This is a genomic window from Streptomyces sp. NPDC002573 (assembly GCF_042889625.1).
Classification (GTDB): Bacteria; Actinomycetota; Actinomycetes; order Streptomycetales; family Streptomycetaceae; genus Streptomyces; species Streptomyces gibsoniae.
The window spans coordinates 1-56,763 of sequence record NZ_JBIARC010000025.1 but is presented as its reverse complement, the minus strand read 5'-3'; the positions used below and the strand labels follow the sequence as shown (position 1 = coordinate 56,763).

The 56,763-nt window shown below is 71.8% G+C and carries 47 protein-coding genes and 4 pseudogenes (1 of these 51 only partly in view); 27 read left to right on the top strand and 24 right to left on the bottom strand.

Going from position 1 to position 56,763, the window contains the following annotated elements:
* A protein-coding gene (locus ACFYX0_RS23415) for a hypothetical protein (RefSeq protein ID WP_388972838.1) crosses the window boundary here: on the top strand, positions 1-2,466 show its 3' portion. 1,464 nt of this gene lie to the left of the window's left edge; only the last 2,466 of its 3,930 coding nucleotides appear in the window; its start codon lies beyond the left edge, outside the window; it ends in the stop codon at positions 2,464-2,466.
* Between the two features lie 100 nt (positions 2,467-2,566).
* Here the strand turns inward: ACFYX0_RS23415 and ACFYX0_RS23410 are convergent, their stop codons facing one another.
* Positions 2,567-3,058 carry a MarR family winged helix-turn-helix transcriptional regulator gene (locus ACFYX0_RS23410; protein ID WP_388972836.1) on the bottom strand — a complete coding sequence of 164 codons (492 nt, stop codon included), beginning with the start codon at positions 3,056-3,058 and terminating at the stop codon, positions 2,567-2,569.
* 116 nt (positions 3,059-3,174) lie between these two features.
* Between ACFYX0_RS23410 and ACFYX0_RS23405 the strand changes: the two genes are divergently transcribed.
* The 3 genes from ACFYX0_RS23405 to ACFYX0_RS23395 all read left to right on the top strand — a co-directional run bounded on the left by ACFYX0_RS23405 (position 3,175) and on the right by ACFYX0_RS23395 (position 5,396).
* Positions 3,175-3,738 (top strand): NAD(P)H-dependent oxidoreductase, encoded by a 564-nt coding sequence (locus tag ACFYX0_RS23405; protein WP_355911080.1) that lies wholly within the window; start codon positions 3,175-3,177, stop codon positions 3,736-3,738.
* 121 nt (positions 3,739-3,859) lie between these two features.
* Positions 3,860-4,888: an LLM class flavin-dependent oxidoreductase gene (locus ACFYX0_RS23400; protein WP_388972834.1), complete on the top strand. Its 1,029-nt coding sequence runs from the start codon at positions 3,860-3,862 to the stop codon at positions 4,886-4,888.
* 52 nt (positions 4,889-4,940) lie between these two features.
* On the top strand, positions 4,941-5,396 hold the full coding sequence (locus ACFYX0_RS23395; RefSeq protein ID WP_355911075.1) for an RpiB/LacA/LacB family sugar-phosphate isomerase: 456 nt from the start codon (positions 4,941-4,943) through the stop codon (positions 5,394-5,396).
* 61 nt (positions 5,397-5,457) lie between these two features.
* Here ACFYX0_RS23395 and ACFYX0_RS23390 read toward each other — a convergent pair whose 3' ends face one another.
* Both ACFYX0_RS23390 and ACFYX0_RS23385 read right to left on the bottom strand, forming a co-directional pair.
* Positions 5,458-5,967 carry a hypothetical protein gene (locus ACFYX0_RS23390; RefSeq protein ID WP_388972832.1) on the bottom strand — a complete coding sequence of 170 codons (510 nt, stop codon included), beginning with the start codon at positions 5,965-5,967 and terminating at the stop codon, positions 5,458-5,460.
* A gap of 182 nt (positions 5,968-6,149) precedes the next feature.
* Positions 6,150-6,938, bottom strand: coding sequence for a CDP-alcohol phosphatidyltransferase family protein (locus ACFYX0_RS23385; RefSeq protein ID WP_388972831.1), 789 nt, complete (start codon positions 6,936-6,938; stop codon positions 6,150-6,152).
* A 109-nt stretch (positions 6,939-7,047) separates the two neighbouring features.
* Between ACFYX0_RS23385 and ACFYX0_RS23380 the strand changes: the two genes are divergently transcribed.
* The 5 genes and pseudogenes from ACFYX0_RS23380 to ACFYX0_RS23360 form a co-directional block, all read left to right on the top strand.
* Complete coding sequence (locus ACFYX0_RS23380; protein WP_388972829.1) at positions 7,048-8,028, top strand: zinc-binding alcohol dehydrogenase; 981 nt, start codon at positions 7,048-7,050, stop codon at positions 8,026-8,028.
* Between the two features lie 189 nt (positions 8,029-8,217).
* The gene (locus ACFYX0_RS23375; RefSeq protein ID WP_311693997.1) at positions 8,218-8,616 is read left to right on the top strand and encodes a 6-carboxytetrahydropterin synthase; all 399 of its coding nucleotides are present in this window, start codon (positions 8,218-8,220) and stop codon (positions 8,614-8,616) included.
* Positions 8,613-9,827 carry a glycosyltransferase family 4 protein gene (locus tag ACFYX0_RS23370; RefSeq protein ID WP_388972828.1) on the top strand — a complete coding sequence of 405 codons (1,215 nt, stop codon included), beginning with the start codon at positions 8,613-8,615 and terminating at the stop codon, positions 9,825-9,827. The genes ACFYX0_RS23375 and ACFYX0_RS23370 overlap by 4 nt, the downstream gene beginning before the upstream one ends.
* A complete protein-coding gene (locus ACFYX0_RS23365; RefSeq protein WP_388972826.1) occupies positions 9,824-10,756 on the top strand; it encodes a class I SAM-dependent methyltransferase in 933 nt (310 codons plus the stop codon). The genes ACFYX0_RS23370 and ACFYX0_RS23365 overlap by 4 nt, the downstream gene beginning before the upstream one ends.
* Positions 10,753-11,724 (top strand): annotated as a pseudogene (locus ACFYX0_RS23360) (lysylphosphatidylglycerol synthase transmembrane domain-containing protein); the annotation flags it as partial. The gene ACFYX0_RS23365 and the pseudogene ACFYX0_RS23360, both read left to right, overlap by 4 nt.
* A gap of 332 nt (positions 11,725-12,056) precedes the next feature.
* Here ACFYX0_RS23360 and ACFYX0_RS23355 read toward each other — a convergent pair.
* On the bottom strand, positions 12,057-12,920 hold the full coding sequence (locus tag ACFYX0_RS23355) for a creatininase family protein (RefSeq protein WP_388972824.1): 864 nt from the start codon (positions 12,918-12,920) through the stop codon (positions 12,057-12,059).
* 53 nt (positions 12,921-12,973) lie between these two features.
* Here ACFYX0_RS23355 and ribA point away from each other — a divergent pair, with 53 nt between their 5' ends.
* From ribA to ACFYX0_RS23330, 5 genes are all read left to right on the top strand, one after another.
* A complete protein-coding gene (gene ribA / locus ACFYX0_RS23350) occupies positions 12,974-13,663 on the top strand; it encodes a GTP cyclohydrolase II (RefSeq protein WP_355911061.1) in 690 nt (229 codons plus the stop codon).
* Between the two features lie 147 nt (positions 13,664-13,810).
* Entirely contained in the window at positions 13,811-14,788 is a 978-nt protein-coding gene (locus ACFYX0_RS23345) for an ornithine cyclodeaminase family protein (protein ID WP_388972822.1), read from the top strand.
* A complete protein-coding gene (locus tag ACFYX0_RS23340; RefSeq protein ID WP_388972821.1) occupies positions 14,785-15,930 on the top strand; it encodes an NAD(P)/FAD-dependent oxidoreductase in 1,146 nt (381 codons plus the stop codon). The genes ACFYX0_RS23345 and ACFYX0_RS23340 overlap by 4 nt, the downstream gene beginning before the upstream one ends.
* Entirely contained in the window at positions 15,927-16,982 is a 1,056-nt protein-coding gene (locus tag ACFYX0_RS23335) for a saccharopine dehydrogenase (RefSeq protein WP_388972819.1), read from the top strand. Before ACFYX0_RS23340 ends, ACFYX0_RS23335 begins: the two co-directional genes overlap by 4 nt.
* Positions 16,975-18,141: a saccharopine dehydrogenase family protein gene (locus ACFYX0_RS23330; protein ID WP_388972817.1), complete on the top strand. Its 1,167-nt coding sequence runs from the start codon at positions 16,975-16,977 to the stop codon at positions 18,139-18,141. Before ACFYX0_RS23335 ends, ACFYX0_RS23330 begins: the two co-directional genes overlap by 8 nt.
* A gap of 63 nt (positions 18,142-18,204) precedes the next feature.
* Here the strand turns inward: ACFYX0_RS23330 and ACFYX0_RS23325 are convergent, their stop codons facing one another.
* Positions 18,205-19,431: a serine hydrolase domain-containing protein gene (locus ACFYX0_RS23325; protein WP_388972815.1), complete on the bottom strand. Its 1,227-nt coding sequence runs from the start codon at positions 19,429-19,431 to the stop codon at positions 18,205-18,207.
* A gap of 159 nt (positions 19,432-19,590) precedes the next feature.
* On the opposite strand from ACFYX0_RS23325, the gene ACFYX0_RS23320 reads away from it, so the two are divergent.
* Entirely contained in the window at positions 19,591-20,028 is a 438-nt protein-coding gene (locus tag ACFYX0_RS23320; RefSeq protein ID WP_355911043.1) for a PPOX class F420-dependent oxidoreductase, read from the top strand.
* On the opposite strand, the gene ACFYX0_RS23315 is transcribed toward ACFYX0_RS23320, so the two are convergent.
* Positions 20,025-20,903, bottom strand: a complete 879-nt coding sequence (locus tag ACFYX0_RS23315) for an NAD(P)-dependent oxidoreductase (protein WP_388972813.1) — start codon at positions 20,901-20,903, stop codon at positions 20,025-20,027. The genes ACFYX0_RS23320 and ACFYX0_RS23315 overlap by 4 nt on opposite strands.
* Before the next feature lie 114 nt (positions 20,904-21,017).
* Between ACFYX0_RS23315 and ACFYX0_RS23310 the strand changes: the two genes are divergently transcribed.
* The 3 genes from ACFYX0_RS23310 to ACFYX0_RS23300 all read left to right on the top strand — a co-directional run bounded on the left by ACFYX0_RS23310 (position 21,018) and on the right by ACFYX0_RS23300 (position 22,571).
* On the top strand, positions 21,018-21,623 hold the full coding sequence (locus tag ACFYX0_RS23310; RefSeq protein ID WP_388972811.1) for a TetR/AcrR family transcriptional regulator: 606 nt from the start codon (positions 21,018-21,020) through the stop codon (positions 21,621-21,623).
* Between the two features lie 136 nt (positions 21,624-21,759).
* Positions 21,760-22,170 (top strand): VOC family protein, encoded by a 411-nt coding sequence (locus ACFYX0_RS23305; protein ID WP_388972809.1) that lies wholly within the window; start codon positions 21,760-21,762, stop codon positions 22,168-22,170.
* Between the two features lie 50 nt (positions 22,171-22,220).
* A complete protein-coding gene (locus ACFYX0_RS23300; protein ID WP_355911034.1) occupies positions 22,221-22,571 on the top strand; it encodes a VOC family protein in 351 nt (116 codons plus the stop codon).
* Here the strand turns inward: ACFYX0_RS23300 and ACFYX0_RS23295 are convergent.
* The 12 genes from ACFYX0_RS23295 to tkt all read right to left on the bottom strand — a co-directional run bounded on the left by ACFYX0_RS23295 (position 22,528) and on the right by tkt (position 36,548).
* A complete protein-coding gene (locus tag ACFYX0_RS23295) occupies positions 22,528-23,697 on the bottom strand; it encodes a hypothetical protein (RefSeq protein WP_388972807.1) in 1,170 nt (389 codons plus the stop codon). The two genes, ACFYX0_RS23300 and ACFYX0_RS23295, sit on opposite strands and share 44 nt — an antisense overlap.
* A gap of 54 nt (positions 23,698-23,751) precedes the next feature.
* Positions 23,752-24,630 carry an NACHT domain-containing protein gene (locus tag ACFYX0_RS23290; protein ID WP_388972805.1) on the bottom strand — a complete coding sequence of 293 codons (879 nt, stop codon included), beginning with the start codon at positions 24,628-24,630 and terminating at the stop codon, positions 23,752-23,754.
* A gap of 10 nt (positions 24,631-24,640) precedes the next feature.
* Positions 24,641-25,060, bottom strand: coding sequence for a hypothetical protein (locus ACFYX0_RS23285; RefSeq protein WP_388972803.1), 420 nt, complete (start codon positions 25,058-25,060; stop codon positions 24,641-24,643).
* 167 nt (positions 25,061-25,227) lie between these two features.
* Positions 25,228-26,301: a hypothetical protein gene (locus ACFYX0_RS23280; RefSeq protein WP_388972802.1), complete on the bottom strand. Its 1,074-nt coding sequence runs from the start codon at positions 26,299-26,301 to the stop codon at positions 25,228-25,230.
* A 759-nt stretch (positions 26,302-27,060) separates the two neighbouring features.
* Positions 27,061-27,516 (bottom strand): TerB family tellurite resistance protein, encoded by a 456-nt coding sequence (locus tag ACFYX0_RS23275; RefSeq protein WP_311694037.1) that lies wholly within the window; start codon positions 27,514-27,516, stop codon positions 27,061-27,063.
* Between the two features lie 62 nt (positions 27,517-27,578).
* On the bottom strand, positions 27,579-28,205 hold the full coding sequence (locus ACFYX0_RS23270; RefSeq protein ID WP_388972800.1) for a histidine phosphatase family protein: 627 nt from the start codon (positions 28,203-28,205) through the stop codon (positions 27,579-27,581).
* A gap of 6 nt (positions 28,206-28,211) precedes the next feature.
* On the bottom strand, positions 28,212-29,093 hold the full coding sequence (gnd, locus tag ACFYX0_RS23265) for a phosphogluconate dehydrogenase (NAD(+)-dependent, decarboxylating) (RefSeq protein WP_388972798.1): 882 nt from the start codon (positions 29,091-29,093) through the stop codon (positions 28,212-28,214).
* Positions 29,094-29,099: 6 nt separating this feature from the next.
* Positions 29,100-30,749 carry a glucose-6-phosphate isomerase gene (pgi, locus tag ACFYX0_RS23260; RefSeq protein ID WP_388972796.1) on the bottom strand — a complete coding sequence of 550 codons (1,650 nt, stop codon included), beginning with the start codon at positions 30,747-30,749 and terminating at the stop codon, positions 29,100-29,102.
* Positions 30,742-31,677: a glucose-6-phosphate dehydrogenase assembly protein OpcA gene (gene opcA, locus ACFYX0_RS23255; protein WP_355911009.1), complete on the bottom strand. Its 936-nt coding sequence runs from the start codon at positions 31,675-31,677 to the stop codon at positions 30,742-30,744. Before opcA ends, pgi begins: the two co-directional genes overlap by 8 nt.
* A complete protein-coding gene (gene zwf, locus ACFYX0_RS23250; protein WP_388972794.1) occupies positions 31,674-33,311 on the bottom strand; it encodes a glucose-6-phosphate dehydrogenase in 1,638 nt (545 codons plus the stop codon). Before zwf ends, opcA begins: the two co-directional genes overlap by 4 nt.
* On the bottom strand, positions 33,308-34,453 hold the full coding sequence (gene tal / locus ACFYX0_RS23245; RefSeq protein ID WP_388972792.1) for a transaldolase: 1,146 nt from the start codon (positions 34,451-34,453) through the stop codon (positions 33,308-33,310). The genes zwf and tal overlap by 4 nt, the downstream gene beginning before the upstream one ends.
* A gap of 19 nt (positions 34,454-34,472) precedes the next feature.
* The gene (gene tkt / locus ACFYX0_RS23240; RefSeq protein ID WP_388972790.1) at positions 34,473-36,548 is read right to left on the bottom strand and encodes a transketolase; all 2,076 of its coding nucleotides are present in this window, start codon (positions 36,546-36,548) and stop codon (positions 34,473-34,475) included.
* 147 nt (positions 36,549-36,695) lie between these two features.
* Here tkt and ACFYX0_RS23235 point away from each other — a divergent pair, with 147 nt between their 5' ends.
* Positions 36,696-37,583, top strand: coding sequence for a helix-turn-helix domain-containing protein (locus ACFYX0_RS23235; RefSeq protein WP_388972788.1), 888 nt, complete (start codon positions 36,696-36,698; stop codon positions 37,581-37,583).
* Between the two features lie 46 nt (positions 37,584-37,629).
* On the opposite strand, the gene ACFYX0_RS23230 is transcribed toward ACFYX0_RS23235, so the two are convergent.
* Positions 37,630-39,033 carry a glycoside hydrolase family 16 protein gene (locus ACFYX0_RS23230; RefSeq protein ID WP_388972786.1) on the bottom strand — a complete coding sequence of 468 codons (1,404 nt, stop codon included), beginning with the start codon at positions 39,031-39,033 and terminating at the stop codon, positions 37,630-37,632.
* A gap of 437 nt (positions 39,034-39,470) precedes the next feature.
* Here ACFYX0_RS23230 and ACFYX0_RS23225 point away from each other — a divergent pair, with 437 nt between their 5' ends.
* Positions 39,471-42,146, top strand: coding sequence for an FAD/NAD(P)-binding protein (locus ACFYX0_RS23225; RefSeq protein ID WP_388972784.1), 2,676 nt, complete (start codon positions 39,471-39,473; stop codon positions 42,144-42,146).
* 105 nt (positions 42,147-42,251) lie between these two features.
* Here the strand turns inward: ACFYX0_RS23225 and ACFYX0_RS23220 are convergent, their stop codons facing one another.
* The 3 genes and pseudogenes from ACFYX0_RS23220 to ACFYX0_RS23210 all read right to left on the bottom strand — a co-directional run.
* A complete protein-coding gene (locus tag ACFYX0_RS23220; RefSeq protein ID WP_388972782.1) occupies positions 42,252-43,922 on the bottom strand; it encodes a histidinol-phosphatase in 1,671 nt (556 codons plus the stop codon).
* Positions 43,923-43,941: 19 nt separating this feature from the next.
* Positions 43,942-45,798, bottom strand: a complete 1,857-nt coding sequence (locus tag ACFYX0_RS23215; RefSeq protein WP_388972780.1) for a LamG-like jellyroll fold domain-containing protein — start codon at positions 45,796-45,798, stop codon at positions 43,942-43,944.
* Between the two features lie 33 nt (positions 45,799-45,831).
* Positions 45,832-47,505: pseudogene (locus tag ACFYX0_RS23210) on the bottom strand (glycoside hydrolase family 2 TIM barrel-domain containing protein); the annotation flags it as partial.
* 205 nt (positions 47,506-47,710) lie between these two features.
* Here ACFYX0_RS23210 and ACFYX0_RS23205 point away from each other — a divergent pair.
* From ACFYX0_RS23205 to ACFYX0_RS23185, 5 genes and pseudogenes are all read left to right on the top strand, one after another.
* A complete protein-coding gene (locus ACFYX0_RS23205) occupies positions 47,711-48,475 on the top strand; it encodes a DeoR/GlpR family DNA-binding transcription regulator (protein ID WP_388972778.1) in 765 nt (254 codons plus the stop codon).
* The gene (locus tag ACFYX0_RS23200; protein WP_388972776.1) at positions 48,472-49,812 is read left to right on the top strand and encodes a 6-phospho-beta-glucosidase; all 1,341 of its coding nucleotides are present in this window, start codon (positions 48,472-48,474) and stop codon (positions 49,810-49,812) included. The genes ACFYX0_RS23205 and ACFYX0_RS23200 overlap by 4 nt, the downstream gene beginning before the upstream one ends.
* 77 nt (positions 49,813-49,889) lie before the next feature.
* A pseudogene (locus ACFYX0_RS23195) lies at positions 49,890-50,574 on the top strand (alpha-mannosidase); the annotation flags it as partial.
* 92 nt (positions 50,575-50,666) lie between these two features.
* Positions 50,667-51,179: pseudogene (locus ACFYX0_RS23190) on the top strand (glycosyl hydrolase-related protein); the annotation flags it as partial.
* A 2-nt stretch (positions 51,180-51,181) separates the two neighbouring features.
* Positions 51,182-51,628: an alpha-L-fucosidase gene (locus ACFYX0_RS23185; protein WP_388972774.1), complete on the top strand. Its 447-nt coding sequence runs from the start codon at positions 51,182-51,184 to the stop codon at positions 51,626-51,628.
* A gap of 52 nt (positions 51,629-51,680) precedes the next feature.
* On the opposite strand, the gene ACFYX0_RS23180 is transcribed toward ACFYX0_RS23185, so the two are convergent.
* Positions 51,681-53,366 carry a carbohydrate binding domain-containing protein gene (locus ACFYX0_RS23180; protein ID WP_388972772.1) on the bottom strand — a complete coding sequence of 562 codons (1,686 nt, stop codon included), beginning with the start codon at positions 53,364-53,366 and terminating at the stop codon, positions 51,681-51,683.
* 214 nt (positions 53,367-53,580) lie between these two features.
* Positions 53,581-54,708 carry an ATP-grasp domain-containing protein gene (locus ACFYX0_RS23175; RefSeq protein WP_388972770.1) on the bottom strand — a complete coding sequence of 376 codons (1,128 nt, stop codon included), beginning with the start codon at positions 54,706-54,708 and terminating at the stop codon, positions 53,581-53,583.
* 396 nt (positions 54,709-55,104) lie between these two features.
* Between ACFYX0_RS23175 and ACFYX0_RS23170 the strand changes: the two genes are divergently transcribed.
* Both ACFYX0_RS23170 and ACFYX0_RS23165 read left to right on the top strand, forming a co-directional pair.
* The gene (locus ACFYX0_RS23170; RefSeq protein ID WP_388972768.1) at positions 55,105-56,013 is read left to right on the top strand and encodes a metallophosphoesterase family protein; all 909 of its coding nucleotides are present in this window, start codon (positions 55,105-55,107) and stop codon (positions 56,011-56,013) included.
* Complete coding sequence (locus ACFYX0_RS23165) at positions 55,958-56,659, top strand: 4'-phosphopantetheinyl transferase superfamily protein (protein WP_355910949.1); 702 nt, start codon at positions 55,958-55,960, stop codon at positions 56,657-56,659. Before ACFYX0_RS23170 ends, ACFYX0_RS23165 begins: the two co-directional genes overlap by 56 nt.
* Positions 56,660-56,763: the final 104 nt, after the last annotated feature.

Here is a 56,763-nt window from a genome sequence, read left to right as displayed (position 1 = left end):
AGCGGGGGCACTTCGGCGTCCGCGCCCGAGATCGCGGCCGCTGCCGCGGTTGTGCTGCAGACCTCGCGGCTGACCGGGCAGCACCCGTCGCCCGATGACGTCCGCTCGCTGCTGGAGCGCACCGGCCGGGCCGTGCCCACGCCGCCGCAGATCGACCGGCCGCTGCACGTGGGCCCCCAGCTCGACGTCACAGCCGCTGTGCAGGCGGTGCTGGCCAAGGCGCACGGCAGCCAGACCGGTACGGGCTTGCCCCGGATCGTCCGGCTCTCGGTGGCGCATCGCCAGACCACCGGCGGGCTCGGCGGCTCGTACCTGGAGGCCACCGACCCCGGACGCATCGACCTGGCCGGACCGGGCACGGGCGCAGCGGCCACCGGGGAGGGCCTGGTGGGGCCGGTTACCATCGGCGTCGACGTGACCGGCCTGTCCGACCGGCAGGGCGTCAGCTATGCCCTGCGCATCGGGCGTCACACGTTCGCCTCCGATGTGCCGGCGATCCGGCTGACCCCCACGCAGATGCTGACGGCGGCCGGACTGCCGGTCGTCGCCACGACGGACCGTCAGCTCTCGCTCACCTTCGAGGTGCGCCGCGGCCACCAGGTGCTGGCTTCCGCCACCCACGAGCTGACCTTCGGCCCCACGGACGGCGGCTATGCTGAGGCGCTCGCCCCGGTGGTCCGGCCCGTGGCCGAGGCGGGGCACTCCGTGCAGGTGAGCTACGACCTCACCGGAGTGCGGAACGTCAGCTCGCCCCAACTGGTCGTGTCGGGGGTCGGCCACTGGAACCCCGCGTCGGCACCCATCTTCTCCGCCTCCTACACCGCCCCGCTGACGGGACTTCGCGGCACGCTCACCGTCCCCGCCGACGCCTTCTCCGCCGGCGGAGGCATCTACGGGATCGGTATCGTCCAGAACCCCACAGGCAGCTCCAAGCGCGGCCCGGTGTACGGCGAGTTCGCCTCGGTCCGGGTCGGCGGCGGTGACTCCTCGCAACGCCCGGCGGCGCCGACGCTGGCCGCGACGGCATCCGGGGAGTTCGGTCATCTGCTGGAGATCAACCGGGCCGCACCGCGGTTCTCGGTGCACTACGACGTGTCGCGGGTCAAGGGCGCTGTGGGCACCCTCCTGGAGTTCTCCGCGCCCGGACCGAACATGTACAACTCGTACAACCTGGTCAGCAACCAGAACGGCACCACCCGCGACCACGACGGTGTGAACAGCCCGGCCACCCTCGACCGGTCGCTGAAGGGCACCAGGGGCACGGTGGACCTCGACGCCCTCGCACTCAAGGTGCCTTCATCGACCGATTACGACCTGCGGGTGTTCGCCGTCGACGGGCAAGGCAAGACAGTCGGGCAGGCTTCGCCGACGTCGCTGCTGGCGTACGACGACGGACCGACTCCCGACGGCACAAACCTGACCGATTTCGCGATCGTCCCCGGCGGCACGTCCGTCGCGGCGGTCGAAAGCCCCACCGGCGAAGGCTCGGTGTACGACTACGACGCCGCCACCGGAACCTATGGGCGCAAGTTGACGAGCGACCCCGCGTACGGCTCCATCTACGAGGTGTTCGGCGTCGACTCCGCCCACCACACGCTGGTCCTGCACAAGCAGACCACGACCGGCGAGCAGTGGCTCGAGACCTACGACACGAGCACCGGCGACGCAGTCGGCAGTCCGGTGCGGGTCGACGACCAGTACGTCGTGACGGGCGGGCGGGTGGACGCCGAGCGTCACCGTGCGGCGGTGCTCGCCTACCGTTCGAATGACCACGCGGGCTTCGTGCTCCCCGTGGACACGGCGACCGGCGCTCAGGGGACGCCGATCCAGCTCGACCCCACCTCGGACGGCTTTTCCACGTACGGCCTGCTGGACGTGGACGAGTCGACCGGCGTCTTCTCCGCGCAGAAGTCCGGGATCGGCGTCAACTGCTTGGCCTCGATGGGGTCCGGCACCGTGGCCGCGGTCGACCTGGACAACGGAACGGTCACCCACAGCCAGGGCGGAGTCCCCTGCGCCGATACCCTCGCCTCCGACCAGAAGGGCGGCCTCTACGAAACGTGGTACCACTCGCTCAGCGTCAACTTCGCCGGCACCGGGTACTTCGCGCAGTTGCCCAGCGGGGACCCGGTGGGTTCCGCGACGGGGCAGGCGCCCCGTGCGCTCGCCGTCGACGGTGAGCACCAACTGGCGCTGCTCGCCTACCGGTTCCCGGATCTGAAGCCGATGGGCGGCTTCCAGCAGTACGGCTTCGCCGACAACAACGCCACGGGCCGCATCGCCGTCGTCGACCTGAAGACGGGCAAGACGGTGGGCGCCGTGACCGGCGTCGAGTACCCGCTGTTCGGCAACTACAACGGCCGGCTCGAAACCCATCACGAGCGCGCCGTCCAGCTCGACCCGGCCACCCGGACCGGTTGGACGTACGCGGGCGACGGCAGCCAGATCCAGCAGTTCTCGTACTGACCCGATCCGCTGCTCGACCATCCCGGTCCGCGGGCGCCACGGCGTCCGCGGACCGTCTCGTCGTGCGGGCGTCCCCTCCGGCGCGGACCGTCCCCCCGGGTCAGGCGTCCCGGCCGCCCGATCCGACCCCCGGGACGATGTGCCGCAGGGCGTCGGTGAGCCGGGGGAGGTCCCCGGGGTCGAGATGGTCCAGGACGTGGCGGCGCACGCTGGCCAGATGCGTCGGCCAGGCCTTCTCCAGGCGCGCGAGGCCCTGGTCGGTCACGACGGCGTTCCAGCCGCGCCCGTCCTCGTCGCACTTGGCGCGCTGGACGAAGCCCTGCTTCTCCAGGCGGTTCACCACCCGGGTCATCCCGCTGAGCGACAGATTGCAGACCGTGGCGAGTTCGTTCATCCGCAGATGACCGCCGGGGGCCTCGGACAGATGCATCAGGGCCGTGTACTCGGACAGCGGCAACTGCGCGTCGCGGAGCATGTCGGTGTCCACCGCCCGCGGCAGCAACATCATCACCCGGCCCAGCGCACGCACGAAACCTTCCTCGCTCGCACTGAGGGGCGTGAGGGGTGACGGAGGGCGTTCGGCGGACGGCATGGCGCCGATTGTAGCTGCTTGACAAGTCAAGGATTCCGCGCATCTACTTGCTCACGCAAGTATTTACTTGACGAGGCAAGCGAATGTTCGGATTCAGGAAGCGCAGGGAAAAGACCATGACCAAGATCGGCATCATTCTCGGAAGCACGCGCCCCGGCAGGAACGGAGAGGCCGTCGCCCGCTGGGTGCTGGAGAACGCGAGCCGGCGCACCGACGCGGAGTTCGAGCTCGTCGACCTGGCGGACCACAACCTCCCGCTGCTGGACGAGCCCTACCCGCCGTCGCTCGGGCAGTACACGCAGCCGCACACCAAGGCCTGGTCCGAGAAGATCGCCTCCTTCGACGGCTTCATCATCGTCACGCCCGAGTACAACCGCTCGGTGCCCGGCGCCCTGAAGAACGCCATCGACTACCTCTACGCCGAGTGGAACCACAAGGCGGTCGGGTTCGTGGCCTACGGCTCGACCGGCGGCACCCGCGCCGTGGAGCATCTGCGTCTGATCGCCGGTGAGCTGCACATGGCCGATGTGCGGTCCCAGGTGGCGCTGTCCCTGTTCACCGACTTCGAGAACTTCAGCGTCTTCAAGCCCATCGAGGCGCAGCTCGACGCCCTCACGGCCACGATCGACCAGGTCGTCGCCTGGAGCGACGCCCTCGCGCAGCTGCGCACCAAGAACTGACCCCAGCCCCGAGCGGTGCCCGGACCTCGGTCCGGGCACCGCGGCTCGCCGTTCGCGGGCCCTACCGAAACCGGAGCCCGCAATGACGAAGCGTCCCGCTGCCCGTGCGGGGGAGGAACACATGGTCACGCTCGGACTGGACACCTTCGGCGATGTCACCGACGACGCCGAGGGCCACTCGCTGTCGCACGGCGAGACGATCCGCAAGCTGGTCGAGGAGGGAGTCCTCGCCGATCAGGTCGGACTCGACCACTTCGCCATCGGGGAGCACCACACCGACTGGATGCCGCTCTCGGCCGCCGACGTGGTCCTGGGAGCCATCGCCGCACGCACCTCGCGCATCCGGCTCGGATCGGGTGTCACGGTCATCAGCTCGGACGATCCCGTACGCGTCTACCAGCGCTACGCCACGCTGGACGCCCTCTCCCACGGCCGGGCCGAGATCATCCTCGGCCGGGGGTCGAGCACCGAGTCCTTCCCGCTCTTCGGCTACGACCTCGCCGACTACGACCTGCTCTTCGAGGAGAAGGTCAACCTGTTCGCCGAGCTCCTCAAGGAGAAGCCCGTCCACTGGTCCGGCCGCACCCGTGCGAGTCTGGACGGTCTGTCCGTCCACCCGCACAGCGAGTCCGGGGCGATACCCACCTGGATCGGCGTCGGCGGCAGCCCCGAGTCGGTGATCCGCACTGCGCGGTACGGCTTCTCGCTGATGCTGGCGATCATCGGCGGCCCGACGGCACGGTTCGCCCCCTTCTCCGCCCTCTTCCGCGAGGCCCTCGACAGGTTCGGGCAGCCGGAGCGGCCCGTGGGTGTGCACTCCCCGGGACATGTCGCGGTGACGGACGAACAGGCCGTGGCGGAGTTCTGGCCGTACTACGAGCGCACGATCCGGAAGGTCGCCGTGCAACGGGGATTCCGGGCGCCCACCTTCGAGCAGTTCCGGCACGACGCCGGCCCGGACGGTGCCCTGTACGTCGGATCGCCCGAAACCGTCGCGCGGAAGATCGCCGACACGCTCCGCACCCTGGGCGCGTCCCGCTTCGACCTGAAGTACGGGATGCACGGTATGCCGCACGCGTCCCTGATGGCCTGCATCGAGCTGTTCGGCACCGAAGTCGCGCCCCTGGTGCGCGACATGACGGCCTCCTGAGCGGCCCGCCGGGGCGCCGGACCGTCACCGCCGGGCGCGGTAGTCTCCGGGTATGCGGATCTCCGTCTCCTCGGACATGGACGAACCGGTCGCCCGCAGCCTCGTCGGGGAACTGCGCGGTCGCGGCCACGAGGTGCTGGTCCACGGTGCCCTGCGCCCCGATGACGACGCCCAGTGGGCGGCGTGCTCGGAGGCCGCGGCCCGAGAGGTCGCCGACGGGACGGCGGACCAGGCCGTCGTGTGCTGCTGGACCGGCACCGGGGCCTCGATCGCCGCGAACAAGGTGCCGGGCGTACGGGCGGCGCTGTGCACGGACGCCTACACGGCCGACGGGGCGCGCCGCTGGAACGACGCCAATGTGCTGGCGCTCAGCCTGCGGCTGACGTCCGAGCCGCTGCTCAAGGAGATCCTCGACGCCTGGTTCGCGGCCGAGGCGAGCGGGGACGCGGACGACCGCGAGAACGTGGCCCGGATCGGGCGGCTCGACGGCGGCAGGCCGACGCCGTAGCGGACCGGTGCCGGTCCGGCGGTGGTGGGGCGACGGTGGTCTGCTCCCACCACCGCCCCGGTCACAGGTTGCCGTTGAGGTAGGTCACGTCCCAGTGCGAGCCCTCACGGGCGTAGACGTTCCCCGCGGGTGACCTGTACTGCTTCGCGTGGTCGCCGGGGCGCGGACCGATGTCGCGGAACTTGGTGGTGACGTAGCGGTCCACGCACGACGTCACGTGGATGTCGACCTTGTACCCGTTCCAGTGACTGTAGGTGCCCGGGGCGTGCCCCCGCTCCGTGCCGCCGGTGATGGTCACCGCGCATCCGCTCGCCCGCTTGAAGGCGATCACACCGGCGACGGTGGTCCGGTTGATCTGCTCGAAGGACGTGCACCGGGAGTTGTTCCGTTCGCTGCATCCGCCCGACGAGGTCCAGCGGATGCCCGCCTGCCGTAACTGCTGAGCGGCAGCCGCCTGGGTGTACTTGGCGGGTGCGGCGGTGACGGTGGGCGCGGTGGCCGCGACCAGTCCGCCGGCCAGCAGGACGGCGGAGGCGGCGAGCCCGGCGGGGCGGGCCAGGTGTCGGTTCATGGCGGTCGTTCCTCTCGTGAACGGCTCGGTGACTACCTCCGCATCACTGCCCGCACACGCACTTCGGGTGAACTCCCGCAACGGGGGCGTGAGGGGGCATCCGGCGTATTCCGCATCCCCTCACGCGCGGCCGGGCGCGCCGCCGCACCGGGCGTCGGCCCACAGATCGGCCCCGCCTTCGCTCAGCCGCCCGCCACCAGTTCCGGCACCGGCCGCAGCACGGTGCCGTCCGCCGCCGCGCCCGCCTGGTCCTGCCCCCGGTCCCGAACGCTCCACAGCCACAGCACATCCCGCCCGAACGACCACAGCAGGGACGCCAGCGCGCCCGTGACGACGGCCGCCGTAGCGGCGTACGGCAGATACCCGGAACCGGCGACCAGCAGCGCGACGCCCTGCAGGGCCGCCACCGTCTTGCGCGCCATGCTCGGCGGCAGTTGGCCGTTCAGCCACGGCAGCACCCGGGCCGCCGCCACGAACACGTACCGCATCCCGCCGATCAGCAGCACCCACGGGCCCAGCGACATCGACACATAGACGCTCAGCACCAGGATCAGGAACGCGTCGACCTCCATGTCGAAGCGCGCGCCGAGCGCGGTCGACGTGCCGGTGCGGCGGGCCACCTTGCCGTCCACGCCGTCCAGGATCAGCGCCACCGCGGTCAGCGCCACGAGCACGGTCACCGGCGGTGAGCTCTCGAACGAGTCCGCCACCAGTGCCGTGACGCCGCCGACCAGTGTGGCCCGGCCGAGCGTCACCCGGTTGGCCGGGCCGAAGGAGCGCAGCCGGGAACGGAGCACGGCACGGGTGAGGACGGCCCAGGTGGCGAGTGCGAACGCAAGGCCCGTCAGCCAGCCGGCCGGGCCCATCCCGATCGCCGTGCCCAGCAAGGTCAGCAGCAGCACCTGCACGCCCGCCCCTACGGTCGTCTCCTGCTGCAACAGCCTCGCGTCGTACATGTGGTTCAGGGCCACCGCTCACCCTCCGGCCAAGTGACAGATTCGATCTTCGCCGCGTACGTTGTGCGCGACTCCTCGTAGTTGCGGTACGTGAAGAGTGGGCCGATCGTTCAGGAGGACGCATATGGATCTCACAGCTCGGGCCTTCTGGCTGCGTTCGCCGGGCCACGCGGAGGTGCGCGACGTCGGGCTCGAGGAGCCCGGTGACGGCGATGTGCTCGTGCGCACGCTGTACTCGGGCGTCAGCCGCGGCACCGAGACCCTCGTCTTCCGCGGTGGCGTGCCGGAGAGCCAGCAAGCCGCCATGCGTGCCCCGTTCCAGGAGGGCGACTTCCCGGCCCCCGTGAAGTATGGCTATCTGAGCGTCGGACAGGTGGAGTACGGGCCCGCCGACCTGGTCGGACGTACCGTCTTCTGCCTGTATCCGCACCAGAGCCGGTATGTGGTCCCAGCCTCGGCCGTCACCGTCGTACCGGACGCCGTACCCGCCCACCGGGCCGTCCTCGCCGGCACCGTGGAGACCGCCGTCAACGCGGTCTGGGACGCCGGTCCCCTCGTCGGGGACCGGATCGCCGTGGTCGGCGGTGGCATGGTCGGCTGCTCCGTCGCCGCCCTCCTCGTACGTCACCCCGGGGTCCGTGTCCAGCTCGTGGACGCCGATCCCGCCCGCGCCGAGACCGCCCGAGCACTCGGTGTGGACTTCGCGCTGCCCGAGGACGCGCTCGGGGAGTGCGACCTCGTCGTCCACGCGAGCGCGACCGAACAGGGGCTCCTACGGTCCCTGGAACTGCTCGCCCCGGAAGGCACGGTCGTCGAACTCAGCTGGTACGGCGACCGGCGGATCACCCTGCCGCTCGGCGAGGCGTTCCACTCGCGCCGCCTGACCCTGCGCAGCAGCCAGGTCGGCACCGTCTCGCCGCGCGCCCGCTCCGGACGCACCTACGGCGACCGGATGGCCCTCGCCCTGCGGCTGCTCGCCGACCCCGCCTTCGACGCGCTCATCACCGGCGAGTCCACCTTCGACGAGCTCCCCGACGTGCTGCCACGCCTCGCGCACGGCGATCTCAAGGGGCTGTGCCACCGCATCCGCTACACCGCCGGCTGAGCCGGTCGCAACACGCCCTGGTCCCGGCCCCGCAGCCCGAGTTGTCCGGACTCCTGGGAAACCCACTGGGAATTCGCAGAAAACCTCGCAACAAGGAGAACGGGCAGCTGAACAACGCGCCGGAGTCGGCCGTACTACACAACATGCCCCAGCAGGGGGCCAGACGCACCGCACCTGGAGGGTCGTCCGTTGTTCAGCATCACCGTCCGCGATCACCTGATGATCGCCCACAGCTTCCGTGGCGAGGTCTTCGGGCCCGCGCAGCGCCTGCACGGGGCGACGTTCCTCGTGGACGCAACCTTCCGCCGCGCCGAGCTGGACGACGACAACATCGTCGTCGACATCGGACTGGCCACGCAGGAGCTGGGCGCCGTGGTGAGCGAGCTCAACTATCGCAACCTCGACAACGAGCCCGACTTCGCGAACACCAACACCTCGACGGAGTTCCTGGCCAAGGTGATCGCGGACCGCCTGGCCGAGCGGATCCACAAGGGAGCGCTGGGCGAGAACGCACGGGGCATCGCCGCCCTCACCGTCACGCTGCACGAGTCGCACATCGCCTGGGCGAGTTACGAGCGTGCCCTGTGACGGACACGACCATCGACCACGCGTCCCCGGACTCCCGCGGCCGGGCGTCCCACAGCCGGTTGAACTACGTGCCCGTGCAGAACACGGCCCTGAAGAACGCCGACATCATCCCCATGTCCCTGCGCACCGTGCACTTCGTCATGCCGGGCGGCGTCGACGACCCGGCCACCCCCAGCGGCGGCAACGCCTACGACCGCCGTATCTGCCTCGACCTGCCCGGCTTCGGCTGGCAGGTCCAGCAGCACACCGTCGACGGCACCTGGCCCCGGCCCGGGGCCGCCGCCCGCGCGGAACTCGCCCGTACGCTGCGGGAACTGCCCGACGGCACGGTCGTCCTGCTGGACGGCCTGCTCGCCTGCGGCGTCCCCGAGATCATCACCCCCGAGGCGGAACGCCTCTGCCTCGCCGTCCTCGTGCATCTGCCGCTCGGGGACGAGACGGGCCTCGACTCGGCGACCGCGGCCGAACTCGACGCCAAGGAGCGCGTCACCCTGCGGGCCGTGTCCGCCGTCGTCGCCACCAGCGACTGGGCCGTGCGCCGGCTCGTCTCCCACCACGGACTCGCCCCCGAGCGCGTGCACGCCGCCGCGCCCGGCGCCGACATCGCGCCCCTGGCCCCCGGCACCGACGGCGTCTCACGGCTGCTGTGCGTCGCCGCGGTCACCCCGCGCAAGGGTCAGCACCGGCTGATCGAGGCTCTCGCCACCGTCAAGGACCTGCCGTGGAGCTGCCACTGCGTCGGCGGGCTCGGCAACGACCCCGAGTACGTGGCCCGGCTGCGCGACCTCATCGACGCCCACGGCCTCGGCGACCGGCTGCACCTCGTCGGACCGCAGTCCGGCGCCGCGCTCGACGCCAGCTATGCCGCCGCCGACCTCATGGTCCTGACGTCGTACGCGGAGACGTACGGCATGGCCGTCACCGAGGCGCTCGCCCGCGGCATCCCGGTCCTCGCCACCGACGTCGGCGGGCTGCCGGAGGCGGTCGGCCGCGCACCCGACGGCGGGGTGCCCGGCATCCTCGTACCGCCGGAGGACCCCGCCGCGCTGGCCGCCGAGCTGCGCGGCTGGTTCGGCGAGGCGGACGTACGGCGCCGGCTGAAGGCCGCCGCGCGCGGCCGCCGGGCCGCACTGGACGGCTGGGCCACCACGGCCCGCAGCCTGGCGGGTGTCCTCGCCAAGCTGCGCCACGAACCCCGGAGGGCGGCATGAGCACGAGTACGACTCCCCCCGGACCCCAGGCGCACCCCGAGCCCGCCGAGCCCGCCACTCTCGCCGCGATACCGTCACCCGGCGGCACCGAGCCCGAGGTCCCCCGGTACGCCCCGCAGTGGCTGCAACTGCGCGAACCCGCGGACGCGGCGGCCCGGGCACACGAACTGCTCGACCCGCTGCGGATCCGGCTCGCCAACCGGTCCGGTCGCGCCACCGACCTGGTGGTGCACGACCTGGGCTGCGGCACCGGTTCGATGGGCCGCTGGCTCGCCCCGCTCCTCGACGGCGCCCAGCACTGGATCCTGCACGACCGGGACCCCTATCTGCTGCACTTCGCCACGGTCGGCGCCCCCAAGGCGGCCGCCGACGGCAGCCGGGTCACCGTCACCACCCAGCGCGGCGACATCGGCCGGCTCACGCCGGACGCCCTGGCGGGAGCCTCGTTGGTGACCGCCTCCGCGCTGCTCGACGTCCTCACCGCCGACGAGATGGAGACGTTCGCCGCGGCCTGCGTCGGCGCCGGCTGCCCGGCGCTGCTCACCCTGTCCGTCGTCGGACGCGTGGAACTGACCCCCGCGCACCCCATGGACCAGGAGATCGCCGACGCCTTCAACGCCCATCAGCGCCGCGGTGGCCTCCTCGGCCCGGACGCGGTCCGTGAGGCATGCGAGGTCTTCGGGCGGCTGGGCGCGACCGTACGGGTGCATCCGAGCCCGTGGCGGCTCGGCGCCGAGCAGGCGGAACTGACCGCCGAATGGCTGCGCGGCTGGGTCGGTGCGGCCGTGGATCAGCGGCCGGAGCTCGCGCAGCGTGCGGAGACGTATCTCCAGGACCGTCTGGCCGACTGCGCGGCGGGCCGGGTGGGTGTGGTCGTGCACCACAGCGACATCCTGGTCCTGCCGCGACCGGCGGGAGGGGCGGGATGACGGCGCGGACGCTCGCCCCGGGGCAGCCGGGGGAGGAGATCCGCGAGGCCTCGGCCACCGCGGTCCTCACCCCGGACACCGCGCCCACCGCGCCGGGTGACGGCCCGGCGGGCGCGGACGAGAAGCCGACGGCGCGTCGCCGCTTCTTCCCGCGCGCCCTGCGCACGCATCTCGGCACGGTCGCCGGAGCCGCCATCCTCGGCGTGCTCCTGTGGCGGCTCGGCACCGGCGTGTTCCTCGACGGGCTGCGCCGGATCGACGTCCCGACCCTGCTCGCGGGGCTCGGGATCGGCATGCTGACCACCGTGTTCAGCGCCTGGCGCTGGTGCCGTGTCGCCCGCGCCCTGGACATCCGGCTGCCGCTCGGCGCCGCCGTCGCCGACTACTACCGCGCGCTGTTCCTCAACGCGGCGCTCCCCGGCGGGGTGCTCGGCGACGTGCACCGCGCGGTGCGGCACGGGCAGAGCGCCGGGGACGTCGGACGCGGTGTGCGCGCCGTGGTCCTGGAACGCACCGCCGGCCAGGTGGCTCTTGTGGCTGTCGGCGTGCCGGTGCTGCTCACGTTCCCCTCGCCGGTGCTCACGCAGGCTCGCCACGGGGTCGCGCTGTCGGCGCTCGCGATCCTCGGTGTGCTCGCCGTCGTGGCGGCGTTGCGGATGGGCCGGGCGGCTCGCCCCTCGCGGCGGTCCCGCGCGCTCCGGGCCACGCTCGCCGAGGCGCGCACCGCGCTGCTGGCCCGCGGCAGTTGGCCCGCGGTGCTGCTCTCGTCGGTCGTCGTGCTCGCCGGGCATCTGCTGATGTTCCTGGTGGCCGCACGCGCCGCCGGGTCGCACGCGTCCCCGGCCACCCTGCTGCCCCTGGCCCTGCTCGCCCTCATCGCCATGGGGCTGCCGCTGAACGTCGGCGGCTGGGGCCCCCGCGAGGGCGTCACCGCCTGGGCGTTCGGAGCGGCGGGCCTCGGCGCGGACATGGGGCTCAGCGTCGCGGTGGTGTACGGCGTCCTCAGCTTTGTCGCGAGCCTGCCCGGGATCGTCGTACTCCTCGCCCGGTGGTACACGGGACTGCGCGGCCCGCGTGCGACGACGACGGACGCGCAGCCCGCCCGCGGGGCCGGATCGGTCGAGCTCGTCGAGTCGGTGGAGCCGGCCGGGTCCGCCGATGTGCCAGGTGCCTCGGAGGCGTTGAAGGAGCCCTCGGCACAGGGCCCGGAGCGTTCCCCCCACGCGCTCCCTGCCCTCGTGCCCTACGCTCCCTATCCGCGTTCGCCCCCCGGGTCGCGACGTTCGCTGCTGACGCGGCGTCAGGGCCGCTGTGCGCCCTTCGCAGCCTTGGCTCCGGGCAGGCCGCTCGCGGCGGGCTCCTCCGAGGCGACCAAGGAGAAGTACGGCGCGAAGGAGTCGGCGAGCGCCGCGAGCAAGTGCTTCCCCTTCTCCGCGGAACCCAGTGAAGGACGCCCGATGACACCGGACTCCGTATAGGCCGACATGCCGAGGGTAAGGAGATGCCTGCGGTCGTCGGCGATGAAGTCCGTCGTCTCGTAACCGGACCTGACCAATTCGGGATGGCAGTGCAGAAGAATGGAGGTCTCGATTTCCCCGGCATGCATGTCACTGAGCAACGAGGTGTGCACACCGGCCCGTTCCCGAGCCGCCTCCCAGTCCTCCGGGGCCGGGAAAAGTGCCATCCGGACACCGCTGCCCGCGGATTCCTGGACTACATTGCCGAGGACGTAATTCCCGCCGTGGCCGTTCACCAGAACCAGGGCCTCGATGCCCGAGCGGCGCAGGGATGCGGCGATGTCCCGTACCACCGCGTGGAGGGTGACCGAGGAAATGCTCACGGTTCCCGGCCAGTCCGCGTGCTCGTGCGAACAGGAGATCGTCACGGGAGGAAGGAGGTGAACCGGATACGCGGCGGCGACCTCGCGCGCGATCGCACACGCGACCAGTGTGTCCGTCGCCAACGGCAGGTAGGGACCGTGCTGTTCGAAACTGCCCACGGGAAGCACGGCGACCTGGCGGCTCACCCCTTCCGCCCGGACCCGTACGTCCCGCGAGGTGTCCGACGGCAGCACATCCGCGCCGCGCCCCGGCGTCCGCCCGGGGGCGACCGTGTCATCCGCCGACCGCGTCCCAGAAGTTTCCGTATTTCCCGAACCGCTCATGGTTCCACGGCCTTTCGTCTCGTACCGCCTGCGCTTACAGATAGGAATAGATCATGACAGACATCGATGGGGTGCTCGGCGGCAATGCCCACCTCTCGGGAGTCCCCCGAGTGGTGAATGGTCCGTCCTCCGGGGTCACCCGGGTCGTGAATGCCCCCCTGCCGACCAAGTACGGTGATTTCCAGGCCGTCGGCTACCTCGACCACGACCGCGGTGACGAACAAGTCGCCCTGGTGTACGGCGACATCGAGGAAGAGGGCATGCTCGTCCGCCTCCATTCCGAGTGCCTGACGGGGGACGCCTTCGGCTCGACGCACTGCGAGTGCGGGCCCCAACTCTCCACCGCGCTGCGCGAGATCGTGGCCGCGGGACGCGGCGTTCTCGTCTATCTGCGCGGCCATGAGGGCCGCGGGATCGGCCTGCTCGCCAAGCTGCGCGCGATGAAGCTGCAGTCGGAGGGCCTGGACACGGTGGAGGCGAACCTCGCCCTCGGTCTGCCGGTGGACGCGCGCGACTACCGGGTCGCGGCGGAGATCCTGCACGACCTCGGTGTCCGGTCCGTGCGGCTGCTCTCCAACAACCCGCGCAAGCGGGAGGCGCTCCTCAAGCACGGCATCAAGATCGACGAGCAGGTGTCGCTGCTGATACCGCCGTGCGAGAACAACATCACGTATCTGCGCACCAAGCGGGAGCGGCTCGACCACTACCTGCCGCACCTCGACGCGGTGGTGCACTCCTCATGAGCGGGTGCGCGGCGGCCGCCCGGCGCCGGCCGCCGCGCCCGCACACGGGTCGGCACACCGGCACCGGCGGCGGCATTCCGCACCCCGGTGGGCCACCGCCCTTGACGCCTTGGTGACGCGAGCGCGGATCCCGGAAACAATCAAGGAATGACCGACGACGTCTTACGCCTGAGCGGCGAGCGGATCCATCACCTGCTGGACACCGACCGCGCGATCCGCTCCCAGCACGCGGCCTTCACCGCCCTCGGGGACGGCACCGCAGAACTCCCCTGCAAGATCATGCACCCCAGCCGCCACGACGACAGCGTCGTCTTCTCCTATGTCGCCCGCCTCTCCGCGGACACCGGGCCCGTCGCCAAGTTCGGCAGCGTGAACCCGCGCAACTCGGCCGCCGGGCTGCCGACGGTCCACGCGGTGATCAACGCCCTCGACCCGGTGACGGGACAACTGGTCGCCGTCCTGGACGGCACCGCGGTGACCACCCTGCGCACCGCCGCCGCGGGCGCCGTGGCCTTCGATGTCCTCGCCACCGCCGACAGCACGGAACTCGGCCTGGTCGGCGCCGGCACCCAGGCGCTCGCCCACGCACGGGCCGTCGCCCGGGTACGCCCCCTGCGCTCCGTGCGCATCTGGAGCCCCACGCCCGACCGGCGTGCGCAGGCTGCCCGGGCCCTCGCCGCCGAACTCGGCATCCCCGTCAAGGCGGTCGACACGGCGCGCGAGGCCGTGACCGGACTGCCGATGGTCGCCGTCTGCACCCTCAGCCGCACTCCCGTCCTGCGCGGCGCCTGGCTCACCCCCGGATGCACGGTCGTCAGCGTCGGGTCCTTCGAGCCCACCCGCAGCGAGGTCGACCCCGAGACGGTGCGCCGGGCCGCGGCCGTCGTCGTGGACGACCCGGACACGGCCCGGGACCACGCGGGCCCGGTCGTGTCCGCGCTGCGCGACCGGCTGCTCTCCCCGGAGGACCTGATCCCGCTGGGCGGTGTGGTCACCGGCCGGCGGGAGGCGCGCAGAAGCGCCGACGACATCGTGCTCCACCTCAGCGTCGGGGTCGGGGTCCAGGACGCGGCGGCGGCCTGGGCCGTGATCGACGCCGCCCGTGGAAAGGAGTCCCGCCGATGACCCTGCGTGCGAGTGTCGTCGTCATCGGCGGCGGGGTGATGGGCACCAGCGCCGCCTACCATCTGGCCCGCGCGGGAGTCCCCGACGTCGTCCTCGTCGAGCGTGACGAACTCGCCGCCGGCTCCACCTCACGGGCCGCCGGCGGGGTACGGGCGCAGTTCTCCGACGAACTCAACGTCCGGCTCGGGGCGCGCAGTCTGGAGGCGTTCGCCCGGTTCGCCGAGGAGCCGGGGCAGGACATCGGGCTGCACCGGGTCGGCTATCTGTTCCTGCTCTCCACTCCCGAGGAGGTCGCCTCCTTCGAGGCCGGGGTGCGGCTGCAGAACTCCCTCGGTGTGCCGAGCCGCATGATCGATCCGGCCGAGGCGCGGCGGCTGTCACCGCTCATCACCACGGACGGGCTGCTGGCCGCCGCGTACTCTCCCGACGACGGGCACTGCACCCCCGAGTCGGTGGTGCACGGCTACGCGGCGGGGGCCCGCCGGCACGGCGCGCGGATCCTGCGGCACTGCGCGGCCACCGACATCGAACTGCGCGGCGACACCATCACCGCCGTCGTCACCGAGCAGGGCCGGATCGAGACCGACACCGTGATCTGCGCCGCGGGCGCCTGGTCACGGGCCGTCGCCGCCATGGTGGGGGTCGACCTGCCGGTGGAGCCGCTGCGCCGCCAGATCGCCGTCACCGAGGCCGTCCCGGACCTGCCGCCCGGACTGCCCATGACCATCGACTTCACCACCAGCTTCTACTTCCACACCGAGGGCCCGGGGCTCCTCGTCGGCATGTCCGACCCCGACGAGCGGCCCGGCTTCGCCACCGGGACCCACGACCGCTGGATCCCACGGCTGTACGCGGCGATGGAGCAGCGCGCGCCCGCACTGCTCGACCTGCGCCGCACCGGCGGCTGGGCGGGCCTGTACGAGATCACCCCCGACCACAACGCGCTGATCGGCGAGGCGAGTTCACCCTCCCGCTTTCTGTACGCCACCGGGTTCTCCGGCCATGGCTTCCTCCAAGGGCCCGCGGTCGGCGAGGTCCTAAGGGACCTCTACCTCGGCCGCGTACCCTTCGTCGACATCAGCCCCCTGAGCGTCGAACGGTTCGCCGCCGACGCTCCGCGCCCGGAGGTCAACCTCGTATGACCGCACTCCATCTGTGGCTCCGCCACGAGACCCGTACCACCGAGCGACGCACCCCCCTCGTGCCGTCCGACGCCCGACGGCTCGTCGACGCGGGAGTGACCGTCACAGTCGAGGACTCACCGCAGCGGGTCTTCCCGGCCAAGGAGTACGAGGCGGTGGGCTGCCGTCTGGCCGAGCCCGGGTCCTGGGTGGCGGCCCCGCGGGACGCGGTGATCCTCGGCCTCAAGGAACTTCCGGACCTGCCGCCGCAACTGATCCATCGGCATGTCTTCTTCGGGCACGCCTACAAGGGCCAGCCCGGCGCCGCCGACCTGCTGCGCCGATTCCGCGCGGGCGGCGGAACACTGCTCGACCTGGAGTACCTGGTCGACGACACCGGTCGCCGGCTCGTCGCGTTCGGGTTCTGGGCCGGGTACGTGGGCGCCGCCCTCGCCCTGCTGCACCACCGTGACCGGCTGACCGCCCCGCTGCGGCCCACCGCGAAGGAGGAACTGGACGAGCGGCTGCGCGCGGCCGCGGGCGAGGCGCGGGCCCTGGTGATCGGCGCGCTGGGGCGCAGCGGGCGCGGTGCGCGGACCGCGCTCATGATGGCCGGGGTCGACCCCACCTGCTGGGACCTGGCCGAGACCCGCGATCTGGACCGCCCGGCCCTGCTGGACCACGAGCTGTTGGTCAACACCGTGCTCACCACCAGCCCGGTGCCGCCGTTCCTGACGGACAAGGATCTCGACGACCCCGGCCGGCGGCTGCGCACCGTGTGCGACGTGACGGCAGACGTGGGGTCGCCGCTGAACCTCCTGCCCGTCTACGACACCCCGACCGACTGGGAACACCCGGTCCGCAGGCTGCGCGAGGAGCCCGCCCTCGACCTCATCGCGATCGACAATCTGCCGTCCCTGCTGCCGCTGGAGGCGAGCACGGACTTCTCCGCGGGGCTGACCCCGCTGCTGGCGGACTTCGAGGTGGGCGGTGCCTGGGGGCGCTGCCGGGAACGATTCGACACGGCGGTCCGGGAACTCCGGTCCGCGGAAGGGGAGTCGAGCGATGTCTGAGCCCACGAAGGCGCCGGTCCCGGCGAGCGGCACGGTGCACTGGATCGGCGCGGGGCTGTCCACGGGCAGCGGGCTCGCGGCGGTCTGCGACACCGCCGCACGGGTCCGGCTGTGGCACCGGACCGAGGAGCGCGCCGCGGAGGCCCTGGCCGGGCTGGGCCTCGCGGGACGTGCCGAACCGCGTGCGCTCGCGCTGCCCGCGCTGGCGGCGGAGGTGGCGCCGGGCGATGTGGTCGTCTCCATGCTCCCGGCCCCCGAACACGCGGCCCTGCTGCGCGTCTGCGTCGAGCGGCGGGCCCACTTCGCCTGCTCCAGCTATGTCTCCGACGCGGTCCTCGACCTGGTGCCCGAGGCCGCCGCGGCCGGGCTCGTGGTGCTGACCGAGGCGGGCCTGGACCCCGGCATCGACCACCTCTTCGCGCACAGCCTGATCGCCCGTGCCGAGAAGGAGATCGGTGCCGGCACCCCCGCGGAGGTGCGCCTCACCTCGTACTGCGGCGGCATTCCGGCGGCCCCGAACGACTTCCGGTACCGGTTCAGCTGGGCACCCCTCGGCGTCCTCAACGCGCTGCGCTCACCGGCGCGTTACGTCGAGGACGGCGCCGAGACCACCGCGGCCCGGCCCTGGGAGGCGACCCGCCCCCATGTCATCGACGGCGAGGCCTTCGAGGTCTACCCGAACCGCGACAGCGTTCCCTTCGTCGCCCAGTACGGCCTGCCGGCCGCCTGGAAGCCGATGACCTTCGTCCGCGGCACCCTGCGCCTGGACGGCTGGCTGCGCGCCTGGGACCGGGTGTTCGAGGAGCTGAAGGTGGGCGACGACGCGACGATCGCGGCCCTGGCGGGGGAACTCGCGGCCGCGTACCCCACGACGGACGAGGACCGTGACCGGGTGGTCCTCGCCGTGTCCCTGGAGGTACGGGCCGGCTCGGGTGAGACCTGGTCCGGCCGCTACCTCCTGGACCTGGAGGGGACGAAGGAGGAGAGCGCGATGGCCCGCTGTGTCTCCCGCCCGCTGGCCCTGGGCGTGCGCCGGATCCTCGCCGACGCCCTGCCCGCGGGGCTCAACCGGGCGGCGGAGACGGCCCCGCGGTCCGAGGAGTGGCTCACGGAACTGGCCAGGGAGGGGCTGGAGTTCAGCTTGACGACCAGCGCCTGAGCACCCGGGGGAGGGGCGGCCGGATCGCCGCCCCTCGCCCCGGCCGGTCGGGCGCCCGCGCGGTCAGCCCTTCAACGCCTCGTGCACCAGCCGCTTCAGCTCCGGGTAGACCGTGTGCGAGCCCGTCGGGCGCAGCTGGGTCAGGAACTGGACGGTCAGGTCGTGCTCCGGGTCGACCCAGAAGGTGGTGGTGGCCACTCCGCTCCAGCCGAACGAGCCCCGGACCGTGGGCGACCGGGTCACCGCGGCATCCGTGACGACGGAGACGCCGAGCCCGAACCCGAGGCCCGCCTTGCCGGGTTCGCGATGCACCGGGCTGCCGTAGGAGTACAGGTCGGCGCCGTCGGGAAGATGGTTGGAGGTCATGGCGGCGACCGTGTCGGCGCTCAGCAGCCGGGTGCCGTCCAGTTCACCGCCGCGGCGGAGGAACTCCATGAAGCGGTGGTAGTCGTGTGCCGAGGCGACCATGCCACCGCTGCCGGAGAGCAGCTGCGGCCGGCCGTGCACGGGCAGTCCCGGCACCGGGGTGATCCCGCCCTCCTGCGTCTCGCCGTACAGCTCCGCGAGCCGTGGCGCCTGCTCCTCGGTGACCCACAGGCCCGCGTCCGCCATGCCCAGCGGGGCGAAGATCCGTTCGGCGAGGAAGGCGGCCAGGTCCTGGCCCGAGGCCACCTCCACCAGCCGGCCGAGCACGTTGGTCGCCACCGAGTAGTTCCACTGGGCGCCCGGCTCGAACTGCAGCGGCAGCCGGGCGTATGCCTCACATGTCCCGGCGAGATCCGTCCCGGGCACCACGGACGACTCGATGCCCGCCTCCCGGTACAGGGCGTCCACGGGATGCGCGTGGTAGAAGCCGAACGTCAGCCCCGCCGTATGGGTGAGCAGATGACGGACCAGGATGGGCCCCTCGGCGGGGCGGGTCCGCAGATCCGGGCCGGAGCCGTCGACGTGGACGCGCGGCTCGGCAAAGGCCGGCAGGAAGTCCGCGACGGGCGTGTCGAGCCCGAAGCGGCCCTCCTCCATGAGGATCAGCGCGGCGACCGAGGTGACCGGCTTGGTCATCGAGTACATCCGCCACAGCGTGTCGGTCTCGACCGGGAGCCCCTTCCGCACATCGCGGTGCCCGTACAGGGTGAGGTGCGCGGTGCGGCCGTGCCGTGAGACGGCCACCAGGAAGCCGGGCAGCCTCCCGGCGTCGACCCGGTGCGCGAAGTGCTGGTCGAGGCGGGCCAGCGCCTGCGGGTCGAGACCGACCTCTCCCGGCTCCACCTCTTGACGCAGCTGTCCCATCGTTCTCCTCCGGTCTGTCCCGGTGTCGTCCCGGGTTTCCGGCTCCAACATGTCACGGCCCCACACGGATCCGGGCCGATCCCCGGGCCGCTGCGATCCGGATCACGACGGAGGGCGCACCGGGGAATGCGCGGGACGGTCGGGGAAGTTGACCCGGGTATGACTCAGGACGCCACGCAGAACGCGCTGCTCGCACTGCTCTCCGAGGGGCACGGCGGGGTGCTGGTCACCCTCAAGCGCGACGGCCGGCCCCAGCTGTCGAACGTCAGCCACGCCTACGATCCCGAGGAACACATCATCCGGGTCTCGCTCACGGACGACCGCGCAAAGACCCGCAATCTGCGCCGGGACCCCCGGGCCTCGTACCACGTGACCAGCCCCGACCGTTGGGCGTACACGGTCGCCGAGGGCACCGCCGAGCTGTCGCCGGTCGCGCAGGACCCGTACGACCCCACGGTGGAGGAGCTGGTGCGGCTCTACCGCGACATCGCCGGCGAGCATCCCGACTGGGAGGACTACCGCGCCACCATGGTCCGAGACCGCCGCCTGGTCCTGCGCCTGCGCGTCGACCGGGCCTACGGCATCCCCCGCAACTAGGGCGCGTTCTCGGTGCGGGCCTCGATCGCCCGTAGGACGGCCACCATGTCCTCGGACCCGTGCCCCAGTGTCACGGTCTCGTCGAAGAGGGTGTGGCAGACGTCGAGGAGCGGTGAGGCGAGTCCCGCCGCACGGGCGGCCTCGGCGACCAGCCGGTTGTTCTTCAGGACGTCATGGGCCGCCGCCTGCACGGCGAAGTCGCGGGCCAGCAGCTTGGGTGCCTTCATCCGGGAGACCCCGCTGGCCATGGGACCCGCGTCCAGGACGTCCAGGAAGAGTTTGCGGTCCAGACCGTGCCGGTCGGCGAAGTGGTAGGCCTCCGACAGCCCGGTCACCAGGGTGATCAGGAACAGGTTGACCGACAGCTTCATCACCAGGGCGTTCGGGGCCGCACCGCAGACGAACGTCTCGCGGCACAAGGGTGCGAGCAGCGGCCGTACGACATCCACCGCCGCCGCCTCCCCGGCCAGCATCCCCACCAGCTGACCGTTCTCCGCCGGGACCCGTGATCCCGAGACGGGCGCCTCCACATAGCGCCCGCCCGCGGCCCGTACCTCGGCCTCCAGGTCCCGGGAGTATCCGGGCGAGGTCGTACCCATGTGCACGACGACCCGTCCGGCGACGCGCGCGGCGAAGTCCGGGGTGCCGCGGCCCAGGGTGGCGTCGATCGCGAGGTCGTCGGCGAGCATGAGGATCACGATCTCCGCCCGCGCGAACACCTCGGCGGGGTCCGCCGCCACCTCGGCGCCGGCCGCGCGCAGCGGTTCGGTGCGCGCGGGAGTGCGGTTCCACACCACCAGGGGAGTGCCGGACCGGGCCAGGCGCAGTGCCATGGGCTGCCCCATGACCCCGAGACCGATGAAGCCGATGTACACGGTGGACTGCCTTTCGCTCCGGACCCCCGGCCTATCACAGCGGTCATAGTAGCGAGGTTTATGACGCCGGTCATAGAGTGGGGGGAACAAGGTGTCCAGCCCGGGAGGTCGACGATGGCCGCGTCCAAGCGCGGGCCGCGGGAGCGGATGGTCTTCAGCGCGGCCCAGCTGATCCGGCGCGACGGCGTCACGGCGACCGGTATGCGCGATGTCGCCGTCCACGCGGGGGCTCCGCGCGGCTCGCTCCAGCACTACTTCCCCGGCGGCAAGGAGCAACTCGTCAACGAGGCCGTGGACTGGGCCGGCACGTACGCGGCCCGGCGTGTCGGGCGCTTCCTCGCCCAGCTGCCCGAGCCGACGCCGAGCGGCCTGTTCGCCGCGATGGTGCGGCAGTGGACGGACGAGTACGAGTCGTCGGGGTTCGCCGGGGGCTGCCCGGTCGCCGCGGCGACCGTGGACTGCGCCCAGAGCACCGACTCCACCCGGACGGCGGCCGCGGCGGCGTTCGCCCGCTGGATCCGCCCGGTGGCCGACGCCCTCACGGACATGGGCGTCCCGGCGGACCGGACCGAGTCGCTCGCCACGCTCATGATCAGCGCGCTGGAGGGGGCCCTCCTGATCGCCCGGACCGAACGGGACGTACGCGCCCTGACGACCGTCGTACGGGAACTGGGGCCCCTGCTCGACGCGAGCGTCGTACCGGCGGCACCGGGCGGCTGACGCGGTCCTACGCCCTGCGACGCAGGAGGCATGGCCGATGGCCCGGTGATCACCGCGCTCCTAGGCTGCCGAAGGGGCCCGCTCGCGGTACGCACCCCCGCGACCCGCCGTTCGCATCCCCGTGAGGAGAACCGTCATGCCCTTCGACGCCCGCAGTCACCTCAGGATCGCCCGTCCCTCCCGGGACCTGGCCGCGGCCGAGCGGTTCTGGGCCGAGGGGCTCGGGCTGTCGGTGGTGTACCGGGCCGAGGCGGGCCCGGAGCGGGGTGAGCACGACCTGCTCATGCTCGGGCTGCCCGAGGCCGGCTGGCACCTGGAACTCGTCCACGAGGCCGGTCGGCCGGTCGAACCCCGTCCCACCGAGGAGGACCTCCTCGTCCTCTACCTCGAGGAGCCGGTCCCCGACGAACTCGTCGCCCGCCTGGAGGAGCACGGCGGCAGGCGGGTGCTCTCGCCCAACTCCTACTGGAACGAGTGGGGCGTCACGATCGAGGACCCCGACGGCTACCGGCTGGTGCTCTGCCGACGCAGCTGGTCCAACGCATAGGTACGGCGCGCCGCGCCGGGCGGACCCCGCTCTGCCGTTATCCTCCGGCCGTGATCAATGGGGCGCACATCGTGCTGTACTCCCGCGACGCCGAGGCGGACCGCGCCTTCTTCCGGGACGTCCTCGGCTGGCCGCACGTCGACGCGGGCCACGGCTGGCTCCTCTTCGAGGCACCGCCCGCCGAACTGGCCTTCCATCCGTCCGAGGGCGGGCCCTCGCACGAGCTGATGCTGATGTGCGACGACCTCGATGCCACGATGGCCGAACTCACCGAGAAGGGAGTCCGGTTCACCCAGCCCGTCACCGAGGCGCGCTGGGGCAGGGTCACCGCCTTCCGGCTGCCCGGCGGCGGAGACATCAGCCTCTACCAGCCGCTCCATCCGCTGGCGCACGGCCGCTGACCACAGGTTCCTCCGGGACCGGGGTCGGGCCGCCCCCGCACGCCGTGCTGAGGTGGTGGCGCAGTGCCTGGTGCCGGAACTGGTAGACGGGACCCACCGCCCGCAGCAGACCCAGGCGGTGCGCGTCGTCGAGGAACGGCATGAGCGGATACGGCAGTCGGCCTTGCCGGGACAGTCGGTGCGTGGCGGCCGAGAACGCCAGCCAGGCGTGGTGGCGGCCCGCGAGCAACCCGGTGGTGGCGGCGATACCGAGCCCGCCGATGGTGCCCGACAGGAGCCCGACCCCTATGCCGCGGAACAGTCCCACCCCCACCACGACCGTGAGGCCGTAGGTGAGGCCGAACACGCACGCCCGCAGCACCTCCAGGCGGCGGTCGGCGGCGAGATGGTCGAGCGGAGTCAGCGGGCCGTCATCGGCCGAGGGGCTCTCGATCCAGTCCATGAAGCCGGTGGTGAAAGCGTGGGCCAGGGCGGCCGCTACCACCACAGCGGCGAGCCGGTCGGCGGGTCGCACACCCACCAGGTACAGGAGGAACCCGAGCGGGAAGCCGACCGCGAGAGCGAAGGCGGCGTGGTCCAGCAGGGCGCGGACCAGTTTCCCGAAGCGTCCGCGCACCCGCCGTCGGGCGTAGCCCGGAACGCTGTCCGGCCAGTGGCGTGCCCCCGACCAGGCCGCCCCGCCGCAGGAGGTCCCGAACACCACGCTGCCCAGGTAGTTCCCGGAGGGGAAGAAGAGCCAGGAGGCTGTCGCGAGTGCCAGGCCCGAGAGCACGGCCACGACGACGCCGAAGGCTGCGCAGGCGCCCGGGCTGAGAGCGCCCGTGGCCCGGGCCAGCCCCCACCAGGGGAGATCGGGCCTGTCCGGGGTGAGGGACGCCAGGTAGCCCAGCCAACGGGCGATGTCCCCGGGGGCGTGTCGGCGGCGTGGCGCCGTGCGGTCGAAGGGTTCGGCACGAGGGCCGCGACGCTCGACGACGGCAGGGATCAGGGCGTCGAAGAGATGGCCGCGCAGTTCGTCCGCGTCCCGGAAGCCGTCCGGTGCGAGGAGTACGGCCGGGTCGGCGTCCTCGTAGGCGGTACGCAGGAGCCAGAGGCCGAGCGGTGACGCGGCGACCTCCGCGAGCACCGCGGCCGGTCCGTCGAGCGGGCCGGTGGTGCGCAGGGCGTCGAGGACCCGCTCCTAGGAGGGTTCCCGGTCGACGCGCAGACAGCGGTCCAGATAGTCCGCCGCGGCTTCGGGGGAGAGGCGGTCGGGCTCGACGACCAGTGCCGAGGTGAAGGGCTTCCCCGGCTTCCGTACGGCCTGCCTGTACTCGGCCGTACGACAGGTGAGGATCAGACGGACGTCCTCGGCGCAGGACCTGTTGAGCGCCTTCACCGCGGCGGTGCGGGCGGACTTCGGGAGTTCGTCGAGACCGTCCAGGACGGGCAGGACATGCCCCTGGTCCACGAGATTCCGGCAGATCGCCGACCGTTGGGCCTTCGGCGCCAGCGTCGGGTAGTCGCGCGCCAGTCGGTGGGCGACCCAGTCGTTCAGCCGCTCGAACGCCGTCGGATCCCAGTCGGCCACCGACAGCAGGACCGGGATGGGGTCGTCGGTGCCGTCCTCGGCACGCCGCTCCAGCAGCTTCCGTACGAGTTGCACCGCCAGCGTGGTCTTGCCGGAGCCCGCGTCCCCGATGATCACCAGCCGACGGCGCGTCATGCGCAGGAACTCGGTGACCAGCGGGTCGAGGTTCTGCCCGGTGAACCGTAGCTTCAGCGAGGACGGCGTCAGATTCCGCGCGTTGTCCATCAGCGTGCGGTCGGTCACGGTGTGCCAGGGCACGGCGATCGCGTCGGGATCGTCGAGTTGCAGACGGTCGACCGCCTCCTGCCGCCACTGCCGGGTCACCAGCTCCGCCAACTCCTGCCGGGCTCCGGAAAGCGCCGACGCCGCATCCAGGTGTACCCCGCCGAGGATGACCCCGGAATTGGCGAAGGCGCGGTCCCCGGCGATCGCCGGGCCGCTGTCCCGTACCTCCGCACGGCGCCGGAGGAATCTGCCGAGGAAGTTCATGTCCGCTCCCTCAGTCCCAGCGGATGCCGGAGTTGGCCTCCGAGTCCCGCGACGCGTGCGCGTCCCCGGTCCGCTCCGCGGTGATCTCACCGCTCGGGGAGCCGTCGCCCTTCGGTGCCACGACGCCGGAGTTGGCCCGGCCGCCCGGCCCGCCGGTGGCACTGCCCGTGTCGGACACCCGGATCTCCAGGCGCCGTTCCGGGTCCGGGGCTCCCGCTGGGTCCGCGGCTCCCGCGGGGTCCGTGCGGGTCCGGGCCGGTCGCGCCGGGAGCGCGGCCCAGATCCCCACGCCCACCGCGGCGACGGCCGCAAGACAGGACACCACCGACGCCACATGGTCGGCCCGGCTCCAGCGCAGCACCGCGAGCAGCACCCCCACCCCGGCCACGGCCGCGCAGCTCACGATGAGGACAAGTCGTCGTGCGTTCACCCCCCTCATCATGGTGAACGCGGCGACACGGGGCCGGGCGTTGGCCGCAACTGACCGTTTATGAGATCACGGGTGCGGCCGGTGCGCGGTCGCGTCGCGAAACCGTCCGTACTGTCAGACCGCTGTGCCCCGGCCGCCCCGCCCCGCGTTGTCCTGGAGGCCGGAAGTCAGGAGCATTCCTCGGCCGCGCCCCGGCGTTCCGGCTGTCCCTGGAACCGGCCGGTGACGCCCGCGCCGGGAGACAGCCGCAGCCGGCGGATCGGCGCGACGGCGATGAGCGCGGCGGCACAGCCCAGTCCGACCACCGCGGCGACCAGCAACGGAGGGCGCACGCCGAACGCGGTGCCGGCGGGCCCGGACAGGGTCTGACCGAGGGGGACGGCGAGGATGGAACCGGCGACCTCGTAGGCGGCCACCCGGCCCAGCCGGTCCTGCGGGATCTGGGTCTGCACCGCGGTGGCCCACTGGACGCCCCAGAAGGCCCAGCCGATCCCGCTCACCCCGTAGCCCAGCATGAGCAGCGGCAGCGCGGGGACCAGCGCCGCGGCGAGCGGCATGAGCGGGAACAGGAACATCGCGAGCCCGCCGCCGAACAGCGGGCGGGACGGGCGGATCCGCAGCGCGACCAGCCCGCCGAGGACACAGCCGGCCCCGAACGCGCCCTCGGCGTAGCCGAACGCGGCCTTGCCGTGCGCGGCGATGACGGAGGCCGCGCCGAGCGGGGCGAGCGCGTCGACGCGCTCGGCGGCGGCCCGGGCCGCCGCCTCGTCCACGTCCTGGCGGGGGACGGTCAGCCGGGCCACGGGCACCACGGGCGCGATCTCCGGCTTCCACTCCACCGAGGCGTCCTCGACCGAGGTGCGCCGCTCGTCCACGAACCGCTGGACGCACAGGTCGAAGACGACCTCCGTGCGTGCCAGCCGGCCCGCGATCTCGCGGTGCAGGAAGTCGGGGTCCTCGCGGTCGGGCGCGAGCGCGGGCGCGGTGCCCTGCGCCGGGCGCAGCAGATAGTACACCGGCCCGGCGTCGCCCCACAGGACTGCTCCCCGGCTGAAGTAGGTCTTGGTCGCCAGGGAGTTGACGGTGCGCCGGGTCGCCGCACGGATCGTGCGGCGCATACGGATCGCGGCGCCGAGGCCCACCGTCAGCGGCAGCTTCACGAACAGCCCGAACGCCTTGCGCAGCGGGGTGCCCGGCCCCCGCCATCGCCTTGGCGAACCCCACGAACTCCCGTGCGTCACGGGCGTGCGAGACCGGGTGGCTGGTCGCGAGCAGATCGTGGCTCTCGTGCTCGCCCACCCGCACCCTGACGGCCGCTCCCCGCAGGTCGGGCGCGCCGTCGCCCTGCCGTATGCCGCTCGCGTTGGAGAGCCGTACGGTCGCCGGATACTCGGCTCCGGGCCGGGCGAACCCCACGCGCAGCTCGGCCGGCAGATCGTCGTGGAAGCGCAGCCGGGCGTTCTCCACGGCGAGCGGCGCCTTGGCGTGGAAGGCGCGCGACATCCCGCCACCGGTCCGGCCGTTCCGTAGCTGGACCTCCATCAGCTCCTTGGCCAGGCGCTCGAACACCAGCCGTTCCGCCTCGGGGCTGCCGCCTTCGTACCGCTCGTACCGCTGCCCGCTTTCGGCCATCTGTCGCTTCCTTCGTGCGGATGCGTGCGCAGGGAGCCAGCACGGTATCGGCACGGCAGGGGGTGCCCACAGCGGTGGTTCCCGCCGATGTGCGCGTCTCTTCGGTTCTACGAACAATGTGGCGAACCATGGTGTATGAGCACGTCACGGTGGTGGCCGGAATCCAGTTCGGAAGCGGGGCGGCATCCCGGGCACTCCTCGGCCCTCAGCAACGACAAGGGGCCCTGGCGACGTTGGCCGAGAACGGACTGGTTCCCCTCGACGAAGAGGCCCGGGTCGCACCGTGCGCACACGCGGCGATCGCCGCGCTACGGTGTGACCCGGGCCCCAGTGGTCCGGCAGTGCCTGCCGGTGTCCGCGTGTACGACCTAGAGGTCGAACTCGTGCGGCGGCAGGTCGAGCGCGAAGCACGCCTCCCGGACCACCGCCTGCTCGTCCTTGTCGAAGTTCCCGTCGGCGCCCCCGATGACGATGCCGATCTGGATCACGGCGCGGGCCTCGGCGGGCTTCTTCTTCGCCTTGCCGATCTCCTGCAACACGCTGACCTTGCCGAAGTCGAAGTCGGTGGTCAGCTTGTTCAGATTGTCCTCGAAGCGACGGCGCAGGTCGTCGGCCGGGAAGTTCTGCAACACCTCGTTCGTGGCGATGAGCTGGGCGACGCGCTGGCGCTCGGAGGGGTCCACGGTCCCGTCCGCCGCGGCGACGAGCGCGCACATGGCCATGCTCGCGTCGCGGAACGCACCGCTCTTCAGATCGTTCTTCTTTGCCACGAGCTGGGTCTGCATCGTCGAGGCGGATTCCTTGATGCGGTCCCACAGGGCCATGGAGAACTCCCTACGTCGTCGAGGCCGGCCCGTCCCGGTGGACGGGCCATGACCTCTCATTTCTACGGCGACGTAGGAGGAAACTGACGGGATGCCGCAGAAGTTCCGCGTGCGTTCCACTCCGCGATCACGGGCCAGTCGTGCTCGGTGGAGAGCCGGCTGACCGTCGCCGTCTCCAGCTGGAGCAGCCGCCCCTCGGCGGCCGACAGGCCGAGATACCGGGCGGCCAGGACACGCAGGAAGTGACCGTGGGCCACGAGCATCACATCGCCCTCGGCGAGTGCGGGCGCGATACGGGCCAGCACCCGGTCGGCGCGCGCCGCCACCTCGTCGGGCGACTCGCCGGGATGTCCGTCCGGGCCGGGCGGCGTGCCGTCGGTCCACAGACACCACTGCGGCCGCGTGCGGTGTATCTCGACCGTGGTGATGCCCTCGTAGCCGCCGTAGTCCCACTCGTGCAGATCGGGGTCCGGTACGGCGTCGAACAGTCCGGCCAGTTCCGCCGTGCGGACCGCCCGGGCGAGCGGGCTGGCGAGGGTGAGGGCGAAGGTGCGTCCGGCGAGCAACGGGGCGAGGGACTTGGCCTGTTCCTCGCCCCGCTGGGTGAGGGGCAGATCGGTCCAGCTGGTGTGCTGTCCCGATCTGCTCCACTCGGTTTCGCCGTGGCGGACCAACAGGAGGTCGCCCATGGCTGGTTACTCCTTCGCCGACTCGACCGCGTGGCCGCCGAACTGGTTGCGCAGCGCCGCGATCATCTTCATCTGCGGGGAGTCGTCCTGACGGGAGCTGAAGCGCGCGAACAGCGAGGCGGTGATAGCCGGCAGCGGCACCGCGTTGTCGATGGCCGCCTCCACGGTCCAGCGGCCCTCGCCGGAGTCCTCGGCGTAGCCGCGCAGCTTGTCCAGGTGCTCGTCGTCGTCGAGGGCGTTGACCGCGAGGTCCAGCAGCCAGGAGCGGATGACCGTGCCCTCCTGCCAGGAGCGGAAGACCTCGCGGACGTTCTCCACCGACTTGACCTTCTCCAGCAGCTCCCAGCCCTCGGCGTAGGCCTGCATCATCGCGTACTCGATGCCGTTGTGGACCATCTTGGAGAAGTGCCCGGCGCCGACCCGGCCGGCGTGGACGTATCCGTACGGGCCCTCGGGCTTGAGCGCCTCGAAGATGGGCTGGAGGCGCTCGACGTGCTCCTTGTCGCCGCCGACCATCAGGGCGTAGCCGTTCTCCAGGCCCCAGACACCGCCGGAGACGCCCGCGTCGACGAAACCGATGCCCTTGATGCCGAGCTCGGTGGCGTGCTTCTCGTCGTCGGTCCAGCGGGAGTTGCCGCCGTCGACCACGATGTCGCCGGGCGACAGCAGGTCCTTGAGCTCGTCGATGACGGACTGGGTGGGGGAGCCGGCCGGGACCATCACCCAGATCACGCGCGGGGCTTCGAGCTTCTCCACCAGTTCGGGCAGGTGCTTGACGTCGGAGACGTCCGGGTTGCGGTCGTAGCCGACGACGGTGTGGCCCGCGCGGCGGATCCGCTCGCGCATGTTGCCGCCCATCTTGCCGAGGCCGATGAGTCCGATCTGCATGTCAGTTCACTTCTTCCTGAGCGTACGGTAAGCGGCCACGAGAGCAGTGGTGGAGGGGTCGAGGCCGGGCACCTCGGCGCCCTGGGTGAGGGCCGGTTCGACGCGCTTCGCGAGGACCTTGCCCAGCTCGACACCCCACTGGTCGAAGGAGTCGATGTTCCAGATCGCGCCCTGGACGAACACCTTGTGCTCGTAGAGGGCGATGAGCTGGCCGAGCACCGAGGGGGTCAGCTCGGTGGCGAGGATCGTGGTGGTGGGGCGATTGCCCTTGAACGTCTTGTGCGGCACCAGTTCCTCCGGGACGCCCTCGGCGCGCACCTCGTCCGGGGTCTTGCCGAAGGCCAGCGCCTGCGTCTGGGCGAAGAAGTTCGCCATCAGCAGGTCGTGCTGGGCCTCGAGGTCACCGCTCAGCTCGTCGACGGGCCGGGCGAAGCCGATGAAGTCCGCCGGGATGAGCTTGGTGCCCTGGTGGATGAGCTGGTAGTAGGCGTGCTGGCCGTTGGTGCCGGGGGTGCCCCAGACCACCGGGCCGGTCTGCCACTCCACCGGGTGCCCGTCGCGGTCCACCGACTTGCCGTCGGACTCCATGTCCAACTGCTGGAGGTAGGCGGTGAACTTGGACAGATAGTGGCTGTACGGCAGCACCGCGTGGGTCTGGGCGTCGAAGAAGTTGTTGTACCAGACACCCAGCAGACCGAGCAGCAGCGGCGCGTTGGCCTCGGCGGGAGCGTTCTTGAAGTGCTCGTCGACGAGTCGGAAGCCGTCGAGCATCTCCCGGAAGCGGTCCGGGCCGATGGCGATCATCAGGGACAGGCCGATCGCCGAGTCGTAGGAGTAACGGCCGCCCACCCAGTCCCAGAACTCGAACATGTTGTCGGGGTCGATGCCGAACTCGGTGACCTTCCCGGCGTTCGTGGACAGCGCCACGAAGTGCCGGGCGACCGCCTTCTCGTCGCCCGCGAACTCAGCGAGCAACCAGGACCTGGCCGAGGTCGCGTTCGTGATCGTCTCGATCGTGGTGAACGTCTTGGACGCGACGATGAACAGCGTCTCCGCCGGGTCCAGGTCCCGGACCGCCTCGTGCAGATCGGCCCCGTCGACGTTGGAGACGAAGCGGAACGTCAACTCACGTGCGGTGTACGGGCGCAGCGCCTCGTACGCCATCGCCGGGCCCAGGTCCGAGCCACCGATGCCGATGTTGACGACGTTCCTGATGCGCTTGCCGGTGTGGCCCGTCCACTCACCCGAGCGGACCCGGTCCGCGAACGCGGCCATCTTGTCGAGGACGGCGTGGACCTCGGCCACCACGTTCTCGCCGTCGACCTCGATCACCGCGTCCCGCGAGGCGCGCAGCGCGGTGTGCAGCACGGCCCGGCGCTCGGTGACATTGATCCTCTCGCCCCGGAACATGGCGTCCCTGAGACCGAACACGTCGGTGGCGGTGGCCAGTTCCTGGAGCAGGGCGAGGGTCTCGTCGGTGATCAGGTGCTTGGAGTAGTCGATGAGCAGATCGCCGACGCGCACGGTGTAGCGCTCGGCCCGCCCGGGGTCCTGCTCGAAGAAGGCGCGCAGGTCGGGGTGGAGGAGCGGGCCCCCGCGATGGTCCTCCAGGGCCGTCCACTCGGGGCGTCGGGTGAGCCTGGGGCTGTCAGTCATGGCTGGCGTTCTCCTTGGCGCCCTCGCCGCGCAGGGCGATGGCGTACATCTCGTCCGCGTCGAGGCGGCGCAGCTCCTCGGCGATCAGTTCGGAGGTGGGGCGCACCTTCAGCGCGAGGGTGCGCGAGGGCTGTCCCGGCAGGGTCAGGGTGGCCAGCGGGCCGTCGGGGCGGTCGATGACGATCTCGCCCTTCTCGGTGCCCAGCCGCACGGTCGTGATGACCGGTCCGGCGGTGACGATCCGCTCCACCGGCACCCTCAGCCGGCTGCCCAGCCAGCGGGCCAGCAGCTCGGAGCTGGGGTTCTCCGCCTCGCTCTCGATCGCCGCGTAGGTCACCTTGGTCCGTGCCTGGTCCAGGGCGGCGGCCAGCATCGACCGCCAGAGGGTGAGCCGGGTCCAGGCCAGGTCGGTGTCGCCGGGCGCGTAGGAGGCGACGCGCGCCTGCAGGGCCTCGAGCGGGTGCTCCACGGCGTACATGTCGGTGATCCGGCGCTGCGCGAGGGCGCCCAGCGGGTCCTGCGCGGGGTTGTCCGGCGCGTCCACCGGCCACCACACGACGACCGGAGCGTCGGGCAGCAGCAGGGGCAGGACCACCGAGTCGGCGTGGTCGGACACCTCGCCGTACAGGCGCAGCACGACCGTCTCGCCGGTGCCCGCCTCCGAGCCCACCCGGATCTCGGCGTCGAGCCGGGAGGCGGTGCGGTCCCGGGGGGTGCGGGCGTGCCGCTTGATGACCACCAGGGTGCGCGAGGGGTGCTCGCGCGAGGCGTCCTCGGCCGCCTTGACCGAGTCGTAGGCGTTCTCCTCGTCGGTCACGATGACCATGGTCAGCACCATGCCCACGGCGGGAGTGCCGATCGCGCGGCGGCCCTGCACCAGCGCCTTGTTGATCTTGCTTGCCGTGGTGTCGGTCAGGTCGATCTTCATGGCCTGCGCCAGCTCCGTCCGTCTCGTGCGAGCATCTCTTCGGCTTCCTTCGGACCCCAGCTGCCCGAGGGGTACTGTGCGGGTTTGCCGTGCTTGTCCCAGTACTCCTCGATCGGGTCGAGGATCTTCCAGGACTCCTCCACCTCCTCGGTACGGGGGAAGAGGTTGGCGTCGCCCAGCAGTACGTCCAGGATCAGCCGTTCGTACGCCTCCGGGCTGGACTCCGTGAACGACTCGCCGTAGGCGAAGTCCATGGACACGTCCCGGATCTCCATCGAGGTACCCGGCACCTTGGAGCCGAAGCGCACGGTCATGCCCTCGTCCGGCTGGACGCGGATGACGATCGCGTTCTGCCCGAGTTCCTCGGTGGCGGTGGTGTCGAAGGGGGAGTGCGGGGCGCGCTGGAAGACCACCGCGATCTCGGTGACCCGGCGGCCCAGCCGCTTGCCGGTCCGCAGATAGAAGGGGACGCCCGCCCAGCGGCGGTTGTCGATCTCCAGCTTGACAGCCGCGTAGGTGTCGGTCTTCGACTGCGGATCGATGCCCTCCTCCTGGAGGTACCCGACGACCTTCTCGCCACCCTGCCAGGCGCCCGCGTACTGGCCGCGCACGGTGTGCCGGCCGAGTTCCTCCGGCAGCCGCACCGACTTCAGCACCTTCAGCTTCTCGGTGAGCAGCGCCTCCGCGTCGAAGGCGATGGGCTCCTCCATGGCCGTCAGCGCCATCAGCTGGAGCAGGTGGTTCTGGATGACGTCACGGGCGGCGCCGATGCCGTCGTAGTAGCCGGCCCGGCCGCCGATACCGATGTCCTCCGCCATCGTGATCTGGACGTGGTCGACGTACGACCGGTTCCAGATCGGCTCGTACATCTGGTTGGCGAAGCGCAGCGCCAGGATGTTCTGGACGGTCTCCTTGCCCAGGTAGTGGTCGATCCGGAACACCTGGTCCGGCTCGAACACGTCGTGCACGATGGCGTTCAGCTCGCGGGCGCTGGCCAGGTCGTGGCCGAACGGCTTCTCGATGACCGCGCGCCGCCAGGAGCCCTCCGGGGCGTCCGCCAGCCCGTGCTTCTTCAGCTGCTGGACGACCTTCGGGAAGAACTTCGGCGGTACGGAGAGATAGAACGCGTAGTTGCCGCTGGTGCCCCGGGACGCGTCCAACTCGTCAACGGCGGCCCGCAGTTGCTTGAACGCGGTGTCGTCGTCGAAGTCGCCGGGGACGAACCGCATCCCCTCCGCGAGCTGCTGCCACACCTCCTCGCGGAACTCCGTACGGGCGTGCTCGCGCACGGCGTCGTGCACCACCTGGGCGAAGTCCTGGTCGGCCCAGTCGCGACGGGCGAAACCGACCAGCGAGAAGCCCGGCGGCAGCAGACCACGGTTGGCGAGGTCGTAGACGGCCGGCATCAGCTTCTTGCGGGACAGGTCACCGGTGACGCCGAAGATGACCAGACCGGACGGACCGGCCACCCGGGGCAGCCTGCGGTCGCGGGGGTCGCGCAGGGGGTTGTCCCAGTCGGCCACCGGTACGGGACCGCCGGTCTTCCCGGCCGGGGCGGCGGTCTTCTCGGCCGCCGCGGCCTCCTCGGCGTTCTTCACGGCCGAGGACGCCTTCGTCTCGCGACGCTTGCTCATGCTGCGTCAACCCCCTTGCTGTTCAGCGATGTCGTGACGGCGTCCAGCAGGTCCTGCCAGGCCACCTCGAACTTGGCGACGCCCTCGTCCTCGAGCTGCTTGACGACCTCGTCGTACGAGATGCCGAGCCGCTCCACGGCCGCGAGGTCCGCGCGGGCCTGCGCATAGCCGCCGGTCACCGTGTCGCCCAGGATGTCGCCGTGGTCGGCGGTGGCGTCGAGGGTCGCCTCCGGCATGGTGTTCACCGTGCCCGGCGCGACCAGTTCGTCGACGTACAGCGTGTCCTTGTACGCCGGGTCCTTCACGCCGGTCGAGGCCCACAGCGGGCGCTGCTTGTCGGCGCCGGCACCGGCGAGGGCGAGCCAGCGCTCACCGGCGAAGACCTCCTCGTACGCCTCGTAGGCGAGCCGCGCGTTGGCGAGCGCCGCCCGGCCCTTGAGCGCGAGCGCCTCGTCCGTGCCCAACTTCGTCAGGCGCTTGTCGATCTCGCTGTCGACGCGGGAGACGAAGAAGGAGGCCACGGAGTGGATGGCGGACAGGTCGAGCCCGGCGGCCCTGGCCTTCTCCAGGCCGGCCAGATAGGCGTCCATGACCTGGCGGTAGCGCTCCAGCGAGAAGATCAGCGTCACGTTGACGCTGATGCCCTGCCCGATGACCTCGGTGATGGCGGGCAGACCGGCCTCGGTCGCCGGGATCTTGATCATCACGTTGGGGCGGTCGACGAGCCAGGCGAGCTGCCTGGCCTCCGCGACGGTCGCCCGGGTGCGGTGGGCGAGCCGCGGGTCGACCTCGATGGAGACCCGGCCGTCCCGGCCGTCCGTGGCGTCGTACACGGGCCGCAGTATGTCAGCGGCGGCACGGACGTCGGCGGTGGTCATCATGCGCACGGCCTCCTCGACCGTCACGCCGCGCTCCGCCAGGTCGGCGAGCTGCTCCTCGTAGCCCTCCCCGGAGCCGATGGCCGCCTGGAAGATGGAGGGGTTGGTGGTGACGCCCACCACGTGCTTCGTGGCGAGGAGTTCGGCGAGATTGCCGGAGGCGATCCGCTTGCGGGACAGGTCGTCCAGCCAGATCGACACGCCCGCGTCGGACAGGCGCTGCAGAGGCTCCGCGGCTGCGGTTGCTTCGGTCACTATGATCATCTTCCTTCGTGCGATCGGATCAACCGCGAACGGCGGCGAGGGATTCCCGCGCGGCGGCGGCCACGTTGTCGGCCGTGAAGCCGAACTCTGCGAACAAGGTCCTGGCGTCGGCGGAGGCACCGAAGTGCTCCAGGGAGACGATGCGTCCACGGTCACCGACGTAGCGGTACCAGGTCAGGGCGATACCCGCCTCGACCGCCACGCGCGCCTTCACGGACGGCGGAAGGACGTGCTCGCGGTACTCGGCGGACTGCTCCTCGAACCACTCCACGGACGGCATCGACACCACCCGGGTGCCCACGCCCTCGGCCTCCAGCTGCTCGCGCGCGGCGACCGCGAGCTGCACCTCGGAGCCGGTGGCGATCAGGATCACGTCCGGGGTGCCGGTGGAGGACTCCCGCAGGATGTAACCGCCCTTGGCCGCCTCGGGGTTGGGGGCGTACGTCGGCACGCCCTGGCGGGTGAGCGCGAGACCGTGCGGAGCCGGTGCGGTGGAGTGCCGGCGGAGGATCTCGGCCCAGGCGATCGCGGTCTCGTTGGCGTCGGCCGGGCGGACGAGGTTCAGACCCGGGATGGCGCGCAGGCTGGCCAGGTGCTCGACGGGCTGGTGGGTCGGGCCGTCCTCGCCCAGACCGATGGAGTCGTGCGTCCACACATAGGTGACGGGGAGCTGCATCAGGGCCGACAGGCGCACGGCGTTGCGCATGTAGTCGGAGAAGACGAGGAAGGTGCCGCCGTAGATACGGGTGTTGCCGTGCAGGGCGATGCCGTTCATCTCCGCGGCCATGGAGTGCTCGCGGATACCGAAGTGGATCGTGCGCCCGTACGGGTTCGCCTCCGGCAGCGGGTTGCCCTTGGGCAGGAAGGAGCTGTTCTTGTCGATGGTGGTGTTGTTGGAGCCGGCCAGGTCGGCCGAGCCGCCCCACAGTTCCGGCAGGACCGCGCCGAGCGCCTGCAGCACCTTGCCGGAGGCGGCACGGGTGGCCACCGCCTTGCCCTCCTCGAAGACCGGCAGCGCGTCCTCCCAGCCCTCCGGGAGCTGACCGGCAACGACACGGTCGAGCAGCTTCGCGCGCTCCGGCTGGGCCGTGCGCCACTCGGCGATCCGCTTGTCCCAGGCGGCGTGCGCCTCGGCACCGCGGTCGAGGGCCCGGCGGGCGTGGGCGAGGACCTCGTCGGACACCTCGAAGGACTTTTCGGGGTCGAAGCCGAGGATGCGCTTGGTGGCCGCGACCTCGTCCGTGCCCAGCACCGAGCCGTGCGCGGCCTCGGTGTTCCGGGCGTTCGGCGCGGGCCAGGCGATGATCGTGCGCATGGCGATGATCGAGGGGCGCTCGGTCTCGGCCTGCGCCGTCTTGAGCGCCGCGTACAGCGCGTGGACGTCGATGTCACCGCTCTCTGCGGGCTCGATGCGCTGCACGTGCCAGCCGTAGGCCTCGTACCGCTTGAGCACGTCCTCGGAGAAGGCGGTCGCGGTGTCGCCCTCGATGGAGATGTGGTTGTCGTCGTAGACGAAGACCAGGCTGCCGAGCTTCTGGTGGCCGGCGAGCGAGGACGCCTCGGCGGAGATGCCCTCCTCCAGGTCGCCGTCGGAGACGATCGCCCAGATCGTGTGGTCGAAGGGGGAGGTGCCCTCGGGGGCCTCGGGGTCGAACAGGCCGCGCTCGTAGCGGGCGGCCATCGCCATGCCCACCGCGTTGGCCACGCCCTGGCCCAGGGGGCCCGTGGTGGTCTCGACACCGGCCGTGTGGCCGTACTCGGGGTGACCGGGCGTCTTGGAGCCGTGGGTGCGGAACGCCTTCAGGTCGTCCAGCTCCAGTTCGTAGCCGGAGAGGAAGAGCTGGGTGTAGAGAGTGAGCGAGGTGTGCCCGGGCGAGAGGACGAAGCGGTCACGGCCGGTCCACTCGGGGTCCGCCGGGTCGTGCCTCATCACCTTTTGAAAGATCGTGTACGCGGCGGGCGCCAGACTCATCGCGGTGCCCGGGTGGCCGTTGCCGACCTTCTGTACGGCGTCGGCGGCAAGAACACGGGCTGTGTCGACGGCTCGCCGGTCGAGGTCGGTCCATTCGAATCCGTCTGCGCTCTGCGCACTCATCTTCAAGAAGTCCTCACTGGATGCATGATCTCTGGCGGAACGTCGTCAAACTTAAAAGTCTGACTTTTGCGGGGGAAGGTGTGCCTGTGTCAGCCTTCGGTGAAAGTGGGACATCGACAGCGGTAACCGAGGCGGCACGAGACGGACATGGCGGACATAACCACACAAGACGGGGGCGGGATCAGGACGTATCCGTTCCCGGTCGACCTGAGCGTCTGCGGTGTCGGCCTACAGGTGGGTCCGATGGAGCCCGGCCGTATCTGGCACGAGGACGCGCCGCTGGACCGCGTCCACCGCATCGACTTCCATGTGGTGATGTTCTTCAACGGCGGCCCCGTGTCGCACATGGTGGACTTCGCCGAGTACCGGCCGAGCGCCGGTGACGTTCTGTGGATACGCCCCGGCCAGATCCACCGCTTCTCCCGGACGAGCGAGTACCGCGGCACCGTGCTGACCATGCAGCCCGGTTTTCTCCCGCGCGCCACCGTGGAGGCCACGGGCCTGTACCGCTACGACCTGCCGCCGCTGCTGCACCCCGACCCGGAGCAGCTCGCCGGGCTCCGCGCCTCCCTGGAACAGCTGCAACGCGAGTACGAGGACGCGACCACCCTGCCGGTGAGTCTGCACACGGCGGTGCTGCGCCACTCCCTGACCGCGTTCCTGCTGCGGCTCGGGCATCTCGCGGCCAGCTCCGCCGAGGCGGCGCGCGACCAGGCCGACACCACCTTCACCCGGTTCCGGGACGCCGTCGAGCAGGACTTCGCCACCAACCACAGCGTCAGCGCCTACGCCGACGCCCTCGGCTACTCCCGGCGCACCCTGGTGCGCGCCGTCCGCGCCGCCACCGGCGAGACCCCCAAGGGCTTCATCGACAAGCGGGTGGTCCTGGAGGCCAAGCGCCTGCTCGCGCACACCGACCTGCCGATCGGCCGTGTGGGCGCCGCCGTCGGCTTCCCCGACCCGGCGAACTTCTCCAAGTTCTTCCATCAGCACACCGACACGACACCGGCGGCGTTCCGGGCCGAGTTGAGATGACACAGGGGCGGGCCCGTGGGCCCGCCCCTGTCGGTCGCCCGGGTTCTCAGTGGCCGAAGTCGAACCAGTTCACGTTCACAAAGTCGCTCGGCTGGCCGCTGGTGAAGGTGAGATAGACGTCATGGGTGCCGGTGACCGGCCCGATGTTCGCGGGCACGGTCCGCCAGCTCTGCCAGCCGCCCGTGCCGGCCACCGCGAAGCTGCCGACCGGTGCGTTCGTACGGCTGTCGAGGCGCACCTCGACCAGTCCGCTCACCCCGTTCGCCGCGCCGCTCGCGACCCGGCCGTAGAACTGCGTGGCCGCCGTGGAGCCGAAGTCCACGCCCTTGTAGAGGGCCCAGTCGCCGTTCGCCAGGGAGCCGATGTCCTGGCCGCCGCCGGTGTCCGTGGTGGTCTCGGGGATCACGCCGGACTGGCTGTCGTACGACTCGGCCTGGATCGCGCTGTAGGCGTCCCGGTTGCCGGAGGGCGGCGGTGTGGTACCGCCCCCACCGCCCGAGGACTGGAGCACCTGCACATAGTCGACCACCATCGGGTGGCCGGACTCGGTGCCGCCGTCCGGGCCGCCGCCGAACGCGGCCGGGAAGCCGCCGCCCATCGCCACGTTCAGGATCACGAAGAAGCCGTGGTTGGTGGCGTTCGCCCAGGTCGTCGCGTCGACCTGGTTGGCCCGTACGGTGTGGAAGTTGACGCCGTCGAGGTAGAAGCGGATCTCCTCGGGGCTCGTCGAGCGGTCCCACTCCATCGCGTAGGTGTGGAAGCCCGCCTGGCAGGTCGTGCCGCTGCAGGACGTGGAGTTGCCGATGCCGGACGTCTCGTTGCACGGCCCGCCCGGGTTGGTGCCGCAGTGCATCGTCGCCCAGTCGGTGTTGAGGCCCTGGACGTTCTCCATGACGTCCAGCTCGCCGACGCTCGGCCAGTTCTGGTAGTTCCCGCGGTACGGCGCGCCCAGCATCCAGAAGGCGGGCCAGTAGCCCTTGGCGGCGGCGCCGGTCACATCGGGCATCTGGATCCGGGCCTGGACCCGCAGTTTGCCGCCCGCCGGGGGCTGGAAGTCGGTGCGGTTGGTCTCGATACGGCCCGAGGTCCAGTTGCCGGCGGCGTCACGGCGCGGGGTGATGAGCAGATCGCCGTTGCCGTCGAGCAAGACGTTGTTCGTGCTGGAGGTCATGCTCTCGACCTCGCCGGTGCCCCAGTTGGCGGCGCCGCCCGGGTACGAGGTCCCGGTGTCGTACTGCCAGTTCGCCGTGTTCACGCCGGAGCCGGCCGCGCCGTTGAAGTCGTCGAGGAAGACCTGGGTCCAGCCGGACGGGGGAGTGGGGGCGGAGGCGTTCGCGGGCAGGGTGGCGGCCGTGGCGGCGGCCGCGGCCAGACCCATCGTGCCGAGTACGGCGACCAGGACGCGGCGCAGGGGCCGGCGTCTCGCAGGTGTGCCGGAAGTGTCCTTCATGGGCTGCCTCATTCGTACGGAGTGGGGGTGTGCGGGTGCGCGTGAGAGCAGGGGAGGCGTGCGGACAGTTTTGAGAGCGCTCTCACGCGCCGCGCCGCCAATGTGCTCTCGGTCACTCCGGCCGTCAAGAGGTAAAGCCGAGAAAGTCCTTGAGCGGCACGGGAGTTCAGGCGCCGAAGCGAAGCCGCGCGGTCCGTCGCCCCCGGACGCTCCCCGCCCATCCGCCCGATATGCCCCTGCGTCCGGGCGCTCCGCTGCCGCTGGGTGGATTGACTCTTTGAATCCAAGGGGAGCCGCCTGAGACGCCTGCGAACACGGCCCGCGACTCGGCCTGAATCCACGGCTCCGGCACGGCCGGAAGGGGACAGAGTAGGAGGAGACAGGAAGAGCGGACACTCGCCGGGCGGCCCCGGCCCCGACCATCGCCGGAGGTACTTGTGAACCCAGCCCGTGCGCGGCGCACCGTGGCCATCGTCGGGGCGGGCGCTGCCGGTGCGCTGACCGCCCTCCAGGTGTGCGAGACGGCCACCCGCCGCCGTACCCCGCTCGACCTCGTGCTGATCGATCCGGCACCGGAGGCCGGCCGGGGCGTCGCCTACGCCACCACCGACCCCCGGCACCGGCTCAATGTCCCTGCGGGCGGGATGAGTTGCTACCCGGACGATCCCGGCCACCTCACCCGCTGGCTGTGCCGCCACGGGGAACCCACCGTCACCGCCGCCGACTTCCTGACCCGATACCGCTACGGCGCCTACCTCGCCGACACCCTCGGGCAGGCCGTCGTCCGCGCCCACGGGGTGGTGGCGGTACGGCGGGTGCGGTCGCGCGCGGAGGGCTGCGCGGACACCGCCGGCGGGCGGCTGGACCTCCGGCTCGCGGACGGCGGATGCCTGACGGCCGACAGCGTGGTGCTCGCCACCGGGCCCGCCGCGGGGAACAGCGCCTGGGCCCCGCCCGGACTGCGGACGTCACCGCGGTTCGTCGCCGAGCCCTGGGCGCCGGGCGCGCTCGCCGGGCCGCTCGCCGACACCACCGATGTGCTGCTCGTCGGCACCGGGCTCACCGCGGTCGACCTGGCGCTGACCCTGGACCGCCCGGGCCGGGTGCTCCACGCCGTCTCCCGCAACGGACTGCTGCCCCAGCCGCACGCCCTGAACCCGGCACCGTCCATGCCACGGCCCCCGGGGCTCACCGGTGCGCCCCTGGACCGGCTGCGGCGAGCGGTGTTCCGGCAGGCGAGCCGGGCGGTCCGGCTGCACGGCGACTGGCGCCCCGCCCTGGACGGTCTGCGCCCGTACACGGCCCGGCTGTGGCAGGGCCTCACCCCCGGCGAGCGGGCCGAGTTCCTACGGCGGGACGGGGCGCTGTGGAACACCCATCGGCACCGTATGGCGCCCGCCACGGCGGAGGCGCTGGCCCGGGTGCGGGCCGCCCGGCGGCTGAGCGTGCGCGCCGGCCGGATCGCGGACGCCCGTACCGCCCCCGACGGCACGGTGACCGTCGCCCTCGCCGACGGCCGTACGCTCCGGGTGGGCTGGGTCATCGACTGCACGGGCCCCGGCCACCACCTCGACGACCCCTTGTGGCGTTCGCTCGTCGCCGCCGGGGCCGCCGTTTCCGGGCCCCTCGGCATGGGGGTCGCCACGCACGAGGGCCGGCTCCTCGACGCCGCCGGCCGCATCGACCGGCCGCTGTTCACGCTCGGTGCCCCGCGCCGCGGCGAACTGTGGGAGACCACCGCCGTCCCCGAGATCCGGGCGCAGGCGGCGACGCTGGGGCGGGAGGTGACGGCCCAGCTCGCCCCGCCGGTGCGCCGGAGCCGACGGCGCCCCGTCGACGCACAGGGGCTTCCCCTCTCCACGCACGCCGAGGCGGCCGCCGCCCACCGCACCGGGCTCGACCGGGTGCTCAAGATCAGGTCGGGCGCCGAGGAGGCGTTCCGGCGGGCCGTCGCCCTCGACCCCGGGTTCGCCCTCGGACACGCCGCGCTCGCGCTTCTCGGCCACGAGTGCGGCGCGCAGGTCGACGTGCCCCGGGAACTCGCGGAGGCCCAGCGGTGCGCCAGGGAGCGGGCCGATGAGCGGGAGCGCTCCTTCGTGGAGGTCGTCACCCATCGCGTCCACGGCACCGACGAGGACGGCACCGCGCTGCTCGGCCACCTCGACGCCCACCCGGGCGACGCGCTCGCGCTGGCCGCCGCCGTGCCCACCATCGCCTTCTCCGGGGTCCGCGACCTCGACGACGCCTATGCCCTGCGACTGGTGGAGCGCACCTCACCCGCGTACGACGGCCACTGGTTCCACACCTCGCTGCTGGCCTTTCTGCGCCAGGGGCAGGGCCGCTTCCACGAGGCGGGCGAACTCGCCCACCGGGCCCTGGCCGCCGAGCCCGCGTCCGGGCACGCCGTGCACGCGCTCGCCCATGTCCACTACGAGCGCGGCGCCCATGAGGCGGGCCGCGACTGGCTCGACGGATGGGTGTCGGGGCTGGGGCGTGGCGCGGTCCACCGTGCGCACTTCTCCTGGCACATCGCGCTGCACGAACTGGCGCTGGACGATCCGGCCGCAGTCCGCAGGCGCTGGCTGGCGCAGCTCGCGCCCGGGCGGGTGTCCGGGGTACGGGCGCTCGTCGACTCGGGATCACTGCTGTGGCGGGCACGGCTGAGCGGCAGCTGGCCGGGCGAGGTGCCCGCCGCCGAGGTGCTCGACTCGGTCGCCCGGGACATCGTGGAGCGGCCCGCGACCGCGTTCACCGCGCTGCACGCGGCGGTCGCCCTCGCCGCCGCGGGCGATGTGGCGGCCCTGCGCCGGTTGCGCGACCACGCGGCGGGCGCCGACGCGGTGCAGCGCGAGGTCGTCGTGCCGCTGTGCGAGGCGCTGGCGGCGCTCGTCGAGGAGCGCTTTCAGGAGGCGGCCCGCGGCCTCGCCGCTCTGCTGCCGGCGGTGCGCAAGGTCGGCGGCAGCGCGGCCCAGCGCGAGATCGTCGAGGAGACGCTGCTGTACGCCCTGGTGGCGGCGGGCCGTTGCGACGCCGCCCGCCGTCTACTGGACGGACGTCTGGACCGGAAACCGGCACCCCGGGACCGCCGTCTGCTGGCCGCGCTGCCGGGGTGACCGGACGCGTGTCACCATTGGGGTCTCCGCCACCGTCCCGAGGGGCCCGCGCGTCGCCACGCGCAGGCCCCCATCGCTCACCGCTCGGCGTGAGCCGGCGGTCCGTCAGGAACCCGCGACCTCCACGAACACGGGGTTGGCGTAGAACCACGTGTCGGCCCACGGATCGCCGTCGCCCGGCGTGTGCGGGATCGGCCCGTGCGGGTCGACCGAGGCGCCGAGGTATCCGGCACCGTGGCGCTTGCCGTCGCTGCCGCGCAGCCGGACGTAGAAGGACTCGCTCCCGGCCGTGAGCGGGATGCGCAGGGTGTACGCGCCGCTGCGGCCGCTGACGTCCCTGGTCTCGACGACCTTGGCGTCGGGCGCCTGCCAGGTGTCGCGGTCGGTCACGGGTCCGCGCACGGCGCCCCGGATCACGTCCACATGCGCCAGGCGCGGCAGGATCCCCTGGGGGTTGGGGCGGGAGGCGCTCGTCACGGTCACCTGGAGCGTGAGCTTCTCGCCCTTGCGGACCCGCAGCCGGCCGCCCAGCGTGACGCCGCGCCCGGGGTCGCAGTCCCGCTTCAGCCGTACGTCGAGCCCGTCGAGCAGATGCCCGTGGTCGACCCAGACCCGGCCCGCGCGCAGGCCCGCCATCACCGCCCGGTAGCCGTAGCGGGTCACTCCGACATGGGTGCGGCTGAACTGGCCGGGCCAGAAATCGCTGCCCGGCTGCGGGGTGTCGGTGTTCACCGGGTCGGGCAGTCTGCCGGTGTTGTCGAAGTTCTGGCCCGGCAGCCAGTCCCCGTTCTTCCAGGTGTCGAAGACCACGCGGTGGGCGTCGGAGTTGCTGGTGATCGAGAAGAGCCTGCCCTCGGAGAGCAGCGCGTCCCACAGTCCGCCGACGGTCGCCGTCGCCCAGTCGAAGCCGCCGTAGGTCACATAGGCGTCCGCCGGGTATCCGGACCACGACTGCGCGGAGGGTTTGTTCTCGTACTCGCCACGGATCGAGGTGGTGGAGGAGCGCCGGCCGGGGATCGCCGCGCCCTGGGCGCCGGGCGCGCCCTCCATACCGATCATGATCTCGGGCGCGGCGTCCCGCCAGCCGCGGATCTCGCGCGGGGAGTCGATGCCGAGCCGCAGCGGATGGTTGGCGAGGACCAGCACGTCGTCCACGTATCCGGAGCGGCGCTGCTCGGCCAGCCACTGGATCGCCTTCACGGCGTGGGCCTCGTTGCGCGCGGTGTCCGCGGCCCCGGCGGACCCCTCTGTGTAGCCCAGCAGCTTGCCGTCGTAAGCCAGCTCGAACCGGGTGAGCAGACCGACCTCGTGCGGGCCGGGGGCCGCGAACACGGTGGCGTGCTCGGCGGCCGGAATGTACCACTCCAGGCCCTGGAAGATCAGCTGGCGCGGGTTCTCGGCGCGTGCCGCGAGAATCTCCTGGTGCTCCATCAGGGCGCCGTACGAGGCGTGCCCGAAGTTGGAGTGCTCGTTGAACACCATCCAGTCCAGGCCGTACCGGGCGCCGGCCCGGGCCAGTTGGGAGAACGTGTACTTCGCGTCGTGGCTGTAGACGGAGTGCACATGGTGGTCGCCGACCAGATAGGCGAGACGGGGGTCCTCGCCGCCGAGGTACCGGTCGTGCGCCGCCGCGGGCGTGGCGAGGGAGCCGACGGCGAACGCGGCGCCGAAGAGCCCGGCGCTGCGCAGCAGGCCGCGGCGGGACAGGCCCTGGGCGTCCAGGCGGTCGGGGGAGACGGAAGGGTCGGCCCAGGCGGGCAGTTGCTGCTCGGTCATGGGGTGGGGGGCCTTCGGCTCAGTGGTTCATAAAGGAGGTGACGGGCAGCGCGCGGGCGACGATCCGGACGTCGCCGAGCCGGCCGTGCAGGATCTGGTCGATCTTCCCCGCGTACTCGTAGCCGCCCAGGAGCCACGGCAGTCCGACCGAGGTCAGACCGACGGCGGCGGCCTTCGGGTTACGGGCCACCGGGCAGCCCTCGACGTACAGCGTGGTGTGCCGGCCGTCGTTGACCACGGCCACGTGCCACCACTTCTCCCGCGCCGTCTCGTCGCCCCAGTTGGTGGCGATGCCTTCCTGGTTGAGCGGGCGCACCGCCCACTGCGGTCCGGGGCCGTCGGACAGCGACAGCGTGGCCAGCGGCTCGTCGGGGTCGTCGGCGGTCTTGCCCGCGGCGCCGCCCGTGCCGGTGCGGCTGACGAGCCCGGACCAGGCGTGGTGCGCCGGGTCCCAGTCCGCGGGGAGCCGGTAGAAGGCCTCGATGGTGTAACCCGAGGCGAACGTCGCGGAGTTGAGCGGAGCCCCGTCGACCGTACGCAGATACGCGCCCGTCAGCGGTGACTTGTAGCCCCGGAACTCCAGGCTGCCGTGGCCGGGCTGGTCGGGGTGGTGGTCCGACGACCAGATCAGCGAGCCGCCGTTCACCGTGACCAGGGTGAGGTCGTTGCCGCGCCCGGACAGATCGCGGACCGTGCCGCCGACGGCGGACCCGTCCTCGTGCCCGTCGAAGCGCCAGTACGCCACCGTGCCGGGGACGGTCATCCTCGACGCCGGCCGCGACGGACGCGGCGGCACCGGGGCGAAGCCCGCGAACCGCTCCTCGAAGTCGACGACGACCGAGAACCGGTCGGCGTCACCGCTCAGCTCCATCTCCTCCCGCTCCAGCCGGTTCAGGCCCTTGGCGGCCCGGCCGAGGATCCACGGGGAGACGGTCTCCACGTCGATGACGTTCCGGTCGAGGTCGAAGTGGTAGAGGCGGATCATCGCCGCGCCGCCGAAGTAGCGGTTCTGATAGTTCGTCAGGTGCAGCTGGACGTCGTGACCCGCCGCGTTCTTGCGGGTGGCGCGGCCGGCAGGCCAGTAGTGCCCGTTCAGGGTCAGGAAGATCTGGTCGTGGTCCCGGATCAGCTGTTCCCACAGCTCCTGGCCGTACGAGGACAGCGTGTCGTCCTCGACGACCAGCTCGTGCGTGGTGAGGATCACCGGTGTCCTCGGGTGCCGGGCGATGACGTCCTTCGCCCAGGCGTACCCGTGCTCCGACAGCCGCCAGTCCAGGGCCAGCACCAGCCACTCCCGCCCGGCGGCCCGGAACACATGGAAGGTGTTGTAGCCGTCGGGGGACGCGCCCCCGAAGGTGGAGTGGCTCCGGAAGCGGTCCGGACCGAAGGTGTCGAGGTACGGCGTCGGGCCGCGCTGGTCGTCGGTCGACGACCGCACATCGTGGTTGCCCGCGAGGACGCTGTAGCCGACGCCCAGCCGGTCGAGCAGCCGGAACGCCTCACCGATCGCCGCGAACTCCTCCTTGGCGCCGTTCTGCGTGAGGTCGCCGAGGTGGGACAGGAACACGATGTTCTCGTCCCGGCCGTGCTCCAGGAGGTAGCGGAGCGAGGCCTCGACGGGCGCCGGGTCGATGCTCGGCCCGTCGAAGAGGTACTGGGTGTCCGGCATCACCGCGAGCGTGAAGCGGCGGCTGTCCGGATCGGGCCGCCACCCCACGGCGCTCGCCGGAGCCGCCTGGGCGACCGCCGGCAGGGCGACACCGGTGCCGGCCGCCGCGCCCAGCAGCGCGGTGGCGCGCAGGAAGGTGCGCCGGCCGGCCCCGGCCTGGGGGGCTTCCTGGGCAGGGGTCTGCCCCGGCTCGTGCGAAGTGCACACATCTACTCCGTGGGATCCATGAGGGGCGGTGGGTCAGTGCGTGCGCAGGGTCCAGCTCCAGTGATGGACACCCGGCGGGATCAGATACGAGGCAGAGGTGTCGGGGCCGCACGAGGCGGTGCCGAGGCCCCGATGGGCGGCGTCGATGTGCACCACGCACCCGGGACGCGCCACCACTTCGTCGTGGTGCCCGGCGGCGGTCAGGTCCTCGGCGCGGTGGCGGGTGACCGAGATCTGGCGGGGCTCGTCCAGACGGACCGAGAGACCGGTGGCGTCCGGCGCCCAGAGCGTGAAGTGCCGTACGCCGTGCCGGCCGCCGCTCTCCTGGGGACGCAGGTAAGGGGTGAACAGCTCGTCCACGGGGGCGGAGTGATGTCCCACGGGTGCTCCCGCGGCGCGGTCCGGGTAGCTCTCCCAGGGGCCCTGTCCGTACCACTCCAGCAGATCCGGCCCCGGGACCGTCTCGAAGACCGAGCCGACCCGCGCCACGTCGAGGAGCTCCGGGGGCAGTGCGGCGGTCTCCTGCACCCGGATGCCGCCCTCGACGGCGGTGAACACCTGCTCGTGCCGGACGGCACCGGCCTCGCAGGCGTACGCGGACACCACGGTCACCGGACCGTCACCCCGGCGCACCTCCACCACCGTGCGGACCAGCCGGTCGAGCCCCCAGGCCCGCCAGCGTCCGGCCGTCCCGCCCAGTTCGTCGTTGTCGGTGGGCGCCCGCCACAGGGTGAGCGTGGGGGCGGCGGCCAGGAGCGGATGGACCAGCAGGCCGTCCTCGTCGATCCCGACGGACCGGCCCGGGACCGGGACGGGCGACTCGGCCGAGGGCCCGCGCAGCCGCACCTGCGGCACGCACACCTCGGTGCCCCGTGGTGCCCACGGCTCGTCGTCGGCCGTGCGCACCCGCAGGGTCAGCCAGGCCTCGCCGCCCTTCCGCGGAAGCCTGAACGGCAGTCGTACGGCCGTCGACTCGCCCGGGGCGAGAGAGGGCAGCTCGGCCGGGGCCGTGAGCGTGGGGCCGTCGGCGAGCGACAGCTCCCATTCGGCTCTCAGCCAGTCCAGGCCCCGGAAGTGCTGGTGGTTGCGGAGGACGACGCCCTCGTGCCGGAAGCACTCCAGCCGGAGCGGCACCGCGATCTCCCGGTGCTCGTACATCGCCGGTTTGGGCGTGCGGTCGGGAAAGACGACACCGTCCGCGCAGAAGGCGCCGTCGTTCGGGAGGTCCCCGAAGTCACCGCCGTACGCCCAGCGGTGGCCGGGCGCGGCGACACCGTTGTCATACAGCCCGGCACCAGCGCGCCCGGCGGGTCTTCCGTCGCTCACGCGCTGGAGAATGCCGTGGTCCCAGAACTCCCAGATGAAGCCGCCCTGAAGGCCCGGGGTGGACTCGATGGCAGCCCAGTGGTCGGCGAGCGTGCCGTTGCTGTTGCCCATGGCGTGCCCGTATTCGCACTGGATCAGTGGTTTGGTCTGTTCTCCGGACAGGGCGTGCGCGACGCAGTCCTCGATCGGCGCGTACATCGGGCAGGCGATGTCGGAGGCGACCGCGGGATCCGCCCAGCCCCGTTTGGCGGCGCCCTCGTACTGAAGCGGCCGGGTGGGATCGTGGCGGCGCAGCCAGCCCGCCGCCGCGTCGTGGTTCGCCCCGTAGTCGGACTCGTTGCCGAGCGGCCAGATCACGACCGAGGGGTCCGCCCAGTCCCGTGAGGACCAGGTCGTAGAAGAGCAGCCCGGTCAGCAGCACATCCGGCCGGTCGTCGTCCACACGCACGTCCTCTCGCCAGAACGGTCCCTCATCAGAACTGTTCAAATTCGGTGCACGGAATCGTGCGCCGCTCCCCGAGATTGGTCAATAGTCGTGCAGAACTGAGCATAGAAATGATTGAAGATGACGAGTACTGTTCATGGCGTGCTGGCAGAACGACGACATCAACTCATCCTGCGGGCCCTGCGCTCCGGTGGTCCCGCGGCCGTGACCGACCTGTCCGAGCAACTGGGCGTGAGCGCCGCCACGATCCGACGTGATCTGGTCAAACTGGAGGAGGACGGCCTGCTCACCCGGGTGCACGGCGGTGCCGTCGCCGACGAGGGCGACCAGCCCTTCGCCGAGGTCGCCGAGGTGCGCGTGTCCGAGAAGGACGCGATAGCGGCGCGCGCGGCGGCGATGGTCACGGACGGCCAGTCGGTGCTGCTGGACATCGGCACCACCGCCTACCGGCTGGCCCGGCAGCTGCACGGACGCCGGCTGACCGTGATCACCAGCAATCTGGTGGTCTACGAGGAACTGGCCGACGACGAGGGCATCGAACTGGTGCTGCTGGGCGGCATGGTGCGCCGTGAGTACCGCTCCCTGGTCGGCTTCCTCACCGAGGACAACCTGCGCCAGCTGCACGCCGACTGGCTGTTCCTCGGCACCAGCGGGGTGCGGCCGGGCGGGCAGGTGATGGACACCACGGTCGTCGAGGTGCCGGTCAAGCGGGCCATGATCAAGGCCGCCGACAAGGTCGTCCTGCTCGCCGACGCGGCGAAGTTCCCGGGGACGGGCATGGCACGGGTCTGCGGGCCCGAGGACCTGGACGTGGTGGTGACGAACGCGGCGGTCGACCCGGCGACCCGGTCCTCCCTGGAGGAAGCGGGCGTCGAGGTGGCCGTGGCAGGAGAGGCGGAGACGTGAGGCTGACGATTCTGGGCGGCGGCGGGTTCCGGGTGCCGCTCGTGTACGGGGCGCTGCTCGGGGACCGCGCCGAGGGCCGGGTCACCCGTGTGGTGCTGCACGATCTGGACGCCGGCCGGCTGTCCGCGGTGACCCGGGTGCTGGCCGAACAGGCCGCGGGCGTCCCGGACGCGCCCGAGGTGACCGCCACGACCGATCTCGACGAGGCGCTGCGCGGCGCCGACTTCGTCTTCTCCGCGATCCGCGTCGGCGGCCTGGAGGGACGTGCGAACGACGAGCGGGTGGCGCTCGCGGAGGGCGTCCTCGGCCAGGAGACGGTCGGCGCGGGCGGCATCGCCTACGGTCTGCGGACCGTGCCCGTCGCCGTCGACATCGCGCGGCGGGTGGCCCGGCTCGCCCCCGAGGCCTGGGTCATCAACTTCACCAACCCGGCGGGCCTGGTCACCGAGGCCATGTCCCGTCACCTCGGCGACCGCGTCATCGGCATCTGCGACTCACCGGTCGGTCTCGGCCGCCGTATCGCCCGTGTGCTCGGCGTCGCGAACCCGCGCGAGACCTTCATCGACTACGTCGGCCTCAACCACCTCGGCTGGGTGCGCGGTCTGCGCGTCGCGGGCCGGGACGAACTGCCGAGGCTGTTCGCCGACCCCGGACTGCTCGGCTCGTTCGAGGAGGGCAAGCTGTTCGGCACCGACTGGCTGCGGTCCCTGGGCGCGATCCCGAACGAGTATCTGCACTACTACTACTTCAACCGCGAGGCCGTCCGCGCCTACCGCGAGGCCGAGAAGACCCGCGGCGCCTTCCTGCGCGACCAGCAGGCCGGGTTCTACGAGGAGATGAAGCGCCCGGACGCCGCGGCCCTGGCGACCTGGGACCGCACCCGGGCCGAGCGCGAGGCCACGTACATGGCCGAGAACCGGGAGACCGCGGGCGCGGGCGAACGCGAGGCCGACGACCTCTCCGGCGGCTACGAGAAGGTGGCGCTCGCCCTGATGCGGGGCATCGCCCGCGACGAGCGCACCACCCTGATCCTGAACGTGCGCAACCGCGGCACCCTGTCGGTGCTGGACCCCGACGCGGTCATCGAGGTCCCCTGCCTGGTGGACACCAACGGCGCACACCCCCTCGCGGCCGACCCGCTGCCCGGCCACGCCACCGGCCTGGTCTGCTCGGTCAAGGCGGTCGAGCGCGAGGTGCTGTCGGCGGCCGAGACCGGCTCCCGCGCGACGGCGGTGAAGGCGTTCGCACTCCACCCGCTCGTCGACTCCGTCAATGTCGCCCGGCGGCTCGTCGACGGCTACACCGCCGTCCACCCCGGCCTCGGCTACCTCAAGTAATCCCGTCAGGAGACCTGCTGATGCACGACGAACGCCGCCGCATCGAGGAACGTGTCGAGCGCCTCCACAACCAGCGCATCAAGCCCGTGATCCACGCCGCCGCGGTGCCCCTGGAGGTGGAGGCCTGGCAGGCCCCGGGGGAGCCGGTGCGGTTCGCGGAGGCCGCCGGGGCCTCGTACGAGCCCTTCGCGAAGGGCACCCCCTGGGGGCCGCCCTGGGGCACCACCTGGTTCCGGATGCGCGGGCAGGTGCCCGCCGGGTGGGCCGGGCGGCGGGTCGAGGCCGTCATCGACCTCGGCTTCGTCGGCGACTGGCCCGGCAACCAGGCGGAGGGCCTGGTGCACCTGGCCGACGGGACCGCTGAAGGCGGTGAACCCGCTCAACCAGTACGTGCCGATCGCCAACCCGGCGGCGGGCGGCGAAGAGATCCACTACCTGGTCGAGGCGGCCTCCAACCCGGACATCCTCGCCGACGGCTTCGCGGGCCCGACCCCGCTCGGCGACGTCCTCACGGCGGGCGACCAGCCGCTCTACACCTTCCGGCGCGCCGACATCGCCGTCCTGGACGAGGACGTGTGGCATCTCGACCTGGACCTCCAGGTACTGCGCGAACTCATGGTGGAGCTCGGCGAGCACGACCCGCGCCGGCACGAGATCACCCACGCCCTCGACCGGGCGATGGACCTCCTGGACCTCGACGACATCTCCGGCTCGGCGGCCGCCGTCCGCGCGGCGCTGAAGCCGGTCCTGTCCCGGCCCGCGGGCCCACACCTGCGGGTGGTTGTCGCGCACCCACGCGTACTGCTGGGCCTGCGAGCAGGCGAAGACGAACTCCTCGTACTCGTCAGCGAGCGATCAACGACTCGACGTACGGCCACGACGTCTCCCGCACCGTGCGCGAGGACGGGGGGACGACGACCACGGTCCGCCTCAGCCTGGTGCGCGCCCCGCGCGTCCCCGACCCGGGAGCCGACCAGGGCAGCCACCGCTTCACCTATGCGCTGCTGCCGGGCGCGAGCATCGAGGACGCGGTCGCCGAGGGCTACGCGCTCAATCTGCCGCTGCGCGTGGCGGACTCCGCGGGCGCGCCGGACCCCGTGGTGTCGGTGGACGGCGAAGGCCTGACCGTGGAGGCGGTGAAGCTCGCCGACGACGGGTCCGGAGATGTCGTGGTGCGGTTGTACGAGTCCCGGGGCGGTCGCGCGGCGGGTGTGCTGCGCACGGGCTTCGCACTCGCCGGAGCCCAGGTCACCGACCTGCTGGAACGCCCGCTCGAGACCGCGGACACCGCAGGAGGCGCGGTCCCCGTCGCGCTGCGCCCCTTCCAGATCCTGACACTGCGCCTGCGGCGTGCCGAGGAGAGCTGAGCGTGCCCGTACAACCCTGGTTCAACGACGCCAAGTTGGGGATCTTCGTCCACTGGGGCGTGTACGCCGTCGACGGCGTCCAGGAGTCCTGGTCGTTCTACGACGACATCGTCCCCTACGACCGCTACATGTCCCAGCTCGACCGCTTCACGGCCGCACGCTACGACCCCCGTGCGTGGGCGGCGCTGTTCGCCCGAGCGGGCGCCCGCTACGCCGTGCTCACCAGCCGGCACCACGACGGCGTCGCCCTGCTCGGCTCGGTGCGCCGGGTCACCGTGCTCGGCAGTGGCACCGAACTGGCCCACCGGGTCACCGGCGGACTGCACGAGACCCCGGGGGTGCTGTGGATCGAGCCGCCGTCCGCGGCGGACCTCGACCCGCACGCCACCGTGCTCGCCGTGGAACTGGACGGGGAACTGGAGCTGTACCGGGGGTCGGGCCGCTTCTGAGCCGAGAAGGGGTGGGGATGACCGGCGCCGCGGTCACCCCCACCCCGTGTGCTCAGCCGGTGAACCCGGCGGTGATGGAGGTGAACTGCCAGTTGCTCTGGTCGATACCGGAGCAGTTGCTCACCACGCCGCCGCCCGCGCACGGCCGGTCGCGGTTGACCGCCCAGTAGGCGAGCCGCGCGATGTGGTGGGAGTTCGCCCAGTCGCGGATCTGGGTCCAGATCGCGGGGGTGGTGTTCTCCTGCTGGTCGGACAGGCCGTTCATACCGGAGATGCCCATGTGCGCGTAGGCCGTCTCGTCGTCCCAGCCGAAGGTCGACTTCAGCTTGGCCTTCAGTCCCTCGGCCGCGTTCACCGTGTTGCCGTACATGTCCGAGCCGCCGCCGAAGTCGAACGGCATGATGGTGAAGACGTCGACGTTCGTGCCGAGCGACTGGGCCTGCTCGATCAGCCGGTTGCCGTAGTAGGTCGGGCCGGTGGTCGAGGTGCCGAAGGTGACGATGGTCCTCAGGCCGGGGTTGTTGGCCTTGACCGTCTTCAGGGCGGTCAGGATCTTCGCCTGCACGGCCTCGTTCTCGAACTCGTCCGAGTTCTCGATGTCCATGTCGATCGCCTTCAGGGAGTAGGCGTCGATCACCTTCTGCAGGGCTCCGGCGAGCGCGCTCGCGGAGGAGCAGTTGGCTCCGAGCTTGCTGCCCGACCAGCCGCCGAAGGACGGCACGATGTCACCGCCTGCGGCGCGGATCTGGTTGATGGCGGTCTGGTCGGCGCCACCGGTCAGCGGGCGGCTGCCGTCCCAGGCGGGGGTGCAGCCACCGGAGTCGAGCACGAACGCCATCGTGAACCACTTGATGCCGGTCGCGCTCATCACCGTGCCCGGGTTCGGCGGGTCGCCCCAGCCCTCGTAGAGGTACGGCGCCGCCTGCTTGAAGCCGGTGCCGCCGCCGCTGCCCGCGTCCGTGGTGACCGACACGGAGTTGGAGGCCGCGGAGGTGTTCCCGGCCGCGTCCCGTGCCTTCACGGTGAAGGTGTACCCGGTGCTGGGCGACAGACCGCTGACCGTGGCGGACGTACCGGAGACGCTCAGCACCTGGCTGGAGCCGCGGTAGATGTCGTACGCGGTCACACCGACGTTGTCCGTCGAGGCGTTCCACTGCAGCGACACGCTGGAGGAGGTCTTGCCGGTGGAGGTCAGGCCGGTGGGCGCGGTCGGTGCCTGGGTGTCGGAGCCGCCACCGCCGCCACCGGGTCCGTCCAGGCTGATGTCGTCGGCGTAGTACGTGCCCTGCGCGTACCAGCCGTGGACATAGATCGTGGCGCTGGTCTGCGAGGCGCCGGTGGTGAAGGAGACGGACAGCTGGCTGTAGGCCGACGGGGACGTGGTCCAGGTCGAGGCGCCGCCGTCCACACCGAGGAAGACATAGCTGCCGCGGACCCAGCCGCTGAGGCTGTACGTCGTGTTCGGCTGGACCGACACGGTCTGGCTGCACTGTGCGTCGTCGCTCGAACTGGCGGCTCCGGCGAGGGCCTTGGAGCCGCCGTGCACGGGACTGGAGACGACCGAGCCGAGATTGCCGGTGCAGGACCAGGGGGAGAGGCCCGACTCGAAGCCGGGGTTCGACAGGATGTTGGCCGCCTGGGCGGTCCCGGGGAGGGCGACCGCCCCGCCCAGCGCCAGGGCGGCGGAGCCGATGAGAGCGAAGAGGGCACGTCTGGGACGTCTGAGGAGTGTGCGCACGCGATCTCCCTGAAGGCGATGGGGGGTTCGGGAGTGCAGGGCAGTGCAGTAGAGTGCGCAACCAAGTTGGTATGGACCAATCCAGGTGTCAAGAGTTCGGGGGAGGATTGGTCCAGTCCGGTGGGGTGACCCATCGCAGTAGAGCATGGGTCGGCCCGGGCCGAACCTGCCGAAGAGCGGGAACGGCCCGACGTACTCCTGGCCCGTCGTATTCCTAAAGGGGCAGGGCCTGTGCCGTGCCGACCTCGACCGGGGCGACCGGCACGGCGGGCAGCACCGGGGCCTGCTCCACCTCGCCCGCCCGCTGCTCCGGCAGCGAGAGCGAGCGGAGCGGACGGGGGCCCGACACCACCGCGTAGTCCGTGCCCAGGAACGGCGGCACGACCTGGCCCGGGTCCTCGCCGAGCGCCAACTGCACGGCCGCCCAAGGGGCGTTGACGCCGCACAGCGACAGCTGGTGCAGCCCGCCCGCCGGGCGCGTGTTGACGTCCAGCAGCACCGCCTCCTCCCCGAACATCCGGAACTGGATGTTGGACAGGTAGTGCAGCCCGAAACCCTCCGCGAGCCGCGTGGCCGGCTCCACCCACCGCTTGTCCAGCGTGAAGCCCCGGCGGCGCCCGTTCTTGGTGCGGGCCACCGCCATACGGATCAGGTTGTCGGGTCCGGTCAGGCAGTCCACCGACACCTCCGGCTCCGCCAGCCGCGGCATCACCAGCCAGTCGACGGGCTCCTCGGCCTCACGCACCGCTCGGACGACCAGGTCCAGCGGCACATAGGGGCCCGGGAACCCGTTCAGATGTGCCATCGAGAACGGGGCGCGCGTGATGACGCGGAAGCCCGCCCCGCCCGCGCCTGCGGCCGGCTTGAAGCACGCCTTGTGACCGTAGGCCTCCAACTCCTCCACCGCGCTGAGGAGTTCGTCCTCGTTCGTGACCCGCCGCCACGGCGGCACCGGAATCCCGATGGACTGCACGGCCTGATACGCCGTCGCCTTGTCATGGAAGACCGCCACCGCCTCGGCTGTCGGCGCCAGGAGCGCCGTACCGGCCGCCTCGAACTCGGCGCGGTGCGCGACGATCGCCTCCTGGTGCAGCCGCGGTACGAACACGTCGATGCCGCGCCGCACGCACTGGTCGAGGGCGTACTCCACATACCCGGCCGGGGACAGCCCCTCCGGCTCCAGTTCGGCGGTGTCCGCCGCGGCCAGGACGGGCGAGTCGGGGTCGCCGTGCGTGGCATGGATGTCGACGGCGCGGTCGCTGGGATTTCTCCGCAGCTGTTCCATGAAGAACACGTTCTCCGCGTACGTGCGGTTGAGCCAGACGCGTACGCGAGAGACCATGCAGGCCACCTTTCAGGGTGCGCGGGCAGGGCGGAGCAGGCCGTGCCCGGCCATGGGAGGGGGAGGTACACTGCACCGCCGTACGCGTGAAAGCGTCCGTGGCGGAGGTGTTGGGGCGATCATAGGGCCTCCCGGACACTCTCCGTGCCACGCGCAGGTTACGGATTCCTGCCTGTTTTCCGGCCATGTGGAAACAGGCTGTTCGAGGGATGCGGGCCGGAGGGAGCAGCCCGCTTCCGGGGGCTGTGGGCCGGGCGTGACGGAGGCCTCCGGACCTGTGGGTAGAGGGATTCCAGGCGTTTTCCGGGAGGCACCGGCATCCTCCGCGGGTCGCTCTTGTCCCTCGGAGGCCCGATGTGGTCTTGTGTTCCTATTCGGTTCTCGAAAGGGGCGAGGGTGGAGTCGACGGACGGCCGTGGACAGCTGCTCGCCATCAGCGACCTGCACATCGGGTACCCGGAGAACCGCGCCCTCGTCGAGCGCATGCGCCCCACCTCGGACGAGGACTGGCTCCTTGTCGCGGGTGACGTGGCCGAGACCGTCGCCGACATCCGCTGGGCCCTGGAACTGCTGGCCGGCCGCTTCCGCAAGGTGCTCTGGTCGCCGGGCAACCACGAACTGTGGACCCACCAGAGGGACCCCGTCACCCTGCGCGGCGTCGAGCGCTACGACCATCTGGTCGCCATGTGCCGGGAGCTGGGCGTGACCACCCCCGAGGACCCCTACCCGGTCTGGGAGGGGCCGGGCGGTCCGGTGGCCGTCGCACCGCTCTTCCTGCTCTACGACTACTCGTTCCTGCCGCAGGGCTGCACGACCAAGGAGCAGGGGCTCGAGTACGCCCACGGCACCGGGATCGTGTGCACCGACGAGTATCTGCTGCACCCCGACCCCTACCCGAGCCGCGAGGCCTGGTGCCGGGCCAGGGTGGCCGAGACCGAGCGCAGACTGGAGGAGATCCCCGACGATCTTCCCACCGTGCTGATGAACCACTACCCGCTGGACCGGCACCCCACGAACATCCTGCGCCACCCCGAGTTCGCCATGTGGTGCGGGACCCGGCTGACCGCCGACTGGCACCGCCGTTTCCGGGTCGCCTGCATGGTCTACGGTCATCTGCACATTCCGCGCACCACGCATCACGAGGGCGTGCGCTTCGAAGAGGTGTCGGTGGGCTATCCCCGAGAATGGCGTCCGCGCGCGACACCGCCAGGGCGGCTGCGCCGTATTCTGCCGATGGAGGTCCCAGCAGGTGATCGAGGAGCTGCTCCCGGGTTCGATCGCGGTCGTGGAGGCATACGGACGTGACGCGCTCGGCGACGGCGTCCTCCTCTATCCGGAGGAGGAGGCGGTCGTGGCGCGGGCCGTCGAGAAGCGGCAGCGGGAGTTCCGGGCTGCGCGGGGCTGTGCGCGGCAGGCCATGGAGAAGCTCGGCGTCCCGCCGGGGCCCATCCTGCCCGGCGAGCGGGGCGCACCGCGCTGGCCGGACGGGCTGATCGGCAGCATGACCCACTGCGAGGGGTACTGCGCCGCCGCGCTGGTGCACGCCGGCGAGCTGGTCTCGGTCGGCATCGACGCGGAACCGCACGACCGGCTGCCCGAGGGCGTCCTGGAGGCGGTCGCGCTGCCCACCGAGGAGACCCGGCTGCGGGCCCTTGCCCGCAGCCACCCCTCCGTCCACTGGGATCGGCTGCTGTTCAGCGCCAAGGAGTCCGTCTACAAGGCGTGGTTCCCCCTGACCGGAAAGTGGCTGGATTTCCAGCAGGCCGACATAGAGATCGACCCGGCTCCCGAGCCCGGCGCCCCCGGCCGTTTCCGGGCGCGGCTGCTGGTCCCGGGACCGGTGGTCGACAACCACCGCATCGAGATCTTCGACGGGCGCTGGACGGCGGGGCGGGGCTTTGCCGCGACGGCCATCGCCGTACCCCGCCCCCGGAGCGGCGAGCGCTCCTGAGCGACGGAAGGGCTAGAAGACTCATGAAGATCTTGCTGAGGGGCTGCCCGGCCGTGGGCCGGGTGGCCCCTCGGTCTATGCGGTGGCTGGGTTGATCGTCCATG

What these genes read in the sequence shown, in the direction of transcription:
- ACFYX0_RS23355 (WP_388972824.1), bottom strand. Translation starts at nt 12,920, where the DNA reads ATGAGCGGTTCGGGAAATACGGAAACTTCTGGGACGCGGTCGGCGGAT.
- ACFYX0_RS23230 (WP_388972786.1), bottom strand. Translation starts at nt 39,033, where the DNA reads ATGAAGGACACTTCCGGCACACCTGCGAGACGCCGGCCCCTGCGCCGC.
- pgi (WP_388972796.1), bottom strand. Translation starts at nt 30,749, where the DNA reads ATGACTGACAGCCCCAGGCTCACCCGACGCCCCGAGTGGACGGCCCTG.
- ACFYX0_RS23400 (WP_388972834.1), top strand. Translation starts at nt 3,860, where the DNA reads ATGGTCACGCTCGGACTGGACACCTTCGGCGATGTCACCGACGACGCC.
- ACFYX0_RS23220 (WP_388972782.1), bottom strand. Translation starts at nt 43,922, where the DNA reads ATGACCGAGCAGCAACTGCCCGCCTGGGCCGACCCTTCCGTCTCCCCC.
- ACFYX0_RS23395 (WP_355911075.1), top strand. Translation starts at nt 4,941, where the DNA reads ATGCGGATCTCCGTCTCCTCGGACATGGACGAACCGGTCGCCCGCAGC.
- tal (WP_388972792.1), bottom strand. Translation starts at nt 34,453, where the DNA reads ATGATCATAGTGACCGAAGCAACCGCAGCCGCGGAGCCTCTGCAGCGC.
- ACFYX0_RS23235 (WP_388972788.1), top strand. Translation starts at nt 36,696, where the DNA reads ATGGCGGACATAACCACACAAGACGGGGGCGGGATCAGGACGTATCCG.
- ACFYX0_RS23325 (WP_388972815.1), bottom strand. Translation starts at nt 19,431, where the DNA reads ATGGGACAGCTGCGTCAAGAGGTGGAGCCGGGAGAGGTCGGTCTCGAC.
- ACFYX0_RS23335 (WP_388972819.1), top strand. Translation starts at nt 15,927, where the DNA reads ATGACCGCACTCCATCTGTGGCTCCGCCACGAGACCCGTACCACCGAG.
- ACFYX0_RS23345 (WP_388972822.1), top strand. Translation starts at nt 13,811, where the DNA reads ATGACCGACGACGTCTTACGCCTGAGCGGCGAGCGGATCCATCACCTG.
- ACFYX0_RS23310 (WP_388972811.1), top strand. Translation starts at nt 21,018, where the DNA reads ATGGCCGCGTCCAAGCGCGGGCCGCGGGAGCGGATGGTCTTCAGCGCG.
- ACFYX0_RS23340 (WP_388972821.1), top strand. Translation starts at nt 14,785, where the DNA reads ATGACCCTGCGTGCGAGTGTCGTCGTCATCGGCGGCGGGGTGATGGGC.
- ACFYX0_RS23380 (WP_388972829.1), top strand. Translation starts at nt 7,048, where the DNA reads ATGGATCTCACAGCTCGGGCCTTCTGGCTGCGTTCGCCGGGCCACGCG.
- ACFYX0_RS23330 (WP_388972817.1), top strand. Translation starts at nt 16,975, where the DNA reads ATGTCTGAGCCCACGAAGGCGCCGGTCCCGGCGAGCGGCACGGTGCAC.
- ACFYX0_RS23270 (WP_388972800.1), bottom strand. Translation starts at nt 28,205, where the DNA reads ATGGGCGACCTCCTGTTGGTCCGCCACGGCGAAACCGAGTGGAGCAGA.
- gnd (WP_388972798.1), bottom strand. Translation starts at nt 29,093, where the DNA reads ATGCAGATCGGACTCATCGGCCTCGGCAAGATGGGCGGCAACATGCGC.
- opcA (WP_355911009.1), bottom strand. Translation starts at nt 31,677, where the DNA reads ATGAAGATCGACCTGACCGACACCACGGCAAGCAAGATCAACAAGGCG.
- ACFYX0_RS23405 (WP_355911080.1), top strand. Translation starts at nt 3,175, where the DNA reads ATGACCAAGATCGGCATCATTCTCGGAAGCACGCGCCCCGGCAGGAAC.
- ACFYX0_RS23305 (WP_388972809.1), top strand. Translation starts at nt 21,760, where the DNA reads ATGCCCTTCGACGCCCGCAGTCACCTCAGGATCGCCCGTCCCTCCCGG.
- zwf (WP_388972794.1), bottom strand. Translation starts at nt 33,311, where the DNA reads ATGAGCAAGCGTCGCGAGACGAAGGCGTCCTCGGCCGTGAAGAACGCC.
- ACFYX0_RS23320 (WP_355911043.1), top strand. Translation starts at nt 19,591, where the DNA reads ATGACTCAGGACGCCACGCAGAACGCGCTGCTCGCACTGCTCTCCGAG.
- ACFYX0_RS23175 (WP_388972770.1), bottom strand. Translation starts at nt 54,708, where the DNA reads ATGGTCTCTCGCGTACGCGTCTGGCTCAACCGCACGTACGCGGAGAAC.
- tkt (WP_388972790.1), bottom strand. Translation starts at nt 36,548, where the DNA reads ATGAGTGCGCAGAGCGCAGACGGATTCGAATGGACCGACCTCGACCGG.
- ACFYX0_RS23390 (WP_388972832.1), bottom strand. Translation starts at nt 5,967, where the DNA reads ATGAACCGACACCTGGCCCGCCCCGCCGGGCTCGCCGCCTCCGCCGTC.
- ACFYX0_RS23275 (WP_311694037.1), bottom strand. Translation starts at nt 27,516, where the DNA reads ATGGCCCTGTGGGACCGCATCAAGGAATCCGCCTCGACGATGCAGACC.
- ACFYX0_RS23410 (WP_388972836.1), bottom strand. Translation starts at nt 3,058, where the DNA reads ATGCCGTCCGCCGAACGCCCTCCGTCACCCCTCACGCCCCTCAGTGCG.
- ACFYX0_RS23290 (WP_388972805.1), bottom strand. Translation starts at nt 24,630, where the DNA reads ATGAACTTCCTCGGCAGATTCCTCCGGCGCCGTGCGGAGGTACGGGAC.
- ribA (WP_355911061.1), top strand. Translation starts at nt 12,974, where the DNA reads ATGACAGACATCGATGGGGTGCTCGGCGGCAATGCCCACCTCTCGGGA.
- ACFYX0_RS23365 (WP_388972826.1), top strand. Translation starts at nt 9,824, where the DNA reads ATGAGCACGAGTACGACTCCCCCCGGACCCCAGGCGCACCCCGAGCCC.